The organism is Klebsiella sp. CN_Kp106, from assembly GCF_040064575.1.
GTDB lineage: Bacteria > Pseudomonadota > Gammaproteobacteria > Enterobacterales > Enterobacteriaceae > Klebsiella > Klebsiella michiganensis.
In genome coordinates this window covers 1-41,862 of the sequence record NZ_JBEAIG010000062.1, presented here as the reverse complement: position 1 = coordinate 41,862, position 41,862 = coordinate 1, and the positions used below count along the sequence as shown (strand labels likewise).

Here is a 41,862-nt window from a genome sequence, read left to right as displayed (position 1 = left end):
CCGATGGTAGTGTGGGGTCTCCCCATGTGAGAGTAGGGCATTGCCAGGCATCAAATAAGTGAAAAGCCCATCCTGACGGATGGGCTTTTTGCGTTTATGCGGCTGAGAAAATATCCATTTATACCAGACCTGGCAATGACAATTTGCCCATTTGATCTTATCTAAAGGATCGTTTCCCGAGCTTCAGCTGCCGGTATTGCAGTTTAAGCATTGTGGAGCTTACCTTCGGGGAAAAGCAGTGCCGGAGCTCGCTCCGGCACCTGTCATGGCAGAGAAAAGAAAGGAATTAACGAGTCAACGCCACGATGCCGAGCGTCAGGCCAGCGACGGCAGCTGCGCCCCCGGCAATCGCGCCGGCGGTTTCCCAGTTATCCTGGGTCGTTCCTTTCATACAGGTATTGGTGTGCACTAATCTGCCTTCAGAATCATAGACCGGTACACACGGAGAGTCATGTGCACAGCCGGCGAGTAGCGTTGCCAGCAATGCCACTAGAATAACTTTATTCATGATATTACCTCTAAATAATCCGCTTCGCTGTATTGGAGAACCCATACCTGCGCGGAACGGTTTATTTTATCATCAGCAATATGGGGTGCCGCTAGAGTAAATAATCTCAATTTATGAGTAACGTAAATATCATGAAGAAAACCAGATAACTATGGGGAAATAATGTGTATTGGTTACCGCAGCAATAAATATATTTAATATCATCAGGATAGTTATCGAAACGCAGACGAAAAAAAGGCACCTGAAAGGTGCCTTTAGAAAAACATATTTACTCTGCGTGTTTCGTAAAGCGGCGTCTTACCACGACGAAGAAGACAGGAACAAAGAAGATCGCCAGTAATGTTGCCGTCAGCATTCCGCCCATAACGCCGGTACCGACCGCGTTTTGGGCGCCGCTGCCGGCTCCATGGCTAATAACCAGAGGCAGAACCCCGAGGATAAAGGCCAGCGAAGTCATCAGGATAGGGCGTAAACGCATACGCGATGCTTCAAGTGTGGCTTCGATAATTCCTTTGCCTTCTTTATCCATCAGGTCTTTCGCAAACTCCACGATAAGAATCGCGTTTTTCGCAGAGAGGCCGATAGTTGTTAATAAGCCCACCTGGAAATAAACGTCATTATTAAGCCCGCGTAACGACGCCGCCAGTAATGCACCAACTACCCCTAATGGAACGACGAGCATGACGGAGAAGGGAATAGACCAACTTTCATAAAGCGCCGCAAGACACAGAAAGACAACAATAAGCGAAATGGCGTAGAGCGCGGGCGCCTGATTACCGGATAAACGTTCTTGATAGGACATTCCCGTCCAGTCGTAACCAATACCGGCAGGAAGCTTGCTGGCTAACTGCTCCATTAAAATCATCGCATCGCCGGTACTTTTCCCCGGAGCAGCTTCACCCAAAACTTCCATAGAGGGTAAGCCATTATAGCGCTCCAGGCGCGGTGAACCATAAACCCAGCGTGAGGTGACAAAGGCGGAGAACGGAACCATTTCGCCATTCGCGCTGCGGACGTACATATTATTGATATCGCTCGGCAGCATACGGAATTTTGCATCGGCCTGAACGTAGACTTTTTTCACTCGTCCATGGTCAATAAAGTCGTTGACGTAGTAACCCCCTAGCGCCGCGGAAATGGTTTCATTGATATCGGATAGCGAAATCCCCAGAGCCTGAGCTTTCTCCTGATCAACATCCAGCTTAAATTGCGGCGTGTCTTCGAGCCCGTTGGGGCGAACGCGTACCAGCTGGTCGGGATGCTCTCTCACCATACCCAGAAGTTGATTACGGGCCAGGGTTAACGCGCTATGGCCAAGGTTACCCTGATCGATAAGCTCAAAGTCAAAACCGGTCGCCGTACCCAGTTCGATAATTGCCGGCAGATTGAAAGGAAAGACCATAGCATCTTTAATCTGACTGAAGGCAACGGTCGCACGTTTGATGATTGCCTCAACGCCATTCTCTGCGCCACTGCGTTCTTCCCATGGCTTCAGGCTGACAAATGCCATACCGGAGTTTTGACCCTGACCGCTAAAGCTAAAGCCGTTAACGGTAAAGACGCTTTCAACATTCGCCTTCTCTTTATGCAGATAGTAATCGGTAACCGTATCAAGAACCTTTTGCGTGCGTTCCTGCGTTGCGCCTGAAGGAAGCTGGATCATGGTCATAAATACCCCCTGATCCTCATCCGGCAAGAAGGAGGTGGGCAGGCGCATAAACAGGACGGCCATACCCACAACGATCAGCAAATAGATGATCAGGTAGCGTCCGGTACAGCGCAGGATCCCGCTAACGCTGTTAGTGTAGTGGTTCACGCTACGATCGAATTTCGCATTAAACCAGCCAAAAAATCCTTTTTTCTCATGATGATCGGCTGATGCGGGTTTCAGTAATGTGGCACAAAGCGCGGGGGTCAGGATCAGCGCGACCAGGACGGACAGCGCCATGGCGGAGACGATGGTGATAGAAAATTGCCGATAGATCGCCCCCGTAGAGCCGCCAAAGAAGGCCATCGGGACAAACACTGCCGATAGCACCATGGCAATGCCGACCAGCGCCCCCTGAATTTGCGACATTGATTTTTCCGTCGCTTCTTTGGGGGGAAGCTTCTCTTCTACCATGACGCGTTCGACGTTTTCCACCACCACGATAGCATCGTCGACCAGAAGGCCTATTGCCAGCACCATGCCAAACATCGTTAGCGTATTGATGGAGTAACCGAACATCGCCAGTACGGCAAAGGTCCCGAGCAGGACGACCGGAACCGCAATGGTGGGGATCAGCGTGGCCCGGATATTCTGTAAGAACAGATACATCACCAGGAAGACGAGGATAATCGCTTCAAACAGCGTCTTCACAACCTCATGAATAGAGATTTTCACAAACGGCGTAGTGTCGTAGGGATAGACGACCTTCATCCCCTGCGGGAAGTACGGCTGCAGTTCGGCAAGCTTCGCTTTAATCGCGGCGGCGGTATCAAGGGCATTGGCGCCGGTAGCGAGCTTAATTCCCAGTCCTGAAGCCGGTTTTCCATTGATTTTTGCGACAACGTTGTAGTTTTCACCTCCCAGCTCAATACGTGCCACATCTTTCAGGTGCACCACTGAGCCATCCGCGTTCACGCGCAAAGTCACTTTGCCAAACTCTGCCGGATCCTTCAGTCGCGTCTGAGCAATAATGGATGCATTTAGCTGCTGGCCTTTAAGGGCCGGCGTACCGCCAAGCTGGCCTGCTGCAATCTGATCGTTCTGTACCTGCAGCTGGTTAATGACGTCGACAGGCGTGAGGTTGTACTTATTCAGGAGATTACCGTCCAGCCAGACGCGCATGGCATACTGCGCGCCGAAGAGCTGTACATCGCCGACGCCGTTAAGGCGGCTGATGGTATCTTTGACGTTCGATGCAACGTAGTCGGATATATCATCCTGAGTGGTGCTCGTGTTATCGGAGATGAATCCGGCAACCATCAGGAAACTACTGCTTGATTTCTCGACGCTAATCCCCTGCTGCTGTACTTCCTGAGGAAGAAGCGGCGTCGCCAGCTGCAGTTTATTCTGCACCTGAACTTGCGCAATATCCGGATCCGTACCTGATTTAAAGGTCAGGGTGATGGTAACGCCGCCTGCGGAATCGCTGGTTGAGGACATGTACATCAGATTATCGATACCGTTCATGTTCTGTTCGATAACCTGAGTCACCGTATCCTGAACGGTTTGTGCGTCCGCACCTGGATAGGTTGCGGAGATGGCCACCGCTGGCGGCGCGATAGTCGGGTATTGTGCAATCGGTAGCTGCATAATTGCGAGGCCACCGGCAATCATCATGATGATCGCCAGCACCCAGGCGAAGACCGGTCGATGGATAAAAAACTTAGACATAGGGATTCGTACCTTATTGCGCGACGGACGTCGCGGTATCCTCTTCGGCCTTCACGGTGACGCCGGGACGTACTTTCTGCAGACCGCTGACGATAACCTTTTCACCGGCTTTCAGACCGCTCGTGATTAACCACTTATCGCCAATCGCCTGTGAGGCGGTGACGGCTCGCGTTTCCACCTGGTTTTTATCATTAACGAGCATCACGCTGGCATCGCCGCGCGGCGTTCGGGTGACTCCCTGCTGAGGAACGAGAATGGCATCCGGTGAAACGCCCTCATCAATACGGGCGCGAACAAACATCCCTGGCAGCAGAGCGTGCTGTGGGTTGGGGAAGATGGCGCGAAGCGTAATAGAGCCGGTGCTCTCATCTACCGTGACGTCAGAGAACTGCAGCGTGCCCTGAAGCGCATAAGGTTTTCCGTTTTCCATAATCAACTGCACGCTTTTGGTGTCACTGCCGTGCTGCAGGCTTTCCTGTTTCAGGCGCATGAAATCATTACTGGATTCAGTGACATCCACATAAATGGGATCGAGCTGCTGTACCGTCGCCATCGCGTCAGCCTGACCATTTGTCACCAGGGCACCTTCGGTCACGCTGGATTTGCCGATGCGGCCGCTGATTGGCGACGTCACTTTTGTGTACGCCAGGTTAATACGCGCGCTTTCCGCGGCTGCCTTTGCGGCAATAACATCGGCATCGGCCTGGCGCGCGGTCGCCACCGCCTGATCGTATTCTTGCTGGCTGATATATTTTGTGCCGAGAAGAGGCGCGTAGCGTTTTACCGTTAAGTGGGCGATAGCCGCCGCGGCTTCTGCTTTCGCTTCATCACCTTTTGTGCTGTTGTAAGCCGCCTGATAGGTCGCCGGATCGATTTGATAAAGAGACTGTCCAGCGGTGACATCGCTACCTTCGACAAAGTTACGTTGCAGGATAATTCCGCTGACCTGCGGGCGGACTTCCGCGACGCGGTAGGCTGATGTGCGGCCAGGTAGCTCCGTGGTGACGGACAGCGGCGCGCTGTGTACGACATAAACGGAGACCTGAGGTATCTGCGCATGCGGTTGCCGATCGCCTGAATTATCGCAACCGCTGAGCAGGATGGCCGGGATGATAAGGCTGGATAAAAGTGTAACCCTGACATGAGGTGTCATTGCTGTTCCTTATAGATTATGAGCCAGGCATGGCCACGAATCTGTGCAAGAAATAATGAATTAAAATGCGGTTTGTTATCCTACAAATAAAAAACGATGGATGTAAGACATAGTTATTTTTTAGCCATCAGCAAGGCACGTAAAAACAAAATATCAGGAATAATGTTTTTAGAATGAACTTAAATTAAAATTTGCTTACATTGATATTTAATATATGAATATATTTATCTTAATTATTCTTGCGGTGTATTTATTGGAGAGCGTTTGAGATTTAACTCATCTGTATTTTTGCTAAACAATATTGATTGTCAGATGTTAGGTTTATAGGTATCCAGCGATTTCCCCACACTCTCAATCTGGCGTTGAGTGGAGCACCGTATGCCCAGAAGAACGAAAGAAGATGCGTTAAAGACGCGGCAGCTTCTGATTGAGTCTGCCATTCAGCAGTTTGCCTTACGTGGCGTGACCAGCACGACCTTAGCCGATATCGCTGATGCTGCTGGCGTGACGCGCGGAGCGGTGTACTGGCACTTTGCAAGCAAAGCTGAGCTGTTTAATGAAATGTGGCAACAGCAGCTGCCGCTACGCGACCTGCTTCAGCATGAATTTAACCTTAAAGACGATCAGGATCCGCTCAGCACGCTACGAGAGAAATTTATTATTGGCTTACAATATATCGCTAATAATCCCCGTCAACGTGCCTTAATGCAAATTCTGTATCAGAAGTGTGAGTTTTCCAGCGACATGATGCCGGAAGCTGAGATTCGCAAGAGAATTGGTTTTAGCTATCCGATTATTCGCAGCATTTTGCAGCTCTGTATTCGTAACGGATTATTGCCAGTGGAAACCAATGTTGAAATTTCATTAATTGTATTACACAGCGCATTTACCGGTATTATTAAAAACTGGCTGGTGGAGCCCGGGCAATTCGATCTGTATCGCCAGGCACCCGCCCTGGTTGATAATATTATGTCAATCCTTTGCGGGGCTAATGGGCGGCAGACGATAGCCAGCCATTAAAATTCATGTAATAAAAAAGGCGCTTCCCCATGCCGAAGAGCGCCTTTTATATCAAACATTTAACTGATTAGTATCAGTTCATGCCGTATTTTTTCAATTTTTTACGCAGAGTACCACGGTTGATGCCCATCATCAGAGCAGCACGGGTCTGGTTACCGCGGGTGTATTGCATCACCATGTCCAACAGGGGCTGTTCTACTTCAGCCAGTACCAGCTCATACAGGTCATTAACATCCTGACCGTTCAGTTGAGCAAAATAGTTCTTCAGTGCCTGTTTAACCGAGTCACGCAGGGGCTTTTGAGTTACCTGATCCTGAGAGTTAACGGTAGAAACGGTCAGTACGTCAGAATTTACGCGTTGTTCGAACATAGTTCTGTCAGCTCTTTATTTCTATTACGCAAAATTTTCGAAGTATGCCTCCAACGCCTCCAGCTGTTCGCTGGAATCTTCTATGGCGTTGAATGTGCGCCGAAACTGGTCATCTGGAGCGTGTTCCTGCAGATACCAGGATACGTGTTTGCGTGCGATTCGGTACCCTTTTGCCTGGCCATAAAAGCCATGCAGTTCCCGAACGTGTGCACAAAGCAAGCGCTTAACCTCTGCCAACGGCAGCGGCGGCAGCAGCTCTCCAGTGTCCAGATAGTGCTGGATTTCCCGAAAGATCCAGGGTCTTCCCTGAGCTGCACGGCCTATCATAAGGGCATCTGCCCCCGTATAGTCGAGCACAGCTCTGGCTTTAAGCGGGTCAGTAATGTCACCATTCGCGATAACCGGAATGGAAACTTTCTGCTTAACTGCCCGAATACTGTCGTACTCAGCATCTCCGTTAAACAAACAGGCGCGCGTGCGTCCGTGAATAGTCAGAGCCTGAATGCCACATTCTTCAGCCAGTTGGGCAATTTCTACACAGTTACGGTGTTCCGGTTCCCAACCGGTGCGAATCTTGAGAGTTACGGGAACGTCCACTGCTTTGACGACCGCCGTCAGGATAGACTTCACCTGCTCGGGGTACTGCAAGAGGGCTGAACCTGCAAGCTTTCGATTCACTTTTTTAGCCGGGCATCCCATATTGATATCAATAATTTGGGCGCCGCTTTCCACGTTAATACGGGCGGCTGCAGCCATCTCTTCCGGTACGCTACCGGCGATTTGCACGGTACGAATACCGGGCTCATCAACGTGCACCATCCGTAAGCGTGACTTGTCGCTCTCCCAAACCTGCGGGTTGGAGGACATCATCTCGGATACGGTCAATCCTGCTCCCATCTCGTAACACAACGTGCGGAATGGTCTGTCAGTAATGCCAGCCATAGGCGCTGCGATGAGTCGATTCCTGAGCTGGTAGTGTCCGATGCGCATGAGTTAAGAAATGACCATACTGTGACTGCAAGGCGGCGTATATTACGCATTTTTTGCACGAGATGAAAGGCCAAACTTTGAGCAATCCTCTGCGGTGGATCAAAGAATCGCCTTGCAGGTCAGTGTGAATGAATAATTAGCTATATAAATCATTGCATTAAAAACATGTGATGAATTTATCTACACATATAATTTTGTCTAACTTCTCATTTTTTCTTCCCGGCACAGGGAACGGGCAAGATAATCTGCTGAAGAAATCAGCAAATTACCTTGGCTTTATGTGAGTTGGCTCTCATTTCAGAACATGATCGTGAAGCACAGCTGATGTTTATTCTATGACCACGCGACCATTCAGCGGCTGTATCGGACGATTGTTATCGTGATGCATAGCGTGGCTAAATTTTGCCAGCTGCGCTGATGAAAGTGTCAGGGGATGTTTAAGCACAATCCAGGTTACCCCCTCGGAGCAAGGCGGCGTGGTCAGGGAGCCGCTGAAACGCCAGTATGTCTTGTCTGCGGGAAGAAGGGCGTTGAGATCCATTTGGGTGACGATTTTAGCCGTCTGATCGGCTTTCTCGGGCATGGTGGCCCACAGTTTGTTCAGTTCGCTATTTTCCGCGCCCTGGTCGAACATCACCGCCACGACGGCAACGGCGCCTTGAGCGCTTTTATGTACCAGATGCATCTCCATCGCATAGTGCTTACCGTGAACGGTGTTTTCGCTCGGGGCATGAAAATGGAACTGCTGAAGGGTAAATGGCGTACCGTCAATCGTAACGGTATCCGCTGTTGTGGTCTTTAACCCCGCCTGGATAGTGTGACCATTGTTGATGAGCGTAATGGGGCCATCGATGTAGTGCGTATCCAGCGGTGAAAGGTGTGTCTTAAACGTGGTATCGATGTTGATAGGGGATTGATTCATGCCATTTTGACAGGTTTTGTACTCCTCATTGAGCGCCCCCCAGTGTTCCGGCGAACCTTCGCCTTCATAGCTCCAGTGGGAAGCGAAAACCGTCACGGGCATCATGCTTAACGCCAATAATGCCGCCTTGCCTAAAGATGTTTTCATATCATTCGTCCAATGAATAAATTTATGATTTTATTGGTAACTACAATACGTTACCGCATCATCTTATTCTCATTGAGCGAATGATTTTGTACAGAAAACGCGAAAAGCGGTGGCCTGCGATGAGGCCACAGGGAGATTACTTTTTATAACCGGTGATCCGGCACCACTCCTCTTTCTCCACGACGGGATCGAGGTTAAAGAGATCGGCGTACGCTTCACAAACGCTTTCCGCCTGGCTGGCAAGGATGCCGGAAAGCCCCAGCAGACCGCCTGTAACCGGCAGCACGCTGATAAGCGGAGCCAGTTCGCGTAATGGGCCTGCCAGAATGTTTGCGACCACCACATCGGCTTTCATCGCCTCTGGCTGATCTTTAGGCAGATAGAGTTCCAGGCGTTCAGAAACCCCGTTACGCTCGGCATTATCGCGGCTGGCCTGAATGGCCTGCGGGTCGATATCAATACCGATAGCTTTCGCGGCGCCCAGCTTTAATGCCGCAATGGCCAGAATGCCTGAGCCGCAGCCAAAATCGATAATCGTTTTGCCCGCGAGATCGAGGCCATCCAGCCACTGCAGGCACATTGCCGTGGTGGGATGCGTACCGGTACCAAACGCCAGGCCCGGGTCGAGCATCACGTTAACGGCGTTTTCATCCGGCACATCGCGCCAGCTCGGGCAGATCCACAGGCGTTTACCGAAGCACATAGGGTGGAAGTTATCCATCCATTCGCGCTCCCAGTCCTTGTCTTCCAGTTGTTCGATTTTATGCACGAAACCGGCGCCCAGCAGCGGATTCTGCTCCAGCATCGCAATCACTTCTTTCATATCGGTCTCGGCGTCAAACAGGCCGATAACGTCAGTATCGCCCCACAGACGGGTTTCGCCCGGCAGAGGTTCGAATACCGGCGTGTCGTGCGTATCCTGGAAAGTAATGGAAACGGAACCCGCTTCCATTAGCGCATCGCTCAGCTCTTCCGCGTTCGCGCCGGTAGTGTTCAGTTTCAGTTGGATCCATGGCATGGCAAAACTCTTTATTTATCAGTAGTCAATACGGCGGCTTGCGGGGCGGAGGTACCGAACCGGTTTCCGACCAGGAAAGCCAATAAGCTTAACAGCAACGCGGGCACTATCGGATGGAAGCCCAGGTACTGCAGATTAAAAGTGGCGAGTATGGCATAGAGTACGCCGCCGACGATCATCGCGCTCAACGCCCCTTTCGCGTTCGCGCGTTCCCAGTACAGGCCCAGCACCAGCGGCCATAAGAACACGGCCTCCAGGCCACCGAACGCCAGCAGGTTGAGCCAGATAATCATCTCAGGCGGACGCCAGGCTGCCAGCAGCAGTAAAGCGCCCAGCAGCAAGGTGATCGTTGCCGACATCCGCTTCAACCGGGCTTCATTTGTTATCTGCTCGGGGCGCAGATTCAGATACAGATCTTTAATGATCGTAGCGGAACTTTGTAGCAGCTGGGCGTTGATCGTCGACATAATGGCGGCCATCGGCGCGGCGAGGAAGATCCCGGCGGCAAAGGGCGGCAATACTTTCACCATGAGCGTCGGGATGACCAGATCCGGCACCGTTAGATCCGGGATCACCGCCCGGCCTAACGCACCCGCAAGATGCATCCCAAACATCAGGATCGCCACCACGATGGTGCCAATGATAATTCCCCGGTGCACCGCTTTGCTGTCTTTATAGGAGATGCAGCGAACGGCGGTGTGCGGCAGGCCAATTACCCCGAAGCAGACCAGCACCCAGAAGGAGGTCATAAAGGTGGGGGAAAGAATGTCATCAGCCCCCTGCGGGGAAACCAGCTTAGGATCGATGGTTTGCAGGGTTTCAACCGCATTATGTAGCCCGCCCGCCGCATGAACGACGCCAACCAGCAGGACGATAGTGCCGACCAGCATCACCATTCCCTGGAGCGTGTCGTTGAGGACGCTGGCACGAAAACCGCCGAACGCGGTATAGAGCGCGATACTCACGCCAAAAATTAGCAGACCGGTTTCGTAGGGAATACCCGCTGCGGTTTCCAGCAACCGCGCCCCGCCGATGAACTGCACCGTCATTGCACCGACAAACGCCACCAGAAGGCTCAGGCTCGCGAGCCAGACCAGCAGACGGCTTTGGTAGCGGGCAAAAAGCATATCGTTCAGGGTTACGGCATTATAGCGGCGCGCCAGAATGGCGAATTTCTTACCCAAAATCCCCAGCGAAAGCCAGATCGCCGGAAGTTGGATCATCGCCAGCAGCACCCAGCCGAGGCCATATTTATAGGCCGCGCCGGGGCCGCCTATAAACGAACTGGCGCTGATATAGGTAGCGGTAAGCGTCATGGCTAATACAATGCCGCCCATCGAGCGGCTGCCGAGGAAATATTCGTTCAGGAAGGAACCCGTTGTGCGCTTACGCATTGCATAGATGGAGAGAGCAAACACCACCAGCAGGTAGGCGATAAGCGGCAGTATGACTTCAAGCTGCATCGTCATCCTCCAGAGGAATATCGCGATAGATGACTTTTACCATCGCCCAGCACAGCAGAATAAACACCAGCGGTACCAGCAGGCAGGCCATTTCGAACCAGTGCGGCAGGCCGGTTAGGCCAATACCGACGCCCGGCAGATAGGCGGCAGCCAGCCAGGCCGCAAGATAGAGAAGGGTTAGCCACAGCGCCCAGCGCGCCTCTTTATGGGCCTGAACAAAGCGTTTGTCCATTTTTTGTCCCTTGAGGATAAAGAAAGCGGGGATTGTACCGCATGGAAAAGAGGAGAGGAGAGAAAAAGAAAAAAGGCCGGATTATCCGGCCTTTTGCAGCGATGGCAGAATTACTTCTCCTGCAATCCGAGTTTTTTCTCCAGATAGTGGATATTGGTGCCACCATTCTGGAAATGCTCGTCGTTCATGATGCGAATCTGCAGATCAACGTTGGTTTTGATGCCATCGATAATCAGCTCCTGCAGCGCATTTTTCATGCGGGCAATCGCGACATCACGGTTTTCGCCATAGCAGATCAGCTTACCGATCATTGAGTCATAGTACGGAGGCACGGTGTAGCCCGCGTAGATGTGAGACTCCCAGCGCACGCCAAAACCGCCCGGCGCGTGGAAGCGGGTAATTTTACCCGGGCTCGGCAGGAAGGTGTTCGGGTCTTCGGCGTTGATACGGCATTCCACCGCATGGCCTTTAACCACAACTTCTTCCTGCTTGATGGACAGCGGCTGGCCGGCTGCGATGCGCAGCTGCTCTTTAATCAGGTCGACGCCGGTGATCATTTCGGTTACCGGATGTTCAACCTGAATACGGGTGTTCATTTCGATGAAATAGAACTCGCCGTTTTCGAACAGGAACTCAAAAGTACCCGCGCCGCGATAGCCGATATCGACGCACGCTTTGGAGCAACGCTCGCCGATATAGCGACGCAGTTCCGGCGTAATGCCCGGCGCTGGCGCCTCTTCGACCACTTTCTGGTGACGACGCTGCATGGAGCAGTCGCGCTCAGCCAGATAGATAGCGTTACCCTGACCGTCAGCCAGTACCTGGATCTCGATGTGACGAGGATTCTCCAGGTATTTCTCCATATACACCATGTCGTTGTTAAACGCGGCTTTGGCTTCCGCTTTGGTCATGGAGATGGATTGCGCCAGCTCAGCATCGCTGCGCACAACGCGCATACCGCGACCGCCGCCGCCGCCGGAGGCTTTGATAATCACCGGGTAGCCAATGCGTTTTGCATGGGCGCGGTTAACGTCCATATCTTCGCCCAGCGGGCCATCAGAGCCCGGTACGGTCGGAACACCCGCTTTCTTCATCGCGGTGATCGCAGACACTTTGTCGCCCATCAGGCGGATTGTGTCAGCTTTCGGGCCGATAAAGATAAAGCCGGAACGCTCAACCTGCTCAGCGAAGTTTGCGTTTTCGGACAAAAATCCGTAACCCGGGTGAATAGCCACCGCGCCGGTGATTTCAGCAGCGCTGATAATCGCCGGGATATTGAGGTAGCTTTTTACGGACGGAGCCGGGCCGATACAGACCGTCTCATCCGCTAACAATACGTGTTTTAAATCGCGATCCGCCGTTGAGTGCACAGCAACGGTCTTGATGCCCAGTTCTTTACAGGCACGCAGGATACGCAATGCAATCTCGCCGCGGTTGGCGATAACAATTTTATCCAGCATGTTCGCCTCGTTATTCGATGACGACCAGTGGCTCGTCAAATTCTACCGGTTGACCACTTTCGACCAGAATGGCTTTCACCACGCCGGATTTATCGGCTTCGATCTGGTTCATCATTTTCATGGCTTCAACGATGCACAGGGTATCGCCCGCGTTAACTTTCTGACCGATTTCGATGAAGGCTTTCGCGTCCGGGCTCGGGGTGCGGTAGAAAGTACCAACCATTGGGGAACGTACGATGTGGCCACTGATTTCCGCTGCCGCAGGGGCTTCCATTGCTGGCGTTGCCGCAGAGGCGACTGCGTTAGACAGCGCTGGCTGTTGCTGCATCATCGGTGCGGCGTAAGCCTGTTGCATCACCGGGAAACCTGCGTTTGGCGCGGCACGGCTGATGCGTACAGACTCTTCGCCTTCAGAAATTTCCAGTTCGGAGATGCCTGATTCTTCAACCAGCTCGATCAGTTTTTTAATCTTACGAATATCCATGAGTGGGTTCCGTACTCTTTGTTTAGTGTGATTGTGACAGGCGTGTTAGCACCGTCTGTAAAGCATATGAATTACTGCTGTTGCAAGACGCCGCGCTTCTTCAGAAGCCGACAGGTTAAGCCTCCGATGCTCGAAAGCAAAAAGCGAAACTTATCGGCCAATATGCGGCTATCTTCTGCCATTCTCGGGTAAAAAACAAAATATACCTTCGATGCGCGATTGTCACCTTTTCGGGACTCAAAAAGCCCGTCAGGAAAACCAAAGTCGCACATTATAACGATTTCGTAGCATTTGGCAGCTAAATACTGGTCTTATCAGGGAAGATAATCAACCGCTATCGCGTAAAGAGTGGCGGTTGATAAAAGAACTGCGGGAAACTGCACATATCCGGAATTAGCGCCACCACTGGCGGAACTTCTTGTATCGCCATGCTAAAAGCAGGATCGCCAGCAGCGCATAAATGAGCGGTTGGGGGGATAAAATCTTCACCGACCATAGGTAGTGAATGGGGGCGAGGATCGCGACAACATAGACGAAGTTATGCAATGTTTGCCAGCGACGACCCAATCTTCGCTGCATCGCTTGCGTTGACGTCGCCGCCAGCGCCAGCAGAATCAGCCAGCTGATTAACCCCAGCGTCAGATAAGGGCGGGTGAGGACTTCTGTACCCAATAGCGCCAGATTGTTAATCCCAAGTTCGAGCAGCGTATAGCTGGTCAAATGCAGCGTAGCCCAGGCAAAGCACCATAAACCAAGTAAGCGCCGGGTGCGTATCAATAACGGCTGTTTAGCGTAGCGCGCCAGCGGCGAAACAAGCAAGGTAGCCAGCAGGAATTTAAGAGCCATCCTACCGGTAAAGTGCTGGATATCCTTTGCCGGGTCGGCGCTGAAATACCCCTGATGTCCGGCCCAGAAGAGCCAGACAAAAGGCAAAAATCCGGCCAGATGGAGAAGCACTTTCAGCGAGGTAATCTGCTTTACAGTCAGGCGCACTAGTAATTCTCCCGCAAATTCAGGCCCCGGTAGAGCGAAGCCACTTCGTCAGCATAGCCGTTGAAGAGCAGTGTTGGCTGGCGTTTGACGTCGAGTACGCCGCCTGCGCCGATAAAGCGCTCAGTTGCCTGCGACCAGCGGGGGTGATCGACATGCGGATTGACGTTGGCGTAGAAGCCATACTCCTCAGGTCCGGCGAGGTTCCAGGTCGTGGGGGGACGTTCACGCGTCAGCTCGATACTGACGATAGACTTAATCCCTTTGAAACCGTACTTCCAGGGCACGGTGAGTCGGACCGGCGCACCGTTTTGCGGAGGCAGCGCTTTGCCATACACGCCTACGCTAAGCAGCGTCAGAGGATGCATGGCCTCGTCGAGCCGCAGCCCTTCGACATAGGGATACGCCAGCCCGCCGCCGATAAAACGGTCTTTTTGACCCGGCATCTGCTCAGGCGCATAAAGCGTTTTAAACGCGACGTAGCGCGCATTGCTGGTGGGCTCGACCAGCGATAACAATTTATGCAGCGGGAAGCCGACCCAGGGAATCACCATCGACCAGGCTTCGACGCAGCGCATCCGGTAAATTCGCTCTTCCAGCGGAAATCGGCTGGTCAGGTCGTCATGATCGAGCGTAAGGGGTTTTGCCACCTCGCCGCCAATCGTCAGCGTCCAGGGATCAGTGCGCAGGCTTCCGGCATTGGCCGCCGGATCGGCTTTATCCAGGCCGAACTCATAAAAGTTGTTGTAGCCTGATACCTTATCTTCCGGCGTGAGCGTGAGAGTGTTTTGCCATTGCGCCGGTTTATCGAACGTCAGCGCTTTACCTGCCGGCGCCGGCGGGCGGTCGTTGCCTTTAAACCAATCCAGCAGGTCAGCTTGCGCGGAGGGTGAGAGGGAAAGGGCGGTGGCGCTAATTCCCAACATTTTCAGGATCTGGCGACGCTGCAGCATAAAAACGGATTCTGCCGTTACGTCGGCTTCCGTCAGTTTTTTGGATTTCATGGCATCCTCCGTCGTGCGTTTTTCTTAGCATGACGGAGGCGGAGCGTTATTGCGAATATGTCACGAAAAATTGCAGATTAGGCGATTTTAACCAGCGTGCGCCCCTGAATCTTATTGGTCATGATCTTATCGGCAAATTCAGGGGCTTCGGCGAGGGAGATTTCCGTCGCGCTTTGCGCATAGAAGGATTCCGGCAGATCGCGCACCAGACGCTGCCAGGCCTCGGCCCGGCGCGCGGCTGGCGTCATTACCGAATCAACGCCCTGCAGGCGCACGTTACGCAGAATAAACGGCATCACGGTCGTGGGCAGGGCAAAGCCGCCTGCCAGACCGCAGGCCGCCACGCAGCCGCCGTAGTTCATCTGCGCCAGCACTTTTGCCAGCACCTTATCGCCAACGGTATCAACGGCACCGGCCCACAGCTGTTTTTCCAGCGGGCGGGTTTCGGCGAACTCATCGCGGCTAAGAATGCGCTGCGCGCCGAGGTTTTTAAGATATTCATGGGTGCTTTCGCGCCCGGAAACCGCCGCCACCTTGTACCCGAGATGATGCAGCAAAGCGACCGCGGTACTGCCGACGCCGCCGCTGGCCCCGGTGACCACGACTTCGCCATCTTCCGGACGAACCCCGGCGTCTTCCAGCGCCATCACGCACAGCATCGCGGTGAAACCGGCGGTCCCAATGACCATGGCTTTACGACCATCCAGGCCTTGCGGCATCGCCACCAGCCAGTCGCCTTTAACGCGAGCGCGCTCCGCCAGTCCGCCCCAGTGGTTTTCCCCCACGCCCCATCCGGTCAGCAGGACTTGCTGGCCGGCGTGGAAACGCGGATCCTCGCTGCTGTGGACAAAACCGGCAAAATCGATGCCAGGAATCATCGGAAAGTTGCGGATAATTTTTCCTTTACCGGTGATGGCCAGCGCATCTTTATAGTTGAGGCTGGACCAGTGGATATCCACTGTCACATCCCCCTGCGGCAGCTGGCTGGCGTCAATGGTTTGCACCGAAGAGAGAGTTTTGCCATCCTGCTGTTCTAAGATTAAAGCCTGCATGCGCCGGTCCTCATAGGTTGGATGATTGGAAAATTTTTTCTGCAGACTATACTCGCTAACGGCATTATTACACCGATGTAACGCAATAAATTGCCAGATGCGCCAGCTTTGATAGTATGCGTCGCTCTTTAGAAAGTTAGTGCTTACTTTAGTTTAGGCGCCAGCACAGGAGCCCGGATGTTTATCGGGTAGTCATTCACACGCGGAGTTAACACAGGGATGCGATTAACGACGAAATTCTCAGCGTTTGTCACGTTACTCACCAGCCTGACGATCTTTGTCACGCTGATTGGCGCTTCGCTGAGTTTTTATAACGGCATTCAGCTAAAAATGACCAACCGCGTTCAGGCGGTGGCGACCATGCTGGATAACCGTCTGGTCTCTATGTCTTTTGACCAGATTGAACCGCAGATGGATGAGCTGATGACGCCGATCGACGCGACGCGCGTTGACTTTCAGCTTAATGGCAAATCGGTCTATAGCCATTCCCGCACCGATAACTATCGTCCTTTAGGTAGCAGCAATCAGTTTCGCGATATCACGGTACCGTCGCTCAAGCAGCCCGGTATGGCAATCCATCTGGTGTACCTGGATCCGATGGCCAATTACTTCCGTTCACTGCACATCACCGCGCCGCTCTCCATTGCTATTGGTTTTATGGTGCTGATTATCTTTTTTTCCGTGCGCTGGATCCGTCGCCAGCTGGCGGGCCAGGAGCTACTGGAACTCCGCACTGCGCGTATTCTTAATGGCGAACGCGGACCGCAGGTGCGAGGGTCGGTACACGAGTGGCCGGCGAATACCAGTAGCGCGCTGGATATGCTGCTATCCGAACTTCAGTTCGCCAGCGATCAGCGAAGCCGCATGGATACCCTGATCCGTTCCTATGTCGCGCAGGATTCAAAAACCGGGCTGAGTAACCGATTATTTTTTGATAATCAGCTGTCGACGCTGCTTGAAGATCAGGAGAAAGTGGGGTCATACGGCATCGTAATGATGATCCGCCTGCCGGATTTCGACCTGCTGCGCGATAACTGGGGGCGCGCAGCGACCGAAGAACATTACTTTACGCTGATCAACATGCTTTCCACTTTTATTATGCGCTACCCTGGCGCACTGCTGGCTCGCTACCACCGCAGCGATTTTGCCGTCCTGCTTCCGCATCGCACGTTGAAAGAGGCGGACAGCATTGCCGGGTTACTCCTGAAAGCCATGGATGCCCTGCCGCCGACGCGAATTCTCGATCGTGACGATATGATGCATATCGGGATCTGCGCTTTCCGCAGCGGACAAACGGCGGCCCAGGTAATGGAGCATGCGGAAGCGGCCACGCGTAATGCGGTGCTGCAGGGCAGCAACAGCTGGGCCGTCTATGACGATTCTCTGCCGGAGAAAGGGCGTGGCAACGTGCGCTGGCGTACGCTTATCGAGCAAATGCTTAGCCGCGGCGGCCCGCGACTTTACCAGAAACCCGCCGTCACTCGTGATGGTCGCGTACATCATCGTGAGCTAATGTGCCGTCTTTATGATGGTAAGGAAGAGGTGATTGCGGCCGAATATATGCCGATGGTGCTGCAGTTTGGCCTGGCGGAGGAGTATGACCGTTTGCAAATTACGCGATTGCTGCCGTTTTTAGGCTTTTGGCCGGAAGAAAACCTCGCGCTGCAGGTGACGGTCGAGTCCTTGATCCGCCCTCGATTCCAGCGCTGGCTGCGCGATACTTTGATGCAATGCGAAAAATCGCACCGTCGACGTATTATTTTTGAACTTGCAGAGGCGGATGTTTGTCAATATATCGGCCGCCTGCAGCCGGTTATGCGGTTGGTTAACGCTTTAGGTATTCGAATTGCCGTGGTTCAGGCCGGTTTGACGCTGGTTGGAACCAGCTGGATCAAGCAGCTCGATGTTGAAGTGATTAAGCTGCATTCGGGGTTATCGCGCAATATAGAAAAACGCAGTGAAAATCAGCTGCTGGTGCAGAGCCTGGTAGAAGCCTGTAAAGGAATGCCGGTTCAGGTTTTCGCAACCGGCGTACTCAGCCGAAGCGAGTGGCAGGTGCTGTCTCAATGCGGTGTTACCGGTGGCCAGGGGGAATTTTTTGCCGCCTCACAGCCACTTGACACAAATGTGAAAAAATATTCGCAAAGATACTCTGTTTGATCTGCCGTTTAGCGTGATTTCACGTAGAATAATGCGCGCCATAGTGATGGGGGTGTGCTTGTCTACCTGCCGGATTGTCGCAATGTAAATGCCAGTGAATGACCTTTGACAGGTTGCAGATTCAAGCGCGGAGCGCTGCTGAAGATTTCTGCGTTGGACGGACTCAGTCAAATTTGTAACAAAGGTAACGAACTGCACTAATTTTCACCGCAGCAGATGATTTTTGCGCCTTGTCGCTGCTGCGCGTGGTTGGTAAAGTAAGCGGATTTTGTTTTCCGCCCCAGCTTTCAGGATTATCCCTTAGTATGTTAAAAAAATTTCGTGGCATGTTTTCCAATGACCTGTCCATTGACCTGGGTACCGCGAATACCCTGATTTATGTAAAAGGACAAGGCATCGTATTGAATGAGCCTTCCGTTGTGGCCATTCGTCAGGATCGTGCCGGATCGCCGAAAAGCGTCGCCGCTGTGGGTCATGAAGCGAAGCAGATGCTTGGGCGTACACCGGGCAACATTGCAGCTATTCGCCCAATGAAAGACGGCGTTATCGCCGACTTCTTCGTTACCGAAAAAATGCTCCAGCACTTTATTAAACAGGTGCACAGCAATAGCTTTATGCGTCCGAGCCCGCGCGTGCTGGTCTGCGTGCCGGTTGGTGCGACCCAGGTTGAACGTCGCGCGATTCGTGAGTCCGCACAGGGCGCTGGCGCCCGTGAAGTCTTCCTGATTGAAGAGCCGATGGCGGCTGCGATCGGCGCAGGCCTGCCGGTCTCCGAAGCAACCGGTTCAATGGTTGTGGACATCGGCGGCGGTACCACTGAAGTGGCGGTCATCTCCCTTAACGGCGTGGTTTACTCCTCTTCTGTCCGTATCGGCGGCGACCGTTTTGACGAAGCCGTCATTAATTATGTCCGTCGTAACTATGGCTCCCTGATTGGCGAAGCGACCGCAGAACGCATTAAGCACGAAATCGGCTCCGCTTATCCGGGTGATGAAGTCCGCGAAATCGAAGTTCGCGGGCGTAACCTTGCTGAAGGCGTTCCGCGCGGCTTTACTCTGAACTCCAACGAAATCCTCGAAGCGCTGCAGGAACCGTTGACCGGTATCGTCAGCGCGGTGATGGTCGCGCTGGAACAGTGCCCACCGGAGCTGGCTTCCGATATCTCCGAACGCGGGATGGTTCTGACCGGCGGCGGTGCTCTGCTTCGCAACCTTGACCGTCTGTTAATGGAAGAGACAGGAATCCCTGTCGTAGTTGCAGAAGATCCACTGACCTGCGTCGCTCGTGGCGGCGGTAAGGCACTGGAAATGATCGATATGCACGGCGGCGACTTGTTCAGCGAAGAGTAGTCAGCCTGAGATCCGGGTAGCTGGCCTACGGCTGCCCCGATCTTAACTGACACGAGAATACGCATAGCCTATGAAGCCAATTTTTAGCCGTGGCCCGTCGCTACAGATTCGCCTTATTCTGGCGGTTTTGGTGGCGCTTGGCGTGATAATCGCCGACAGCCGCCTGGGTACGTTCAGCCAAATTCGAACGTACATGGATACAGCCGTCAGCCCTTTCTACTTTGTCTCTAATGGTCCCCGGGAACTGCTGGATAGCGTTTCGCAAACGCTGGCCACCCGCGATCAGCTCGAACTGGAAAATCGCGCGCTGCGTCAGGAGTTGCTGCTCAAGAACAGCGACTTACTGATGCTGGGTCAGTACAAACAGGAGAACGCGCGTCTACGCGAGCTGCTGGGCTCTCCGCTGCGCCAGGACGAGCAAAAAATGGTGACCCAGGTCATCTCAACGGTTAACGACCCCTATAGCGATCAGGTGGTTATCGATAAAGGCAGCGTTAACGGCGTCTACGAAGGCCAGCCGGTTATCAGCGATAAAGGCGTTGTGGGTCAGGTGGTCGCGGTCGCGAAGCTGACCAGCCGCGTGCTGCTGATTTGCGATGCCACGCATGCGTTACCGATTCAGGTACTGCGTAACGATATTCGCGTCATTGCCGCAGGCAACGGTTGTACTGACGATTTACAGCTGGAACATCTGCCGGCCAATACCGATATTCGCGTCGGCGACGTGCTGGTCACTTCGGGTCTCGGCGGCCGCTTCCCTGAAGGGTATCCGGTCGGGGTGGTTTCGTCCGTTAAGCTGGATACGCAGCGTGCGTATACGGTGATTCAGGCGCGTCCGACTGCCGGTCTGCAGCGCTTGCGTTATCTGCTGCTGCTGTGGGGAGCCGATCGCAACGGCGCGAATCCGATGACGCCGGAAGAGGTTCATCGCGTAGCGAATGAACGCCTGATGCAGATGATGCCGCAGGTTCTGCCTGCGCCGGATGCGATGGGGCCGCAGATGCCCGCGCCGGCAACCGGTATGCCACAGCAGCCTCTGCCAGCAGGAGGGCAATAGTGGCAAGTTACCGTAGCCAGGGACGCTGGGTTATCTGGCTCTCGTTTCTTATCGCACTATTGCTGCAGATTATGCCCTGGCCGGCGGACATTAGCGTCTACCGGCCAAACTGGGTATTGCTTATCCTGTTGTACTGGATCCTCGCGCTACCCCACCGGGTTAACGTTGGCACAGGCTTTGTGATGGGCGCGATCCTCGATCTCATCAGCGGGTCGACGCTTGGCGTTCGCGCACTATCATTAAGTATTGTGGCTTATCTGGTTGCGCTGAAGTATCAACTGTTCCGCAACCTGGCGCTTTGGCAACAGGCGCTGGTGGTGGTCATGTTATCCCTCTCCGTGGATATCATTGTTTTCTGGGCAGAGTTTTTAGTGATCAACGTCTCTTTCCGTCCGGAAGTGTTCTGGAGTAGTGTAGTAAACGGTGTGCTCTGGCCATGGATTTTCCTGCTGATGCGTAAAGTGCGCCAGCAGTTTGCGGTGCAATAAGGTTGATATGACGACTCTGTATCTTGCTTCAGGTTCTCCGCGTCGGCAGGAACTGCTGACACAGCTTGGCCTCGCTTTTGAGCGCGTGGTTCCCGGTATTGAGGAACAGCGCCGCCCGCAGGAGAGCGCCCAGCAGTATGTGGTCCGGCTGGCGCGCGAAAAGGCCCAGGCTGGCGTCGCGCTGGCACCGCGCGATCTCCCGGTTTTAGGCGCGGATACCATTGTCATCCTTAACGGTGAAGTGCTGGAAAAACCGCGCGATGGCGGGCACGCCGCCGAGATGCTACGCATGCTTTCCGGAAAGACTCATCAGGTGATGACCGCCGTGGCGCTGGCTGATAAGCGGCAGACGCTGGATTGCCTGGTGGTCACGGAGGTCACTTTCCGCGTGCTCTCAGGGCAGGATATCGCCGATTATGTCGCCAGCGGCGAACCTTTAGATAAAGCAGGTGCATACGGTATTCAGGGGTTGGGTGGCTGTTTCGTCAGGAAGATAAATGGCAGCTATCACGCCGTCGTTGGCTTACCGCTGGTGGAAACGTATGAGTTGCTAAGTAACTTTAACTCACTGCGTGAAGAAAAGGGATAAAGATGACTGCTGAATTATTAGTTAACGTAACGCCATCAGAAACGCGCGTCGCTTATATTGATGGCGGTATACTTCAGGAAATTCATATTGAGCGTGAAGCGCGACGCGGAATAGTAGGCAATATCTACAAGGGTCGTGTCAGTCGGGTGCTGCCGGGAATGCAGGCGGCTTTTGTAGATATTGGCCTGGATAAGGCCGCGTTTCTGCACGCTTCCGATATTATGCCGCACACCGAGTGCGTGGCGGGCGAAGAGCAAAAACAGTTCGCCGTCCGCGATATCTCCGAGCTGGTGCGCCAGGGGCAGGATTTAATGGTGCAGGTGGTGAAAGACCCCCTCGGTACCAAAGGCGCCCGCCTGACCACCGATATCACCATTCCCTCTCGCTATCTGGTCTTTATGCCCGGCGCTTCGCACGTCGGCGTCTCTCAGCGTATTGAAAGCGAAGCGGAACGTGAACGCCTGAAAAAAGTGGTCTCTGAATACTGTGACGAGCAGGGCGGATTCATTATCCGTACCGCGGCGGAAGGCGTTCATGAGCAGGAGATGGCAGCAGATGCCGCCTATCTCAAGCGCGTCTGGACAAAAGTGATGGAACGCAAAAAGCGCCAGCAGACCCGATATCAAATGTACGGCGAACTGGCGCTGGCGCAGCGCGTGCTGCGTGATTTCGCCGATGCGCATCTTGACCGGATTCGCGTTGACTCTCGTCTGACTTACGAATCGCTGCTGGAGTTTACCGCCGAATATATTCCGGAGATGACCAGCAAGCTGGAGCACTACAGCGGCCGTCAGCCGATTTTCGATCTCTTTGACGTGGAAAATGAAATCCAGCGCGCTCTGGAACGCAAAGTTGAACTGAAATCAGGCGGCTATCTGATCATTGACCAAACGGAAGCGATGACCACCGTTGATATCAACACCGGGGCATTCGTCGGTCACCGTAATCTTGACGATACTATCTTTAATACCAATATTGAGGCGACCCAGGCGATTGCCCGCCAGCTGCGGCTGCGCAATCTCGGTGGGATTATCATCATCGATTTCATTGATATGAATAATGAAGATCACCGCCGTCGGGTGCTGCACTCTCTTGAGCAGGCGCTGAGCAAAGACCGGGTTAAAACCAGCATCAACGGCTTCTCCCAGCTTGGGCTGGTAGAGATGACCCGCAAGCGTACTCGCGAAAGCGTGGAGCATGTGCTGTGTAATGAGTGCCCTACCTGCCACGGTCGCGGTACGGTGAAAACGGTGGAAACGGTGTGCTATGAAATCATGCGCGAGATCGTGCGCGTGCATCATGCCTACGATTCCGACCGGTTCCTGGTCTATGCTTCTCCTGCGGTAGCGGAAACGCTGAAAGGGGAAGAGTCGCACGCGCTGGCAGAAGTCGAGATCTTTGTCGGTAAGCAGGTCAAAGTGCAAATTGAACCGCTCTATAATCAAGAGCAGTTTGATGTAGTAATGATGTAATCATCCGTTTTGCTTGCTGATGTCGGGATAAAGAGGCGGGCAAAAGGATGACGCGTAACAGGCTGACAAGGAGAGATGCGTGAGGCGACTGCCCGGGATATTACTGCTCACCGTGGCAACATTGATTGTTGTCGTCGCACTGCTGGTGAGCGGTCTGCGTCTCGTTCTGCCGCAGTTAAACAGCTGGCGTCCGCAGGTGCTGGAAAAAGTCTCCGCGATGGCCGGCGTACCGGTCGATGCTTCAAATATTGTCGCCAGCTGGCAGACTTTTGGCCCGACGCTTGATGTCCGCGATGTTAAGGCCGGCCTGAATGATGGCGGCGAGCTTTCCGCTAAACGCGTCACCCTGGCGCTCGACGTCTGGCAAAGCCTGCTGCATATGCGCTGGCAGTTTCGCGATCTGACCTTCTGGCAGCTGCAGGTTCATACCAATACCCCCATTCAAACGAATAATAGCGGTGAAGGGCTGAAAACCGACCGTATCAGCGATCTTTTCCTCCGCCAGTTCGATCACTTTATTCTTCGCGATAGCCATCTGAGCTTTCTGACCATCTCCGGCCAGCGTGCGGAGCTCACCATTCCGCAGCTTACCTGGCTGAACGGTAAAAATCGCCATCGCGCGGAGGGGCAGCTTAGTCTCAGCAGCCTGACCGGCCAGCACGGCGTGATGCAGGTGCGAATGGACCTGCGCGATGAAGACGGCCTGCTCAATAAGGGGCGCGTCTGGCTTCAGGCGGATGATATCGACGTTAAGCCGTGGCTTGGGCGCTGGATGCAGGACAACATCGCCCTGCAGAGCGCGCGGTTTAGCCTGGAAGGCTGGATGACTATCGACAAAGGCGATGTCGCCAGCGGCGATGTATGGCTTAAAAAAGGCGGCGCCAGCTGGCAGGGCGATAAAGAGAAGCACCATCTGTCGGTTGATAATCTGACGGCTCACATCTATCGCGATAATCAAAGCTGGGGCTTTCACATCCCTGATACGCGCATCTCGATGGATGACAAACCCTGGCCGCGCGGCGCGCTGTCGATGGCGTGGATCCCGGCTCAGGATGTGGGCGGAAAAAATGGTCAACGCAGCGATGAGCTGCGCATTCGCGCCAGCAACCTTAACCTTAGCGGTCTGACCGGGCTGCAGCCGATGGCGGATAAACTGGCTCCGTCGCTGGGCGAAATCTGGCGTACGACGCAGCCGGACGGCAAAATCAATCTTCTGGCGCTGGATATTCCGCTGCAAATGGCGGAAAAAACGCGCTTCCGGGCGGACTGGAGCGACATGTCCTGGAAGCAGTGGAAGCTGCTGCCAGGGGCTGAGCATTTCTCCGGCAACATTGCCGGGAGCGTAGAAAACGGTACTCTGCATGCCAGCATGACGCAGGCGAAAATGCCCTATGAAACGGTCTTTCGTGCGCCGCTGGAGATCGCCAAAGGCGATGCGACCCTCAGTTGGGTGAAGAATGACAAGGGTTTTATGCTCGATGGTCGCGATATTGACGTACAGGCTACCGGCGTTCGCGCTCGCGGTGGGTTCCGCTATCTGCAGCCGCAGGGCGACGAACCCTGGCTCGGTATTCTGGCCGGTATCAGTACCAACGATGGCGGACAGGCCTGGCGCTACTTCCCGGAAAATCTGATGGGCAAAGCGCTGGTGGATTACCTCAGCGGAGCCATTAAAGGCGGTCAGGCCACCGATGCTACGCTGGCTTATGGCGGTAACCCGCATCTTTTCCCGTACAAGCATAATGAGGGGCAATTCCAGGTCACGGTGCCGCTCAAGAACGCCACCTTTGCCTTTCAGCCTGACTGGCCCGCGCTTACCGGGCTTAATATCGACCTTAACTTTATCAATGATGGGCTATGGATGAAGGCCGATAAGGCGATGCTCGGCAATGTGACCGCCAGCAATCTCGATGCGGTGATTCCCGACTATTCGCGAGAAAAGCTGCTGATTGATGCCGACGTTAACGGCCCGGGTAAAGAGGTTGGCCCTTATTTTAACGAGACGCCGCTGAAAGAGACGCTGGGCGCGGCGCTGGATGAGCTCCAGCTGGACGGTAATGTTAGCGCTCGCTTACATCTTGATATCCCCCTGGATGGCGAGATGACCACCGCTAAAGGTGATGTCCGGTTGAACAATAACAGCTTGTTTATCAAGCCTATCGATACCACATTGCAGAACCTGAGCGGTAAATTCAGCTTTGTAAACGGCGACCTGAAAAGCGAACCGATGAGCGCGAGCTGGTTTAATCAGCCGCTGAATCTTGATTTTTCGACCACCGAAGGCGCGAAAGCATTTCTCGTGAACGTCGGGATGAACGCCAGCTGGCAGCCTGCGCGTACCGGTTTATTGCCGAAATCCCTGGACGGCACCCTGAGCGGCAGCGTGCCCTGGGACGGAAAAGTCGCGATTGAGCTTCCGTATCGCGGTAGCGCGGCCTATAAGGTTGACCTCAACGCTGACCTGAAGAGTGTAAGTAGTCACTTACCTGCGCCGTTAGATAAGCAGGCCGGGGAGCCGTTGCCGGTAAAAATTAAGGTCGATGGCGGCTTAAGCAGTTTTAATCTGGCCGGGTCCATGGGGGCGAAGAATCATATTAATAGCCGCTGGCTGCTGGGTCATAAGCTGACCCTGGACCGCGCTATTTTAACCACGGACAGTAAAGCCGTTTCTCCGCTTCCCGAGCAGCCGGGCGTGGAGCTGAATATGCCGCCGATGGATGGCGCGCAGTGGCTGGCGCTGTTCCAGGGCGGAGCGGCGAATGACGTCAGCAGTAATCTCGTCTTCCCGGAGCAGGTCACGCTGCGAACGCCAGCGTTAACGATGGCGGGGCAGAGCTGGAATAACGTTAGCCTTGTCTCCCGGCCCGATGCCGGGGGAACGAAGATCGAAGCCCAGGGGCGTGAAGTCAACGCAACCCTGACGATGCGGAAGAACGCCCCGTGGCTGGCGGCCATTCGCTATCTCTACTACAACCCAACGGCGGCGAAAAGCCGCGGTACAGAAAAAAGCAGCGCCCCGCTGGCCGATACCAACATTGATTTCCACGGCTGGCCGGACCTTCAGCTTCGCTGCGCCGAGTGCTGGCTGTGGGGGCAAAAATATGGCCGTATCGAAGGGGATTTTGATATTCGCGGCGATACCCTGACGCTGGCGAACGGACTGGTCGATACCGGTTTTGGCCGTCTGACGACCGATGGCGTATGGGTGAGCGCGCCGGCGGGCGTACGAACCTCTTTGAAAGGTAAGCTGCACGGCAATAAAACCGACGATTTCGTGAACTTCTTCGGCGTCTCCACGCCGGTAAAAGGTTCGTCGTTTGATATCGATTATGACCTGCACTGGCGTGCGCCGCCGTGGCAGCCCGACGTTGCCTCGCTTAATGGGATCCTCAAAAGCCGTCTTGGAAAAGGCGAATTTACCGACCTCAGCACCGGTCATGCCGGCCAGCTTCTGCGTTTGTTGAGCGTTGACGCGCTGCTGCGCAAGCTGCGCTTCGACTTTAGCGATACGTTCAGCGAAGGGTTCTACTTTGATTCCATTCGCAGTACGGCGTGGATTAAAGACGGCGTTCTGCATACCGACGATACGCTGGTCGATGGTCTGGAAGCGGATATCGCCATGAAGGGGTCGGTGGATCTCGTGCGTCGTCAGCTGGATATGCAGGCCGTGGTCGCGCCGGAGATTTCTGCGACCGTGGGCGTCGCCGCGGCCTTTGCCGTTAACCCGATTATCGGCGCCGCGGTCTTTGCTGCCAGTAAGGTACTGGGGCCGCTGTGGAACAAGGTCTCTATTTTGCGCTATCGCATCACCGGTCCTATCGATCAGCCGCAAATTAACGAAGTGCTGCGCCAGGCGCGGAGCGACAAAAAGCAATGATTTGACGATTGTGCGTAATTACCGCACTCTCAATAGATAGCCTTTTTTATTTCCGCCCCTGAGGCGGCAACAAACGAGTAGCAAAACGATGAGTCTGAACCTGGTAAGTGAACAATTACTGTCGGCAAACGGCCTGAATCATCAGGATCTGTTTACCATTCTTGGCCAGCTGGCCGAGCGCCGTCTGGATTACGGCGATCTCTATTTTCAGTCGAGCTATCACGAGTCCTGGGTTCTTGAAGACAGCATCATTAAAGATGGTTCGTACAATATCGACCAGGGCGTTGGCGTCCGCGCGGTGAGCGGGGAAAAAACCGGCTTTGCCTATGCTGACCAGATTAGTCGACTGGCGCTGGAACAGAGCGCACAGGCGGCCCGCACCATTGTACGCGACCATGGGGATGGTAAAGTGCATACCCTTGGCGGGGTGGAACATCGTTCCCTCTATACCAGCATCGATCCGCTGCAAAGTATGAGCCGGGAAGAGAAGCTGGATATTCTGCGCCGGGTAGATAAAACCGCCCGCGCGGCCGATAAGCGGGTGCAGGAAGTTTCCGCCAGCCTGACCGGCGTCTACGAGTTAATTCTTGTCGCCGCCACCGACGGCACGCTGGCGGCGGACGTTCGCCCGCTGGTTCGCCTTTCCGTCAGCGTGCTGGTGGAAGAGGATGGCAAACGCGAGCGCGGCGCCAGCGGCGGCGGCGGCCGGTTTGGCTACGACTATTTCCTGGACTCGCAGGATGGCGACGTTCGCGCGGATGTTTGGGCGAGAGAAGCCGTGCGTATGGCGCTGGTCAACCTGACCGCCGTCGCGGCGCCTGCCGGGATGCTGCCGGTTGTGCTGGGCGCGGGCTGGCCTGGCGTCCTGCTGCATGAAGCCGTCGGTCACGGCCTGGAAGGTGACTTTAACCGTCGCGGGACGTCGGTATTCAGCGGCCATATGGGCGAACTGGTGGCCTCTGAGCTGTGCACCGTAGTGGATGATGGCACCATTGCTCACCGTCGCGGCTCCCTTGCCATTGATGATGAAGGCACGCCGGGCCAGTATAACGTTTTGATCGAAAACGGCATTCTCAAAGGCTATATGCAGGACAAGCTCAACGCCAGGCTGATGGGCGTGGCGCCAACCGGTAACGGTCGTCGCGAATCCTACGCGCATCTGCCTATGCCGCGTATGACCAACACCTACATGCTGGCGGGGAAATCTACGCCGCAGGAGATTATCGAATCGGTCGATTACGGCATCTACGCGCCGAACTTCGGCGGCGGTCAGGTGGATATCACCTCCGGGAAATTTGTCTTCTCCACGTCTGAAGCCTACCTGATTGAAAAAGGTAAAGTGACCAAAGCGGTGAAGGGCGCGACGCTTATCGGTTCAGGTATCGAAGCGATGCAGCAGATTTCGATGGTGGGGAACGATCTGAAGCTGGACAGCGGCGTCGGCGTTTGCGGCAAAGAGGGCCAGAGCGTACCGGTTGGCGTCGGTCAGCCAACGCTCAAAGTGGATAAACTCACCGTCGGCGGTACCGCCTGATACTTCTCAAGGCGCTTTCGCCCGCGGCGAAAGCGCAAATCACCTCCGCGGAGTCGCGATGAAAGCCGCGCGTCAGCAGCAGATAGTCGAACTACTCAACCAGCATCACACCTTAACCACCGAAGCGTTGTCCCATCTGCTGCAGGTCAGTATCGAGACCATTCGTCGCGATTTGAGCGAGCTGCAGAAGCAGGGGCGTCTTCAGCGTAGCCACGGGCAGGCGCGCGTTCTCCAGCGTAACAATCACAACGGCGAGAAGCCTTTTCATAGCCGCGTGAAAAGCCATTATGCCCATAAATCTGATATCGCGCGTACGGCGCTGGCGTGGATTGATGAAGGGATGACGATCGCCCTGGATGCCAGCTCAACCTGCTGGTTTCTGGCGCGTCAGCTACCGAATATGACCCTGACGGTGTTTACCAATAGCCATCCGGTCTGCGTAGAGCTGGGCCGCCGTGAGCGGATCCAGCTGATCAGCGCCGGGGGGCAGCTCCTGCGTCAGTATGGTTATTACGTTAATCCGGCGCTGTTCTCTCAGGTCAAATCGCTGGAGATCGATCTGTTTATTTTTTCCTGCGAGGGGATCGATAACGATGGCGTACTCTGGGATTCCAGCGCCAATAATGCTGCCTACAAATCGCTGCTTCTGAAACGGGCGGCACAGTCGCTATTATTAATCGACAAAAGCAAATTTGATCGTTCCGGCGAGGTGCGTATCGGCAATCTCCGCGACGTAACGCAGATTATTTCCGATGCCGGGCCCGATAATCTGTTCTTACCCTCTGTGGCGGGCTCGGGCCGCTAGCGGGCAATCCCCCGGCCGTGCATCCCCTGGTAAATCTTCGCCACCCCGACGAAATACTCAGTCAGGTAATTAATGCATACCTGTACCTTAAGCGGCAGCTTATCTTTCTCGGTATACAGCGCGTATACCGGTCGCGGATCGGACTGGTAGCTCGGCAGCAGGATCTCCAGTTCGCCGCGGTTGATCTCTTCGATCGCCCACATCAGCGGAACGTAAGCCACGCCGACGCCTGCCGTCAGCCAGCGCACCAGCGTCATCGGATCGTTGGTGACGAATCTGCCCTGAGGGATCAGCTTGGTTGAAATCCCTTCCGGAGCGATGATTTCAAATTCGTTATCCGGCCGGACGCTGTATTCCAGCCACGAGTGGCTGGCGAGATCCGCCGGTTTTTCCGGACATCCGGCGTGCTGAAGGTAGCTTTTTGCCGCGCAGAGCACCATCGGCATGGAGCCCAGGCGGCGGGAAAAGAGGCTGGAATCCTGCAGCGCTCCCACGCGAATAACCACATCCAGGCCGTCCGCAATCAGGTCCGGCGCGGGAATGCCTGTGACCAGATTGATTGAGAGACCCGGGTGCTCTTTGAGCATATCGGCGGTTATGCGAGCCAGGACATTCTGTGCCATAGTTGAAGAACAGCCGATGCGCAGCGTACCGATGGGCGTATTGTTAAACGCGTACAGCTGCTCATGGACATCCTGGACTTCGAACAGCATTCGCCGACAGCCTTGATAATATATTTTTCCCGCTTCTGTTAAGCCAAGGCTGCGCGTACTGCGGTTGAGTAGCTTAACCTGCAGTTCATCTTCCAGTTTGGCTACCGTCTGGCTGATGGAAGAAACGCTCATCTGGAGCTGGCGGGCCGCGGCGGTGAATGAACCTAATTCGACCACTCTGGCAAAAACGGACATGCGTTTTAATCGTTCCATTATTCACTCTGGCTTAAAAGTGATTTAGATCACACATTATAGATAAGACCGCAATTGTTACGTTACTATATAGTTAGCTTAATAATAAACGCATCGCGCATATCACCTGTACGCTTCTTATCAAGGTCATCATGAGTCTGTTTCCTGTCATTGTGATTTTCGGCTTGTCGTTTCCGCCGATCTTCTTTGAATTGCTATTGTCGCTAGCCATCTTCTGGCTGGTGCACCGCCTGCTGGTTCCAACGGGCATCTATGATTTTGTCTGGCACCCGGCACTGTTTAATACCGCGCTATATTGCTGCCTGTTTTATCTGATATCACGTTTGTTCGTTTGAGGTTGATGTGAAAACACTAACAAGAAATATCCTCCGTACCGCAATCACTGTGATACTGGTTATCCTTGCATTTATGGCGATTTTTCGCGCATGGGTGTATTACACCGCCTCGCCCTGGACGCGCGATGCGCGTTTTAGTGCGGATATTGTGGCCATCGCTCCCGATGTCTCCGGCCTGATTTCGCAGGTGAATATCAAGGATAACCAACTGGTTAAGAAAGACCAGGTTTTGTTCGTCATTGACCAGCCGCGTTACCAGAAGGCGTTAGCCGAGGCTGAAGCCGATGTCTCCTACTATCAGACTCTGGCGCAGGAGAAACGCGTCGAAGCCGGCCGTCGTAACCGCCTTGGCGTCCAGGCCATGTCCCGGGAAGAGATAGACCAGGCGAATAACGTTCTGCAAACCGTTGAGCATCAATTAGCCAAAGCGACGGCAAGTCGCGACCTGGCGAAGCTTGACCTTGAACGTACGGTGATTCGCGCCCCGGCCGACGGCTGGGTGACCAACCTGAACGTTTACCGCGGCGAGTTTATCACCCGAGGCTCCACCGCGGTTGCGCTGGTGAAGCAGAATACCTTCTACGTTATGGCCTATCTTGAAGAGACCAAGCTTGAGGGCGTGCGCCCCGGTTTTCGTGCTGAAATTACCCCGCTGGGAAGCGTACACACCCTCAGGGGCACCGTCGACAGCATTGCTGCAGGCGTCACCAATGCCAGCAGCAGCAGCGATTCAAAAGGGCTAGCCTCTATTGATTCTAACCTTGAATGGGTACGTCTGGCACAGCGGGTGCCGGTACGTATTCGCCTCGATCAACAGCAGGGCAATCTCTGGCCTGCGGGTACCACCGCGACGGTGGTGATTACAGGTAAAGAGGATCGCGATACTCGCCAGGCAAACTTCTTCCAGAAACTGGCGATGCGCCTGCGTGAGTTCGGTTAATCGCCATGGGGATCTTCACCATCGAACTCCGGCATCTCCGCTTCGCCGTTAAGTTAGCCTGCGCGGTGGTGCTGGCGTTATTCATCGGTTTTCATTTTCAGCTGGAAACGCCGCGCTGGGCGGTGCTTACCGCCGCCATCGTTGCTGCCGGCCCGGCGTTTGCCGCAGGCGGGGAGCCTTACTCCGGGGCGATCCGCTATCGCGGGATGCTGCGTATCGCCGGCACCTTTATCGGCTGTATCGCCGCGCTGGCGATCATCATCCTGATGATCCGCGCCCCGCTGCTGATGGTGCTGGTATGCTGCCTGTGGGCCGGATTCTGCACCTGGATCTCCTCGCTGGTGCGGGTTGAGAACTCCTATGCCTGGGGCCTGGCGGGCTATACCGCGCTTATCATTATTATCACTATTCATGAAGAGCCGATGCTGGCGCCGCAGTTCGCCGTTGAGCGATGCAGTGAGATTGTCATCGGTATCGTCAGCGCCATTGTGGCCGACCTGCTGTTTTCTCCGCGTTCGATTAAAAAAGAGATCGACCTTGAACTGGATAATCTGCTGATCGATCACTATCGCCTGATGCAGCTTTGCGTGGCGCATGGTGATAAAGATGACGTCGATAAGGCCTGGAGCGCGCTGGTGCGTCGTACCAACGGGCTGGAAGGGATGCGCGGCAACTTGATCATGGAGTCCTCGCGCTGGGCAAAAGTGAATCAGCGGCTGAAGGCGATCAATACCCTCTCTCTGACCTTAATTACTCAGGCCTGTGAAACCTATTTGATTCAGAATACACGCCCTGAGATGGTGACGGATGATTACCGCGAGCTGTTTGCTGAACCGGTCGAGACCGTGCAGGACGTGCACCGCCAGCTAAAGCGGATGCGCCGCTTCTTGACCTGGAAGGGAGAGCACAATACGCCGGTAACAATCTACAGCTGGGTAGGCGCTGCGACGCGCTATCTGCTTTTGAAGCGGGGCGTGGTCGGCAATACCAAAATCAGCCGTATTGAAGAAGAAGTGCTGCAAGGCGAAGTGGTGGTGAAGGCGGAATCCGCCGAGCGGCACCATGCGATGGTCAACTTTTGGCGTACGTCTATCTCCTGTATCCTCGGTACGCTGTTCTGGCTGTGGACCGGCTGGACTTCAGGAAGCGGGGCGATGGTCATGATTGCGGTTGTCACGGCCTTAGCGATGCGTTTACCTAATCCGCGGATGGTAGCTATCGATTTCCTCTACGGCACGCTGGCGGCGTTACCGCTGGGGGCGCTGTTTTTCCTCGTGATTATGCCCGCGACGCAGCAAAGTATGCTGCTGCTGTGTATCAGCCTGGCGGTGATGGCCTTTTTTATCGGCATCGAGGTACAAAAGCGGCGGCTCGGTTCGCTGGGGGCGCTGGCCAGCACCATTAATATTCTGGTGCTCGACAATCCGATGAAGTTTGAATTCAACCAGTTTCTTGATAGTGCCCTGGGCCAGATTGTCGGATGCTTCCTTGCGCTGATGGTGATCCTGCTGGTGCGTGATAATTCGCAGGCCCGCACCGGCCGCGTGCTGCTCAACCAGTTTGTCTCGGCGGCGGTATCATCGCTGACCACCAATATGGCGCGACGTAAAGAGAACCACTTGCCGGCCCTGTATCGTCAGCTCTTTTTGTTGCTGAATAAATTCCCTGGCGATATCGCCCGCTTTCGTCTGGCGCTGACCCTGATTATCGCGCATCAGCGTCTGCGCGATGCGCCGGTACCGATAAATGACGATCTGTCGGCCTTTCACCGGCAGCTGCGACGTACTGCGGATCGCGTCATTTCAGCCAGTAGTGATGATAAGCGCCGCTACTATTTTGCCCGCTTGCTTGATGAACTGGATATCTACCAGCAAAAATTACAGCACTGGGAAGCCTCTCCGCAGGTGACCGAGCCGGTACGAAGGCTGGTGGAGATGCTGCATAAGTACCAGCATGTGTTAACCAACAGCTAGCCGCCAGAACCGACGCCGAAGCGTCGGTTTTTTTATCGCTATACTTAACGCTCAGAGTATGAATTCCGCCGTCAGAGTGGAACTACACGCCGGGATGACCGGGCTATGAAAAGTTGCAGGTGTGGACGGGATGCGGGCAATGACTACCTATACCTTTGATTTTGATGAAATAGCTGAGCAGCAGGATTTTTATCGTGAGTTTTCTCGTACCTTTGCTTTAGCGCGTGAGAAAGTGAATAACCTGGATTCTCTGTGGGAAGCCGTGACCGCCGGGCTGTTACCCTTACCGCTGGAGATTGAGTTTATTCATTTAAGCGATAATCAGCGCCGGCGTTTCGGCGCGTTAATTCTGCTCTTTGATGAGGCGGAAGAGGAGCTGGAAGGGGAGCTGCGTTTTAATGTGCGGCAGTCATAAAAAAGCCCCCGACGGAGCGGGGGCAAGTCGTCGGATAAGACGACGAGGGTTTATTTGTACAGCTCAGCCGTAGCGTGCCAGTTATCGCCGGTACGGGCTTCAATAATACGGTAGCTGCTGGCGCCTTCTTTCTCAGCTTTAGCCGCCAGTTCCTGACGCATATCCATCGGCGCGCTGCCTACCTGAGAAACGGAAACGGTGCCCATGGACTGCAGATTTTGCGCCTGTTCGGCGTTCACTTGATTAACGGCGGCGTTTGCGCCGAAAGAGAGAACGGAAGCCAGACCCAGGGATGCGATGATAATTGCGCTTTTCATAATTTTTTCTCCAACCTTAATATTTGCAGCGGCGGGAGGCTTAATGAACCTGGGGCCGCTGGAGAGATTCTGTTTCAGTTAATGACCGACAATCGTTAAATCTTATTTATAAAGTTCAGCCGTTGCGTGCCAGTGGTCACCGGTACGTGCTTCAATAATGCGGTATGAAGAAGCACCTTCTTCTTGTGCTTTTTTGTTCAGCATTTCGTGCATATCCATCGGGGAAGAACTTACCGCGCCGACGGAAACGGTGCCGATTGCCTGACGGCCTTGAGCCTGTTCGCTGTTGATAGAGTCAGCGGCGAAGGCGCCGAAAGACAGAACGGAAAGGATGCTTAATGCTGCTACAGTGGTTTTGATTTTCATGATGTTCACCTCGTCGAATCTTTTTGTTGGGGGTCTTTGTTTCGTGACCCTCATCACAAAATCAAGTATACACTAATCACTGAAAATATTAATACCTTGCTAATTGTTTTTCATGTAAATAATTACAAAGAAATGTCTTTTTTATAACATATAAGAATTAGAAATGTCTTTTCTTCGCCATGCTTGGTCATTATGGCTAATAAAATCATAAGGATAGGTGAATTTGATCTTTTGTGCGCTTAAGCCGGTTTCATCACGTAAATGAATGTATAGAAGCGGAAAAACACACAAAATGTTAAAGAAATGATAATTTTTTGAAGGGATACCCTCCGGCGCTAACCAGAGGGAAGGGCATCAGAGTTCCTGCTCAAACAGGACGAGAATGGCGTCATGCAGCTCTTTAACGGTAAAACCTCTGGCCGGGGTGGTAAAGATAGTGTCATCACCCGCAATGCTGCCGAGAATCCCTTCGGCTTTGCCAAGGGAGTCCAGAAGCCGGGCGATCAGCTGCGCTGCGCCTGGGCTGGTATGAATAACCACGACCGAATCGTTATAATCGATATCCAGCACCAGGTTTTTTAGCGGGCTGGAGGTCGTCGGGACGCCAAGCTCGGCGGGCAGGCAGTAAACCATTTCCATTTTGGCGTTACGCGTGCGTACGGCGCCAAACTTGGTGAGCATACGTGAGACTTTCGATTGGTTGATATTATCGAAGCCTTCCTCTTGCAGGGCCTGAACGATTTCACCTTGAGAGCTGAATTTCTCTTCTTTAAGCAGCGCTTTAAACGCTTTAACCAGTTCTTCTTGTTTTGCCGAACTACGCATAAGTCACCCAATTATGGTGGTAAAAACAACATCATTATGCATAAACATGCATTTTTATGCAAATAATCCGCAGGGGAGAAGCGTAAATAATGTTATGAAGGGCGCATATTTTAGCAAAAAACCCTAATAAGGAACATGCTTTCGTCACGGCGCGCAAATTGCCACAAAAGTAAATGAAATGTTATTAAATGATGTTGTTCTGCTCAATGTGCTGGGTGTATTGTAACCAACAGTCGATCCGGTACTACGCTTTGCTGGATGGTCAGTCTCAGGGAGGAAAATGCGAAGCTGCTGCATCGCTGCGCACGACCACGCATTCTTCAGCCATAATTATTGTAATTGTTCATCTTGTGAATTAAGGTCCAGGCGACGGAGTAACGAAAGACTATTTTAACCATAATAAGGAGTTTAGGATGAAAGTTGCAGTCCTCGGCGCCGCTGGTGGAATTGGCCAGGCGCTTGCCCTACTACTTAAGACCCAACTGCCTTCAGGTTCAGAACTCTCGTTGTACGACATTGCTCCGGTAACCCCGGGCGTGGCGGTTGATCTAAGCCATATCCCTACCGATGTAAAAATCAAAGGTTTTTCCGGCGAAGACGCCACCCCTGCGCTGGAAGGCGCTGATGTGGTGCTGATATCCGCGGGCGTAGCGCGTAAGCCCGGCATGGATCGCTCCGATTTATTCAATGTTAATGCCGGTATTGTGAAAAATCTGGTACAGCAAATCGCCAAAACCTGTCCGCAGGCCTGCGTCGGGGTGATTACCAACCCGGTGAACACCACCGTGGCGATTGCCGCAGAAGTGCTGAAAAAAGCCGGTGTTTACGATAAGAACAAGCTCTTTGGCGTCACAACGCTGGATATTATCCGCTCGAATACCTTTGTTGCCGAACTGAAAGGCAAATCTTCATCAGATGTTGAGGTTCCGGTGATTGGCGGCCACTCAGGCGTGACTATCCTTCCTTTATTGTCACAAATTCCGGACGTCAGCTTCAGCGAGCTGGAAGTGGCCGATTTAACTAAGCGCATTCAAAACGCCGGTACTGAAGTTGTGGAAGCAAAAGCCGGTGGCGGTTCAGCAACGCTCTCGATGGGACAGGCCGCCGCGCGATTCGGTCTCTCCTTAGTTCGCGCCATGCAGGGAGAGAAAGGGGTAGTGGAATGCGCCTACGTTGAAGGTGATGGTCAATATGCCCGTTTCTTCTCACAGCCGCTGCTGTTAGGCAAAAATGGCGTAGAGCAGCGTCAGTCTATCGGCACGCTGAGCGCGTTTGAGCAGCAGGCGCTGGAGGGGATGCTGGATACGCTGAAGAAAGATATCGCCCTTGGCGAAGACTTTGTGAATAAATAACGTTTCATGAAAAGAAAAGCCGGAGCCTGGGTTCCGGCTTTTTTATGGCTTTCTCCCACCCCTGAATGACTCAACCTGCTGGTAAATCTGCTAAACTCCCCGCGTCTTGAGCGGTAATAAACGAGGACGTTGTGAAAAAAATCGAAAGAAAGCAGACCAGGGACCACATTACGCAAATGCTCCGTTACGAGATCCTTTCCGGTAGCATGAAACCGGGGGATGAACTCGCGCAGGAGAGTATTGCCGAACAGCTGGGGCTTTCTCGTATGCCGGTTCGGGAAGCGCTACAGGCCCTTGAGCAGGAAGGGTTTCTGGTGCGTTTGCCAAACCGCCATATGCAGGTCGCCAGGCTGGCGCCTGACCATGTCAGCCATATTTTCCGGGCCATTGCGGTGATGGCAACGGAGCTTTTTTCATTGGTACCCGCAGCGGCGGGCGAATCGCTGGCGGCCAGCGCGCGCGCGCTGGGGCATTCCGGTGAGCGAGCGCGAGAGCTGGCGTTCCACGAGACGCTCATTTCTTATATTGATAATCGCTATCTGGAAAAAATTTATCAGCAGTTTTTGGATGGTTATATCGGTTATGTCATTCTGTATCTGAAAGAGGATAATCAAGAGTCGGCGCAAATACTCAGCTCTCTGATGGAGGCTATTCGTCAGGGCGATCGCGCCGAGATCGCGCAGGAAACGCAGCGTTATTTCCTCTCTCTGGCAGAAATAATGCGTCAACACATGAAGGATTGGGAAAGTGCAGAAGCCTCGATTAGGGAAAATTAAGCTTCTTTCAGCGAAAGAGCAGGTCGCGGCAGTATTACGTAAAGCTATACTGTCGCGAGATTTAGTTGAAGGGCAAGAAATTACCCTTGAAGGGATCGCCACCATGGTCGGCGTGTCCAGTATGCCCGTGCGTGAAGCGTTTCAGATACTGGCTGCGGATGGGCTGATTAAAGTCCGGCCCAATAAAGGGGCGGTCGTGCTGGGAATTAACGAACAAACGATCCGCGAGCATTATGAGATTCGCGCGCTGCTGGAGAGTGAAGCAGTCGCTAAAGCGTGTCGTCCCGGGACGGACATTTCGCGCATTGCCGAAGTGCATTACTCTGCGGAAAAAGCGCTGGCGGAAAATAACTCAGCTGAATATTCAGACCTGAACCAGGCGTTTCATATGGAGATATGGAACGCGGCGGGAAATGGCAAAATGAAGCTGCTGCTCAGCAATATGTGGAACGGGCTTTCGATGGGGCATAAGGTCACTGAGGAAGAGTACGCGATCATTTCCATCCGCGAGCACAAGGGGATTTTACAGGCCCTGGAGCAGCATAATGAAGCGCTGGCGCGCCAGCGAATGCGCGAGCATATTATCCGTTCGATGGAGAACATGCTAACGCGCTACGTCGAAGAACCCTCCGCTTGATCGCATCGCCTGTAGGACCGCTGCAGGCGCCTTACTTATTCATTTCATAAATAAGTTTCGATAAGTGACTGCTTTCGCAAGATTTTGATAAAGATCTCAATCCTGAAGCTTTCGAAAAAAACGCGTTGACTTACTCTTTGTATGGGAATAATTTCCCTCCCGTCAATATTGGATACAATATCATATATCATTGATGGGATAACTATAAATATGGAACCGATTACCATTACCCTATGTTTGCTGGCGTTTGCTATCGCCATGTTCGTGTGGGAAAAAATCCCCCTCGCGGTCACATCTATGGTGGTTTGCGTCGCGCTGGTGCTTACCGGCGTGCTCAATCTCAAGCAGGCTTTCGCCGGCTTTATCGACACCAACGTTATTCTCTTCGTCGCCATGTTTATCGTCGGCGGGGCGCTATTTGAAACCGGGATGGCGAATAAGGTGGGGGGCGTGATTACGCGCTTCGCGAAAACGGAAAAACAGCTGATTTTTACCATTATGGTCGTGGTTGGCGTGATGTCCGGTTTTCTCTCCAATACCGGTACCGCAGCCGTACTGATCCCGGTCGTTATCGGCGTGGCGGCGAAATCAGGCTTTGCCCGTTCCCGGTTGCTGATGCCGCTGGTTTTTGCCGCCGCGCTCGGCGGTAACCTGTCGTTGATTGGCGCGCCGGGCAACCTGATTGCGCAGTCAGCTTTGCAGAATATTGGCAGCGGTTTTGGCTTTTTTGAATATGCCAAAGTCGGTTTACCGATGCTGATTTGCGGCGTTATTTACTTCCTGACCATCGGCTATAAATTCCTGCCCAATCACCCGAACAGCGGTGCAGTTGGCAGCATCGGTGAACAGCGCGATTACAGCCACGTTCCGCGCTGGAAGCAGATCCTCTCTTTGGTTGTTCTGATCGCCACGATCCTCGGCATGATTTTCGAAAAGCAGACCGGTGTGAGTCTGGCGGTAGCAGGCTGTATCGGCGCGCTGGTGCTGGTGGTTACCGGCGTACTTACAGAAAAGCAGGCCTATAAAGCCATTGATTCTCAGACCATTTTTATCTTCGGCGGCACGCTGGCGCTGGCGAAAGCGCTGGAAATGACCGGGGCGGGAAAACTGGTGGCGGATCACGTGATTGGCATGCTGGGGCAAAACTCTTCGCCGTTTATGCTGCTGGTGGTGGTCTTTGCGCTGTCCATCATTATGACTAACTTCATGTCCAACACCGCGACCGTCGCGCTGTTAGTACCGGTGAGCCTGTCGATTGCCGCGGGCATGGGCGCCGATCCTCGTGCGGTGCTAATGGCGACGGTTATCGGCAGTTCTTGCGCCTACGCTACGCCAATCGGTATGCCTGCCAACATGATGGTGCTGTCGGCAGGTGGCTATAAGTTTGTCGACTACGCCAAATCCGGCATCCCTCTGATTATCGTTTCCACCATTGTCAGCCTGATTCTGCTGCCAATCCTTTTCCCTTTTCATCCGTAATGAACGGAAGCTGTCCTGACTAAGGAGCCTGTATGAGCAAAAGTGAACAGATATCCCATATGACCAATGTGATGGCCAAATTTGTGGGGTATACCGGCAAAGTCTTACCTGATGACGTCACTGCAAAACTGGAAGATTTGCATAAAAAAGAGACCAGTAAACTGGCTGACGTCATCTTTACGACCATGATTGAGAACCAGCGTCTGGCAAAGGAGCTGGATCGCCCCTCCTGCCAGGATACCGGCGTGATTCAGTTTCTGGTGGAGTGCGGGGCGAACTTCCCGCTGATCGGCGAGCTGGAAGCGCTGCTGCGTGAAGCGGTGATTAAAGCAACCGTGGATTCCCCGCTGCGCCACAACAGCGTTGAGACTTTTGATGAATACAATACCGGCAAAAACGTGGGTAAAGGCACGCCGACGGTGTTCTGGGAGATTGTCCCCAATTCTGACCAGTGCAGCATTTATACCTATATGGCTGGCGGCGGCTGTTCCCTGCCGGGGAAAGCGATGGTGCTGATGCCGGGCGCGGGTTATGAAGGCGTTACCCGCTTTGTTCTCGACGTGATGACCAGCTACGGTTTGAACGCGTGTCCGCCGCTGCTGGTCGGCGTGGGCGTGGCGACCTCCGTTGAAACGGCGGCGCTGCTGTCGAAAAAAGCGCTGATGCGCCCGATCGGTTCGCATAATGAAAATGAACGTGCGGCCTCGCTGGAAAAAATGCTGGAAGACGGTATTAACAAAATTGGCCTTGGGCCGCAGGGGATGTCCGGTAATACCTCCGTTATGGGCGTGAATATTGAAAACACCGCGCGTCATCCTTCCACCATTGGGGTGGCGGTGAACGTGGGCTGCTGGTCACACCGGAAAGGGCATATCGTTTTTGATAAAGACTTGAACTACACCATTATGTCTCACAGCGGAGTGAATTTCTGATGACGAAAAAAATCCTTACTACGCCAATTAAAGATGAAGATTTAGCCGATATTAAGGCTGGCGATATTATTTATCTCAATGGCCATATTGTTACCTGTCGTGATGTGGCGCACCGTCGCTTAATTGAAGGTGGCCGTGAATTACCCGTTGATGTTAGCGGCGGCGCTATTTTACACGCCGGGCCTATTGTCCGTCCGATTAAAGGCGAAGACGATAAGTTTGAAATGGTCTCCGTCGGACCAACGACCAGCATGCGCATGGAAAAATTCGAAAAAGAATTTATTGCAAAGACCGGCGTGAAATTAATTGTTGGTAAAGGCGGTATGGGCAAGGGCACTGAAGAGGGCTGCGCGGAGCATAAAGCGCTGCACTGCGTATTCCCGGCCGGCTGCGCGGTAGTGGCCGCGGTGTGCGTGGAAGAAATTGAAGATGCGCAGTGGCGCGATCTGGGTATGCCGGAAACGCTGTGGGTATGTCGGGTGAAAGAGTTTGGCCCGTTAATTGTTTCTATTGATACTCATGGTAATAACCTGTTTGAACAGAACAAATTTATTTTCAATCAGCGTAAAGAGATAGTCGCTGATGAAATATGCCAGAACGTAAGCTTTATCAAATAATCTGGATGATATCATTCGCACGATAATGATGGCGTGATGTTTATGACGATAATAAACAGGGGCTCTGACCGGGCGGTCCAGGGAAATCCACCCTTATTATTTTCGTTATATACCCAAAAGATTTCGAGTTGCTTTGAGGCGGCAAGGGAGAGACAAATTCGTCTGGAACGAATTTGAACAGCCAAAGGCTGCCTCTGGTGAGGGACATGGATGTCCCTCATTACATCCCCGGGAGCTTACGCAAGTAAGTGACTGGGGGGAACGAAGCTGGCCAACAAAGAAGCAATTTGAAAGATGACGGGGATAAATAACATCATTATCGTGCCTCCTGCCCGAAGGCTATTTTATGACTGATGCAGCACTGCTATTAGGTGAAGGCTTCACCCTGATGTTTCTCGGCATGGGGTTCGTGCTGGCGTTTCTGTTTCTGCTGATTTTCGCCATCCGCG

The 41,862-nt window shown here is 53.6% G+C and carries 37 protein-coding genes and 2 pseudogenes; 21 read left to right on the top strand and 18 right to left on the bottom strand.

Annotation, left to right across the window (positions count from 1 at the left end; translation table 11 throughout):
- Positions 1-286 precede the first annotated feature (286 nt).
- From ABLU96_RS21290 to ABLU96_RS21280, 3 genes are all read right to left on the bottom strand, one after another.
- Positions 287-508, bottom strand: a complete 222-nt coding sequence (locus tag ABLU96_RS21290) for a hypothetical protein (protein ID WP_032751522.1) — start codon at positions 506-508, stop codon at positions 287-289.
- Positions 509-776: 268 nt separating this feature from the next.
- Positions 777-3,887, bottom strand: coding sequence for an efflux RND transporter permease subunit (locus ABLU96_RS21285; protein ID WP_014227025.1), 3,111 nt, complete (start codon positions 3,885-3,887; stop codon positions 777-779).
- A gap of 13 nt (positions 3,888-3,900) precedes the next feature.
- Positions 3,901-5,040 carry an efflux RND transporter periplasmic adaptor subunit gene (locus ABLU96_RS21280; protein ID WP_348862795.1) on the bottom strand — a complete coding sequence of 380 codons (1,140 nt, stop codon included), beginning with the start codon at positions 5,038-5,040 and terminating at the stop codon, positions 3,901-3,903.
- 378 nt (positions 5,041-5,418) lie between these two features.
- On the opposite strand from ABLU96_RS21280, the gene envR reads away from it, so the two are divergent.
- The gene (gene envR, locus ABLU96_RS21275) at positions 5,419-6,060 is read left to right on the top strand and encodes an acrEF/envCD operon transcriptional regulator (protein ID WP_032751517.1); all 642 of its coding nucleotides are present in this window, start codon (positions 5,419-5,421) and stop codon (positions 6,058-6,060) included.
- A 73-nt stretch (positions 6,061-6,133) separates the two neighbouring features.
- Here the strand turns inward: envR and fis are convergent, their stop codons facing one another.
- From fis to ABLU96_RS21220, 11 genes and pseudogenes are all read right to left on the bottom strand, one after another.
- Complete coding sequence (fis, locus tag ABLU96_RS21270; protein WP_000462905.1) at positions 6,134-6,430, bottom strand: DNA-binding transcriptional regulator Fis; 297 nt, start codon at positions 6,428-6,430, stop codon at positions 6,134-6,136.
- Positions 6,412-7,420: pseudogene (gene dusB, locus ABLU96_RS21265) on the bottom strand (tRNA dihydrouridine synthase DusB). Before dusB ends, fis begins: the two are co-directional and overlap by 19 nt.
- 328 nt (positions 7,421-7,748) lie before the next feature.
- A complete protein-coding gene (locus ABLU96_RS21260; protein ID WP_064375622.1) occupies positions 7,749-8,489 on the bottom strand; it encodes a carbonic anhydrase family protein in 741 nt (246 codons plus the stop codon).
- A gap of 136 nt (positions 8,490-8,625) precedes the next feature.
- Positions 8,626-9,507, bottom strand: a complete 882-nt coding sequence (gene prmA, locus ABLU96_RS21255; RefSeq protein WP_014227021.1) for a 50S ribosomal protein L11 methyltransferase — start codon at positions 9,505-9,507, stop codon at positions 8,626-8,628.
- An 11-nt stretch (positions 9,508-9,518) separates the two neighbouring features.
- Positions 9,519-10,970, bottom strand: coding sequence for a sodium/pantothenate symporter (gene panF / locus ABLU96_RS21250; RefSeq protein WP_025108490.1), 1,452 nt, complete (start codon positions 10,968-10,970; stop codon positions 9,519-9,521).
- Positions 10,960-11,202: a YhdT family protein gene (locus ABLU96_RS21245; protein WP_004125848.1), complete on the bottom strand. Its 243-nt coding sequence runs from the start codon at positions 11,200-11,202 to the stop codon at positions 10,960-10,962. The genes panF and ABLU96_RS21245 overlap by 11 nt, the downstream gene beginning before the upstream one ends.
- A gap of 110 nt (positions 11,203-11,312) precedes the next feature.
- The gene (gene accC / locus ABLU96_RS21240; protein ID WP_004125846.1) at positions 11,313-12,662 is read right to left on the bottom strand and encodes an acetyl-CoA carboxylase biotin carboxylase subunit; all 1,350 of its coding nucleotides are present in this window, start codon (positions 12,660-12,662) and stop codon (positions 11,313-11,315) included.
- 10 nt (positions 12,663-12,672) lie between these two features.
- Positions 12,673-13,146 (bottom strand): acetyl-CoA carboxylase biotin carboxyl carrier protein, encoded by a 474-nt coding sequence (accB, locus tag ABLU96_RS21235; RefSeq protein WP_004125844.1) that lies wholly within the window; start codon positions 13,144-13,146, stop codon positions 12,673-12,675.
- Positions 13,147-13,539: 393 nt separating this feature from the next.
- Entirely contained in the window at positions 13,540-14,139 is a 600-nt protein-coding gene (gene msrQ, locus ABLU96_RS21230; protein ID WP_064406587.1) for a protein-methionine-sulfoxide reductase heme-binding subunit MsrQ, read from the bottom strand.
- Complete coding sequence (msrP, locus tag ABLU96_RS21225) at positions 14,139-15,140, bottom strand: protein-methionine-sulfoxide reductase catalytic subunit MsrP (protein ID WP_014227018.1); 1,002 nt, start codon at positions 15,138-15,140, stop codon at positions 14,139-14,141. The genes msrQ and msrP overlap by 1 nt, the downstream gene beginning before the upstream one ends.
- Positions 15,141-15,217: 77 nt before the next feature.
- A complete protein-coding gene (locus tag ABLU96_RS21220; protein ID WP_025108488.1) occupies positions 15,218-16,192 on the bottom strand; it encodes an MDR family oxidoreductase in 975 nt (324 codons plus the stop codon).
- Positions 16,193-16,411: 219 nt separating this feature from the next.
- Between ABLU96_RS21220 and csrD the strand changes: the two genes are divergently transcribed.
- The 9 genes from csrD (at position 16,412) to fucR (ending at position 29,523) form a co-directional block, all read left to right on the top strand.
- Positions 16,412-18,352: an RNase E specificity factor CsrD gene (gene csrD, locus ABLU96_RS21215; protein ID WP_025108487.1), complete on the top strand. Its 1,941-nt coding sequence runs from the start codon at positions 16,412-16,414 to the stop codon at positions 18,350-18,352.
- A 305-nt stretch (positions 18,353-18,657) separates the two neighbouring features.
- Positions 18,658-19,701 (top strand): rod shape-determining protein MreB, encoded by a 1,044-nt coding sequence (mreB, locus tag ABLU96_RS21210; RefSeq protein ID WP_002918653.1) that lies wholly within the window; start codon positions 18,658-18,660, stop codon positions 19,699-19,701.
- A gap of 70 nt (positions 19,702-19,771) precedes the next feature.
- A complete protein-coding gene (gene mreC, locus ABLU96_RS21205) occupies positions 19,772-20,758 on the top strand; it encodes a rod shape-determining protein MreC (RefSeq protein ID WP_004106252.1) in 987 nt (328 codons plus the stop codon).
- A complete protein-coding gene (gene mreD / locus ABLU96_RS21200; protein ID WP_004125830.1) occupies positions 20,758-21,246 on the top strand; it encodes a rod shape-determining protein MreD in 489 nt (162 codons plus the stop codon). The genes mreC and mreD overlap by 1 nt, the downstream gene beginning before the upstream one ends.
- 7 nt (positions 21,247-21,253) lie before the next feature.
- Positions 21,254-21,835 (top strand): nucleoside triphosphate pyrophosphatase, encoded by a 582-nt coding sequence (locus ABLU96_RS21195; RefSeq protein WP_014839653.1) that lies wholly within the window; start codon positions 21,254-21,256, stop codon positions 21,833-21,835.
- Between the two features lie 2 nt (positions 21,836-21,837).
- The gene (gene rng / locus ABLU96_RS21190) at positions 21,838-23,307 is read left to right on the top strand and encodes a ribonuclease G (protein ID WP_004125826.1); all 1,470 of its coding nucleotides are present in this window, start codon (positions 21,838-21,840) and stop codon (positions 23,305-23,307) included.
- Positions 23,308-23,386: 79 nt separating this feature from the next.
- On the top strand, positions 23,387-27,184 hold the full coding sequence (yhdP, locus tag ABLU96_RS21185; protein ID WP_009651883.1) for an AsmA2 domain-containing protein YhdP: 3,798 nt from the start codon (positions 23,387-23,389) through the stop codon (positions 27,182-27,184).
- An 88-nt stretch (positions 27,185-27,272) separates the two neighbouring features.
- Positions 27,273-28,718, top strand: a complete 1,446-nt coding sequence (tldD, locus tag ABLU96_RS21180) for a metalloprotease TldD (protein WP_004854666.1) — start codon at positions 27,273-27,275, stop codon at positions 28,716-28,718.
- A gap of 58 nt (positions 28,719-28,776) precedes the next feature.
- Positions 28,777-29,523, top strand: coding sequence for an L-fucose operon activator (gene fucR / locus ABLU96_RS21175; RefSeq protein ID WP_025108485.1), 747 nt, complete (start codon positions 28,777-28,779; stop codon positions 29,521-29,523).
- Here the strand turns inward: fucR and aaeR are convergent.
- Positions 29,520-30,449 (bottom strand): HTH-type transcriptional activator AaeR, encoded by a 930-nt coding sequence (gene aaeR, locus ABLU96_RS21170; protein WP_004854659.1) that lies wholly within the window; start codon positions 30,447-30,449, stop codon positions 29,520-29,522. The genes fucR and aaeR overlap by 4 nt on opposite strands.
- A 131-nt stretch (positions 30,450-30,580) precedes the next feature.
- On the opposite strand from aaeR, the gene aaeX reads away from it, so the two are divergent.
- The 4 genes from aaeX (at position 30,581) to ABLU96_RS21150 (ending at position 34,112) form a co-directional block, all read left to right on the top strand.
- Entirely contained in the window at positions 30,581-30,784 is a 204-nt protein-coding gene (gene aaeX, locus ABLU96_RS21165) for a p-hydroxybenzoic acid efflux pump operon protein AaeX (protein WP_002918640.1), read from the top strand.
- Positions 30,785-30,791: 7 nt separating this feature from the next.
- On the top strand, positions 30,792-31,724 hold the full coding sequence (aaeA, locus tag ABLU96_RS21160) for a p-hydroxybenzoic acid efflux pump subunit AaeA (RefSeq protein ID WP_004854657.1): 933 nt from the start codon (positions 30,792-30,794) through the stop codon (positions 31,722-31,724).
- Between the two features lie 5 nt (positions 31,725-31,729).
- Positions 31,730-33,697, top strand: coding sequence for a p-hydroxybenzoic acid efflux pump subunit AaeB (gene aaeB / locus ABLU96_RS21155; RefSeq protein WP_064375619.1), 1,968 nt, complete (start codon positions 31,730-31,732; stop codon positions 33,695-33,697).
- A gap of 139 nt (positions 33,698-33,836) precedes the next feature.
- Positions 33,837-34,112, top strand: coding sequence for a barstar family protein (locus ABLU96_RS21150; RefSeq protein ID WP_004854654.1), 276 nt, complete (start codon positions 33,837-33,839; stop codon positions 34,110-34,112).
- 50 nt (positions 34,113-34,162) lie between these two features.
- Here the strand turns inward: ABLU96_RS21150 and yhcN-B are convergent, their stop codons facing one another.
- The 3 genes from yhcN-B to argR form a co-directional block, all read right to left on the bottom strand.
- A complete protein-coding gene (gene yhcN-B, locus ABLU96_RS21145) occupies positions 34,163-34,429 on the bottom strand; it encodes a DUF1471 family stress response protein YhcN-B (protein WP_004106229.1) in 267 nt (88 codons plus the stop codon).
- A gap of 102 nt (positions 34,430-34,531) precedes the next feature.
- A complete protein-coding gene (yhcN, locus tag ABLU96_RS21140) occupies positions 34,532-34,795 on the bottom strand; it encodes a peroxide/acid stress response protein YhcN (protein ID WP_004106226.1) in 264 nt (87 codons plus the stop codon).
- Positions 34,796-35,149: 354 nt separating this feature from the next.
- On the bottom strand, positions 35,150-35,620 hold the full coding sequence (gene argR, locus ABLU96_RS21135) for a transcriptional regulator ArgR (RefSeq protein WP_004106225.1): 471 nt from the start codon (positions 35,618-35,620) through the stop codon (positions 35,150-35,152).
- Between the two features lie 413 nt (positions 35,621-36,033).
- Here argR and mdh point away from each other — a divergent pair, with 413 nt between their 5' ends.
- The 7 genes and pseudogenes from mdh to ABLU96_RS21100 all read left to right on the top strand — a co-directional run.
- A complete protein-coding gene (gene mdh, locus ABLU96_RS21130; RefSeq protein ID WP_049084496.1) occupies positions 36,034-36,972 on the top strand; it encodes a malate dehydrogenase in 939 nt (312 codons plus the stop codon).
- 131 nt (positions 36,973-37,103) lie between these two features.
- Positions 37,104-37,748: a GntR family transcriptional regulator gene (locus ABLU96_RS21125; protein WP_048263770.1), complete on the top strand. Its 645-nt coding sequence runs from the start codon at positions 37,104-37,106 to the stop codon at positions 37,746-37,748.
- Positions 37,720-38,385, top strand: a complete 666-nt coding sequence (locus tag ABLU96_RS21120; RefSeq protein WP_014227009.1) for a GntR family transcriptional regulator — start codon at positions 37,720-37,722, stop codon at positions 38,383-38,385. The genes ABLU96_RS21125 and ABLU96_RS21120 overlap by 29 nt, the downstream gene beginning before the upstream one ends.
- Positions 38,386-38,595: 210 nt before the next feature.
- A complete protein-coding gene (locus ABLU96_RS21115; RefSeq protein WP_049084495.1) occupies positions 38,596-39,864 on the top strand; it encodes an SLC13 family permease in 1,269 nt (422 codons plus the stop codon).
- 32 nt (positions 39,865-39,896) lie between these two features.
- On the top strand, positions 39,897-40,796 hold the full coding sequence (gene ttdA, locus ABLU96_RS21110; RefSeq protein ID WP_014227007.1) for a L(+)-tartrate dehydratase subunit alpha: 900 nt from the start codon (positions 39,897-39,899) through the stop codon (positions 40,794-40,796).
- Entirely contained in the window at positions 40,796-41,413 is a 618-nt protein-coding gene (gene ttdB, locus ABLU96_RS21105) for a L(+)-tartrate dehydratase subunit beta (RefSeq protein ID WP_049070303.1), read from the top strand. Before ttdA ends, ttdB begins: the two co-directional genes overlap by 1 nt.
- Before the next feature lie 346 nt (positions 41,414-41,759).
- Positions 41,760-41,862 (top strand): annotated as a pseudogene (locus tag ABLU96_RS21100) (oxaloacetate decarboxylase subunit gamma); the annotation flags it as partial.

Coding starts and splice junctions, on each gene's coding strand:
- ABLU96_RS21290 (WP_032751522.1), bottom strand. CDS start 508: ATGAATAAAGTTATTCTAGTGGCATTGCTGGCAACGCTACTCGCCGGC.
- ABLU96_RS21285 (WP_014227025.1), bottom strand. CDS start 3,887: ATGTCTAAGTTTTTTATCCATCGACCGGTCTTCGCCTGGGTGCTGGCG.
- ABLU96_RS21280 (WP_348862795.1), bottom strand. CDS start 5,040: ATGACACCTCATGTCAGGGTTACACTTTTATCCAGCCTTATCATCCCG.
- envR (WP_032751517.1), top strand. CDS start 5,419: ATGCCCAGAAGAACGAAAGAAGATGCGTTAAAGACGCGGCAGCTTCTG.
- fis (WP_000462905.1), bottom strand. CDS start 6,430: ATGTTCGAACAACGCGTAAATTCTGACGTACTGACCGTTTCTACCGTT.
- ABLU96_RS21260 (WP_064375622.1), bottom strand. CDS start 8,489: ATGAAAACATCTTTAGGCAAGGCGGCATTATTGGCGTTAAGCATGATG.
- prmA (WP_014227021.1), bottom strand. CDS start 9,507: ATGCCATGGATCCAACTGAAACTGAACACTACCGGCGCGAACGCGGAA.
- panF (WP_025108490.1), bottom strand. CDS start 10,970: ATGCAGCTTGAAGTCATACTGCCGCTTATCGCCTACCTGCTGGTGGTG.
- ABLU96_RS21245 (WP_004125848.1), bottom strand. CDS start 11,202: ATGGACAAACGCTTTGTTCAGGCCCATAAAGAGGCGCGCTGGGCGCTG.
- accC (WP_004125846.1), bottom strand. CDS start 12,662: ATGCTGGATAAAATTGTTATCGCCAACCGCGGCGAGATTGCATTGCGT.
- accB (WP_004125844.1), bottom strand. CDS start 13,146: ATGGATATTCGTAAGATTAAAAAACTGATCGAGCTGGTTGAAGAATCA.
- msrP (WP_014227018.1), bottom strand. CDS start 15,140: ATGAAATCCAAAAAACTGACGGAAGCCGACGTAACGGCAGAATCCGTT.
- ABLU96_RS21220 (WP_025108488.1), bottom strand. CDS start 16,192: ATGCAGGCTTTAATCTTAGAACAGCAGGATGGCAAAACTCTCTCTTCG.
- csrD (WP_025108487.1), top strand. CDS start 16,412: ATGCGATTAACGACGAAATTCTCAGCGTTTGTCACGTTACTCACCAGC.
- mreB (WP_002918653.1), top strand. CDS start 18,658: ATGTTAAAAAAATTTCGTGGCATGTTTTCCAATGACCTGTCCATTGAC.
- mreC (WP_004106252.1), top strand. CDS start 19,772: ATGAAGCCAATTTTTAGCCGTGGCCCGTCGCTACAGATTCGCCTTATT.
- ABLU96_RS21195 (WP_014839653.1), top strand. CDS start 21,254: ATGACGACTCTGTATCTTGCTTCAGGTTCTCCGCGTCGGCAGGAACTG.
- rng (WP_004125826.1), top strand. CDS start 21,838: ATGACTGCTGAATTATTAGTTAACGTAACGCCATCAGAAACGCGCGTC.
- tldD (WP_004854666.1), top strand. CDS start 27,273: ATGAGTCTGAACCTGGTAAGTGAACAATTACTGTCGGCAAACGGCCTG.
- fucR (WP_025108485.1), top strand. CDS start 28,777: ATGAAAGCCGCGCGTCAGCAGCAGATAGTCGAACTACTCAACCAGCAT.
- aaeR (WP_004854659.1), bottom strand. CDS start 30,449: ATGGAACGATTAAAACGCATGTCCGTTTTTGCCAGAGTGGTCGAATTA.
- aaeX (WP_002918640.1), top strand. CDS start 30,581: ATGAGTCTGTTTCCTGTCATTGTGATTTTCGGCTTGTCGTTTCCGCCG.
- aaeB (WP_064375619.1), top strand. CDS start 31,730: ATGGGGATCTTCACCATCGAACTCCGGCATCTCCGCTTCGCCGTTAAG.
- ABLU96_RS21150 (WP_004854654.1), top strand. CDS start 33,837: ATGACTACCTATACCTTTGATTTTGATGAAATAGCTGAGCAGCAGGAT.
- yhcN-B (WP_004106229.1), bottom strand. CDS start 34,429: ATGAAAAGCGCAATTATCATCGCATCCCTGGGTCTGGCTTCCGTTCTC.
- yhcN (WP_004106226.1), bottom strand. CDS start 34,795: ATGAAAATCAAAACCACTGTAGCAGCATTAAGCATCCTTTCCGTTCTG.
- argR (WP_004106225.1), bottom strand. CDS start 35,620: ATGCGTAGTTCGGCAAAACAAGAAGAACTGGTTAAAGCGTTTAAAGCG.
- mdh (WP_049084496.1), top strand. CDS start 36,034: ATGAAAGTTGCAGTCCTCGGCGCCGCTGGTGGAATTGGCCAGGCGCTT.
- ABLU96_RS21115 (WP_049084495.1), top strand. CDS start 38,596: ATGGAACCGATTACCATTACCCTATGTTTGCTGGCGTTTGCTATCGCC.
- ttdA (WP_014227007.1), top strand. CDS start 39,897: ATGAGCAAAAGTGAACAGATATCCCATATGACCAATGTGATGGCCAAA.
- ttdB (WP_049070303.1), top strand. CDS start 40,796: ATGACGAAAAAAATCCTTACTACGCCAATTAAAGATGAAGATTTAGCC.